We start from the raw sequence: 52,522 nt of genomic DNA, 5'->3' as shown, positions 1-52,522 counted from the left end.
CGATCTGCTCGCCGTCGTCCTGCATCATAGCCATGATGCTACGGCTACCTGGAGCACTGCGGCCTTGGGTGAACAACTCGTTCACCCGACTGCGCAATCGAAGGCGTTCTACATCCGGTGTGCGGCGCCTGAGATGCCGAGCGTAGTAGCACGAGCGGGTCACTTCAAACACCTTGCACAGCCAATCAACCGGCTCGTGGATGCTCAACTGGTCAATCAGCGCGAACGCTCGAGATCTTCCGACATCAAGAGCGCGGTAGCCTTTTTTAAGATCGATTTTTCCCGCTCAAGGCGAGCAATTCGGGCTTCCAGCTCTTGGATTTTCTGCTGCTCCGGGGTCAGCGCTTTGCTCTGCGGGGTGACGCCCGTGCGTTCTTGCTGCACCTGGTCGACCCATCGGCGCAAAGCCGACTCGCCGACACCAAGCGAGCGGCTGGCCTCAATGAAGCTGTAATCCTGCTTGATAACGAGGTCGGCAGCCTCGCGTTTGAATTCAGGGGAAAAGGTACGGCGTTGTTTGGTCATCTGACACCTCGATTTGGCGAGCATTCTCGCCTAAATGGGTGTCCGGTTTCATTAAACCACTACAATTTCTGAATATGCAGAGGCTCAATTTATCAGTTTTATGGAAGAGCTATTTATAGCTAATTCCGAGGCCTCAGATGATGTACTAGATCCTTTGCTTGATGAATTTGAGCGTCTGACGGAGCACCCCGCAGGTGCTGATTTGATTTGTTACCCAGAGAAGGGTGCTGATGACTCGGTCGAAGGCATCACTCGTACAGTCAAAGCTTGGCGTGCAGCCAATGGCTTGCCGAGTTTCAAAGAGTCCTGAGGCTTAATGTATGGGGAATAACATCTCAGACTATACCGAAGAGCAGTTCATAAAATTTATACAGGAGATATTCAGGGAGAATGAAGCTGATTCCGATGAGAAGTTGGACATACTGCTTGAACAATTTAGAGCGCTGACGGGGCATCCAGATGGATCGGATTTGATTTACTACGCACCGTCCGATGATGTGTGTACGCCGGAGGCTATTACTCAAACGATCAAGGCTTGGCGTCAGGCCAATGGCTTGTCTGGCTTTAGATCCGCATGAAACATGGCGTTATTGGTTGTTCAGGCCGATGCGGACCGCTTGGGTAAATACATCGGCAAATACAGCCCCACATACGCATCGAACACCCGCATCCCTTCCTCAGCCATACGCGGCGTGATCAGCCCATGCTGATGCACCGAGCGCGCGTACACGCGATCACTCAGCTCCAGCGCCAACGCAAACACATCCATGTCCGCAGGCAAGCTCGGCACTTCAAAGTGCCGGTTGAATACGGCCAGCATCAAGTCACCCAACTCCAGATCATGCTGGCGGTCCGCTTGATTCACTTCGGTCAGCCCGTGCTGGGTCAGGATCAACTGGCGGGCGGCGGCGTCGTTGCTGTAGATGGTGAGCATGCGCTGTTCGACGATGTAAGACAGGTCGCGCCAGTGCTTGAGCGAATCATGCTCGATGGGCGCCTGGATTGCGGCGCGGAAGGCGGCGTGGACGTCAGCGGTCAACGCTTCCAGCAGTGCTGGCACACTGGCGAAGAAGTGATACACCGACGACGGCGGAATCTGTGCGCGCTCGGCCACGCTGTAGATCGACAAACCGGCCACGCCTTCGGCTGCCAGCAACGTGCGGGCGGCGTCGAGGATCGCGTCGATCCGGGCCTGGCTGCGGGCGCGGGGTTTGCGAGGGGCGGCGGGGCGGGTGGTCATGGAAGTCTCCTACAAGGCAGCGGGCATTGTACGCAGAGCTTGAAGGCGATCCATACCTTGTGGCGAGGGAGCTTGCTCCCGCTGGGCTGCGCAGCAGCCCTAAAGCAGGCCACCCCGCTCTGCCTGAAAGGACTCGGTGATCTTGTTGGGGCCGCTTCGCAGCCCAGCGGGAGCAAGCTCCCTCGCCACAAAAAAAGCGCCGCAGGCCATAAGGTCTGCGGCGCTCTTTTTACTGCAACCACCGCTTACACGGTATGCAGGTACCAGTTGTACTCAAGGTCGGAGATGGAGTGTTCGAACTCCTCCAGCTCACTTTCCTTACAGGCGACGAAGATATCGATGTATTTAGGATCGATGTACTTGGCCATCACCTCGCTGTCATCCAACTCGCGCAGAGCATCACGCAGGTTGTTTGGCAGGCTTTGCTCGTTCTGCTCGTAGCTGTTGCCTTCCACTGGTGCATTCGGCTCGATCTTGTTGGTCAGGCCGTGGTGCACGCCTGCCAAAACCGAAGCCATCAGCAGGTAAGGGTTGGCATCGGCGCCAGCCACGCGGTGTTCGATCCGCACGGAATCGGCTGCGCCGGTCGGTACGCGGATCGCCACGGTGCGGTTATCCAGGCCCCAGCACGGCGAGTTCGGCACGTAGAACTGTGCGCCGAAACGTCGGTAGGAGTTGACGTTAGGGCATAGGAACGCCATTTGAGCGGGTAGGGTCTCCAGCACACCGCCGATCGCGTGACGCAATGCGGCGTTCTGCTCGGGATCCTCGCTGGCAAAGATGTTCTTGCCGTCTTTATCCAGGATCGAAATATGTACGTGCAAACCGTTGCCTGCCTGGCCTGGGTAAGGCTTGGCCATGAAGGTGGTGTCCATCTCATGGTCGTAGGCGATGTTCTTGATCAGGCGCTTGAGCAATACGGCGTAGTCACACGCTTTGATCGGGTCGGCGACGTGGTGCAGGTTCACTTCGAACTGCGCCGGGGCACTTTCCTTGACGATGGCGTCGGCCGGGATGCCTTGCTCTTTGGCACCTTCCAGGATGTCCTGGAGGCAGTCGACGTATTCGTCGAGGTCGTCGATCAGGTAGACCTGTGTCGAATGCGGGCGTTTACCGGAGATCGGCGAGCGGGGCGGTTGTGGGCGGCCGTTCACGTTTTCCTGGTCGATCAGGTAGAACTCAAGCTCGAAGGCAGCGCAGATGGTCAGACCGAGGTCGTCAAATTTGCTGACAACTTGCCGGAGCACTTCGCGCGGATCGGCGAAGAACGGCTCACCTTCCAGTTCGTGCATGGTCATCAGCAGTTGCGCGGTAGGGCGCTTTTGCCACGGCTCATTGCACAGGGTGTCGGGGATTGGATAACAGATTCGGTCAGCATCACCGATGTCCAGGCCCAGGCCGGTGCTTTCCACCGTAGAGCCATTGATATCCAGAGCAAATAAAGAGGCAGGCAGGTTAATGCCCTTCTCGTAAACCTTGTGGAGGCTGGTGCGTTCGATGCGCTTGCCGCGCACCACACCATTCATATCCGCAATTAGAAGGTCTACGTACAGAACCTCAGGATGATCCTTAAGGAACGCGTTCGCTTCATTAAGCTGAACGGCACGCGGGGGTACCGACATGATGCAACACCTTTGTTGTTAAAAATATCAATCATTGATCTTTTCTGGTTTCAGTCAACCCGAACGGCATGCCGAAGTCAAGCGAGGCATTTTTTGCCCTAAAAAAGCGCCCTGAGGGCTTTTTTGAGGCTTTTTGGGGCGGCTTTTTGGGTTTGAAAGGCTTGGGACTCGCAGGCTTGAGCGGGCCGTGTTGTATTTTTTACGGGGGAGTTGTGTAAAAAAATGAACAAGGCTAAGCTCGATTCAAACCCATAACAGCAATAATACCGGGGTGCTTCATGTTTCGCCTGCCTCCACTTGGCGTCTCTGCCTGCTTCAGACAGGCTTTGTCATCATTCAATTCTTCCTGTGTAAACACCCGTAGCCCGGTCAATATTCTTGACGCCTCGGCTGACCTCGTCTTTGCCCACTCGCTTTCCTCTTGCCTGCTTCTGAGCGGCTCCCGTGCAGGGTGCTGCTCATGATTCTGCACGAGTTTGGCCTGAGGAATGCAACGCTGCAGCAAATGGCAGGTAAGCTCCTACCCTGAATGAAAAAACGACGCGGATGCTGCGTCAAACAACGCCTGGCCTTTAACGGATGCCAGGAAACCCAGCCCAGAGGCATTTATGAGTAACAACCTCGACCAGCTCACCGATTGGTTGAAAGACCACAAGATCACAGAAGTCGAATGCATGATTGGCGACCTTACGGGTATCACCCGTGGCAAGATCTCGCCAACCAACAAGTTCATCGCTGAAAAAGGCATGCGCCTGCCCGAGAGCGTTCTGTTGCAGACCGTGACTGGCGACTATGTCGAAGACGACATCTATTACGAATTGCTCGACCCGGCCGACATCGACATGATCTGCCGCCCCGATCAGAACGCGGTATTTCTGGTGCCCTGGGCCATCGAGCCCACCGCCCAGGTGATCCACGACACCTACGACAAGCAAGGCAACCCGATCGAGCTGTCGCCGCGCAACGTGCTCAAGAAAGTCCTCAAGCTTTACTCCGACAAAGGTTGGCAGCCCATCGTGGCACCGGAGATGGAGTTTTACCTGACCAAACGTTGCGAGGACCCGGACTTCCCGCTGCAGCCGCCGATTGGCCGTTCCGGTCGCCCGGAGACTGGTCGGCAATCCTTCTCTATAGAAGCCGCCAACGAATTCGACCCTTTGTTCGAAGACGTCTACGACTGGTGCGAGCTGCAGGAACTGGACCTCGACACGCTGATTCATGAAGACGGCACGGCGCAGATGGAAATCAACTTCCGTCACGGCGATGCCCTGTCTCTGGCCGACCAGATCCTGGTGTTCAAGCGCACCATGCGTGAGGCCGCACTCAAGCACAACGTGGCCGCCACCTTTATGGCCAAGCCGATGACCGGCGAGCCTGGCAGTGCGATGCACTTGCACCAGAGCATCATCGACATCGCCACCGGCAAGAACGTCTTCTCCAATGAAGACGGGAGCATGAGCCAGCTGTTCCTCAACCACATTGGCGGTCTGCAGAAATTCATTCCTGAATTGCTGCCGCTGTTTGCCCCCAACGTGAACTCGTTCCGTCGCTTCCTGCCCGATACGTCGGCGCCGGTGAACGTGGAGTGGGGCGAAGAAAACCGCACGGTCGGCCTGCGCGTACCGGATGCCGGCCCGCAGAGCCGTCGTGTGGAAAACCGCCTGCCGGGCGCCGACGCCAACCCTTACCTGGCGATTGCCGCCAGCCTGCTGTGTGGCTACATCGGCATGGTCGAAGGCCATGAGCCGAGCGCGCCTGTGGTGGGGCGTGGTTACGAACGACGCAACCTGCGCCTGCCGTTGACCATCGAGGACGCCCTTGAGCGCATGGAAAACAGCAAGACCATCGAGAAATACCTGGGTCAGAAATTCATCACAGGCTACGTCGCGGTCAAGCGGGCCGAGCATGAAAACTTCAAGCGCGTGATCAGTTCGTGGGAGCGGGAATTCCTGCTCTTTGCCGTCTGATGCGCCGGGCGCGCCCTGGAAAAGGCGCGCCCTCACCTGAAAAGTCTAGGAGATTGGTATGTCCAGCAACAACCCGCAAACCCGTGAATGGCAAGCTTTGAGCAGCGATCACCACCTGGCGCCGTTCAGCGACTTCAAGCAATTGAAAGAGAAAGGCCCACGGATCATCACCAAAGCCCACGGTGTTTACCTGTGGGACAGCGAAGGCAACAAGATCCTCGACGGCATGGCCGGCCTGTGGTGCGTGGCGATCGGTTACGGTCGCGATGAACTGGCTGACGCCGCCGCCAAGCAGATGAAAGAACTGCCGTACTACAACCTGTTCTTCCAGACCGCTCACCCACCGGTGTTGGAGCTGGCCAAGGCCATTTCCGACATCGCGCCTGCCGGCATGAACCATGTGTTCTTTACCGGTTCCGGTTCCGAAGGCAACGACACCATTTTGCGCATGGTCCGCCATTACTGGGCGATCAAAGGCCAGCCAAACAAGAAAACCATCATCAGCCGCAAGAATGGCTACCACGGCTCTACCGTAGCCGGCGCCAGCCTGGGCGGCATGACGTATATGCATGAACAGGGCGACTTGCCGATCCCGGGCATCACCCACATCGCCCAGCCGTACTGGTTTGGCGAAGGCGGCGACATGAGCCCGGAAGAATTCGGTGTGTGGGCGGCCAATCAGTTGGAAGAGAAGATCCTTGAACTGGGCGTGGACAACGTCGGTGCCTTTATTGCCGAGCCGATCCAGGGTGCCGGTGGCGTGATCGTACCGCCCGCCAGCTACTGGCCGCGCATCAAGGAAATCCTCGCCAAGTACGACATTCTGTTTGTGGCCGACGAAGTGATCTGCGGTTTCGGCCGTACCGGCGAGTGGTTCGGCAGCGATTTCTACGACCTCAAGCCGCACATGATGACCATCGCCAAGGGCCTGACCTCGGGTTACATCCCCATGGGTGGCCTGATCGTGCGCGATGACGTGGTGGAAGTACTCAACGAAGGCGGTGATTTCAACCACGGCTTCACTTACTCCGGTCACCCGGTCGCCGCTGCGGTGGCGCTGGAAAACATCCGCATCATGCGCGATGAGAAAATCGTCAGTCGCGTTCATGACGAAACGGCACCGTATTTGCAGAAACGTCTGAGGGAGCTGGCTGATCATCCGCTGGTGGGTGAAGTGCGCGGCGTGGGCATGCTCGGTGCGATTGAGCTGGTGCAGGACAAGGTCACGCGCAAACGTTACGAAGGCAAGGGCGCAGGCATGATCTGCCGCACGTTCTGCTTCGAGAATGGCCTGATCATGCGCGCCGTGGGCGACACCATGATCATTTCGCCACCGCTGGTGATCAGTAAGGCCGAAATTGACGAGCTGGTGACCAAGGCTCGCCACTGCCTGGACCTGACTTTGGCGGCATTGCAGGGCTAAGTGCTAGGCTCAGTGCGCGGCGGCTTTCGAGCGTTGCGCATCGAGCCGTTATAAATGAGGCTTTGGTTGAAAGCCGGCCTCAGAACTTGCCAGACTGTCGCCCTGTTTTGTTGCCCTGTTAGACGGGCCGCAGGACCTTGTAAGAACGTGGCCTAAAAAAGAAAAATTGGAGCATCACCAAATGAAGGCATTAGGTTTGAAGAACGCTGGCAAGACCCTCCTCGCCTTGTCCCTGATGGGCGCAATTGCGGGCGCTGCCCAGGCAGACGATAAAGTGCTGCACGTCTACAACTGGTCCGACTACATTGCACCGGACACCATCGCCAACTTTGAAAAAGAGTCGGGCATCAAAGTGGTGTACGACGTTTTTGACAGCAACGAAACCCTGGAAGCCAAGTTGCTGGCAGGCAAGTCCGGCTACGACATCGTCGTACCGTCGAACAACTTCCTCGCCAAGCAGATCAAGGCCGGTGTGTATCAGGAGCTGGACAAGTCCAAGCTGTCCAACTACGACAACCTGAACAAATCCCTGCTCAAGGCCGTGTCGGTCAGCGACCCGGGCAACAAGCACGCCTTCCCGTACATGTGGGGCTCGATCGGCATCGGCTACAACCCGGAGAAGGTCAAGGCCGCGCTGGGCGTGGACAAGATCGAGTCGTGGGACGTGCTGTTCAAGCCTGAGAACATCGCCAAGCTGAAAAGCTGCGGCGTGAGCTTCCTTGATTCGCCAACCGAAATGTTGCCGATCGCGCTGCACTACTTGGGCCTGCCGACTGACAGCCAGAAGAAAGACGACCTCAAGCAAGCCGAGGCGCTATTCCTGAAGATCCGTCCTTCGATCGGCTATTTCCACTCGTCCAAGTACATCTCGGACCTGGCCAACGGCAACATCTGCGTCGCCGTGGGTTACTCGGGTGACATCCAGCAGGCCAAGTCCCGCGCGGCTGAAGCCGGTGGCAAGGTGAAAGTGGCCTACGACATTCCTAAAGAAGGTGCCGGCAGCTTCTTCGACATGATCGCCATCCCTAAAGATGCCGAAAACGTCGACTCGGCCTACACGTTCATGAACTACCTGCTGAAGCCGCAAGTGATGGCTTCGATCACCAACAGCGTACGTTTCCCGAACGGTAACGAGAAGGCGACCGCACTGGTCGACAAGGACATCACAAGCGATCCAGGCATTTACCCGTCAGCAGAGGTGCAGGCCAAGCTCTATGCCATTGCGGACTTGCCGGCGGCAACCCAGCGTGAAATGACACGCAGCTGGACCAAGATCAAGTCCGGTAGATAAGGCGGTAAACCTGTAGGCGCGAGTTTGTGTGGGGGCGAGCAAGTCCGCTTCCACCCAAACCGCCTCCTGCAAATTAAATGACAGAAAGTTTTGCCGGATCGGTTTATCGAAGGTAAGTTGCGCGCCGGTTTTGTTGCCGGGCAACAACTTTAAGGCCCAACTATTCAAGAGGACCTCCACTTGCCAATTTCTTTATTTCGCAAAGCCTTGCTGGTGGGTGCAGGTATCACGCTGGCTGTCAGCGTGCAGGCCGCCCCGACTGTGAATATTTATAACTGGTCGGACTACATCGGCGACGACACCCTGGCCAACTTTGAAAAGGCCAGCGGCATCAAGCCCGTGTACGACGTGTTCGATTCCAATGAAACCCTGGAAGGCAAGCTGCTGGCCGGGCGTACCGGCTACGACGTGGTGGTGCCGTCCAACCACTTCCTCGGCAAGCAGATCAAGGCCGGGGCGTTCCAGAAGCTCGACAAGTCATTGCTGACGAACTACGCCAACCTTGACCCAGTGCTGCTCAAACGTCTGGAAAAAAACGACCCGGGCAATCAGTACGCCGTGCCGTACCTGTGGGGCACCAACGGCATCGGTTACAACGTCGATAAAGTGAAGGAAGTGCTGGGTGTCGACAAGATCGATTCCTGGGCCGTGCTGTTCGAGCCGGAGAACATGAAGAAGCTGGCCACGTGCGGTGTGTCGTTCATGGACTCGGCGGATGAAATGCTGCCCGCGGTGCTCAACTACATGGGCCTGGACCCCAACAGCACAAACCCGGCCGACTACAAGAAAGCCGAGGAAAAACTGCTGAAAGTGCGTCCTTACGTGACCTACTTCCATTCGTCTAAATACATCTCCGACCTGGCCAACGGCAACATCTGCGTGGCCGCAGGTTTTTCCGGTGATGTGTTCCAGGCCAAGGCCCGCGCGGCCGAGGCGGGCAAGGGCGTGAACATCGCCTACACGATTCCGAAAGAAGGCGGCAACCTGTGGTTTGACGTAATGGCGATCCCCAAGGATGCCGCCAACGTCAAGGAAGCCCACGCCTTCATCAACTATTTGCTGCAGCCTGAGGTGATCGCTCAGGTCAGTGATCACGTCGGTTACGCCAACCCTAACCCTGGGGCGGACAAGCTGATGGAGCAATCGATACGCACCGACGAAGCGGTTTACCCACCGCAGGCGGTTCTCGATCGGACATTTGTCAATTTCGAGCTACCCCCGAAAGTGCAACGTTTGATGACCCGTAGCTGGACCAGGGTCAAGACGGGCAAGTAAGGCTCAGACTATCCAAGGTTCACCCACATCGGGTGAGCTGCAAATTTTGTTGGGAGTTTCGTAAATGGCAGTTGCCTCCGGCGCCTATAAGAAAGCCCTCGAGGGCGACCAGACACCGAAAAAGGTGCTGGTCAAAATCGACCGGGTCACGAAGAAGTTCGACGAGACGATTGCCGTGGACGATGTGTCCCTGGAAATCAAGAAAGGCGAAATCTTCGCCTTGCTCGGCGGTTCGGGTTCGGGCAAGTCCACCTTGCTGCGCATGCTCGCAGGTTTCGAGCGCCCGACTGAAGGGCGCATCTACCTCGACGATGTGGACATCACCGACATGCCGCCCTACGAGCGGCCGATCAATATGATGTTCCAGTCCTACGCCTTGTTCCCACACATGACGGTGGCGCAGAACATTGCGTTCGGCCTGCAACAGGACAAGATTCCCAAGGCTGAAGTCGACGCCCGCGTGGCCGAGATGCTCAAGCTGGTGCAGATGAGCCAGTACGCCAAGCGCAAGCCGCACCAGTTGTCTGGTGGCCAGCGTCAGCGTGTGGCCCTGGCGCGGTCCCTGGCCAAGCGCCCGAAACTGCTGCTGCTCGATGAGCCGATGGGCGCCCTCGACAAAAAGCTGCGTTCGCAGATGCAGCTGGAGTTGGTGGAGATCATCGAGCGCGTGGGCGTGACCTGCGTGATGGTGACTCACGACCAGGAAGAGGCCATGACCATGGCTGAGCGCATCGCGATCATGCACCTGGGCTGGATTGCCCAGATTGGCAGCCCGATCGACATCTACGAAACGCCCACCAGCCGCCTGGTGTGCGAGTTCATCGGCAACGTCAACATCTTCGACACCCAAGTGGTGGATGACGCCGAAGGCCACGCGGTGCTCAAGTGCCCGGACCTGGACCGCGACATCTACGTGGGCTACGGCATCGCCACCGCTGTTGAAGACAAGTCGGTGACCTACGCCATCCGCCCGGAAAAACTGCTGGTCACCACCGAAATGCCGACCTGCGAGCACAACTGGTCCAGCGGCAAGGTGCACGACATTGCTTACCTGGGCGGCCACTCGGTGTTCTACGTGGAGCTGCCGAGCGGCAAGCTGGTGCAGTCCTTCGTCGCCAACGCCGAGCGCCGTGGGCAGCGTCCGACCTGGGGTGACCAGGTCTACGTCTGGTGGGAAGACGACAGCGGCGTGGTACTTCGCTCATGAATATGAAGAAGTTCAAGCGGCGCTTGGATCGCATAATCCCCAGTGGCAAGCAGGTGGTCATCGGGATTCCTTTCCTCTGGCTGTTCCTGTTTTTCGCACTGCCGTTTTTCATCGTATTGAAAATCAGCTTTGCCGAAGCCGAGGTTGCGATCCCGCCGTACACCGAGATCTACACCTACGTTGAGCAGAAGCTGGAACTGGTGCTGAACCTGGCGAACTACAGTTTGCTGGCGGGCGATGAGCTGTATATCGCCGCGTACCTGGGCTCGCTCAAGATGGCGTTTTTCAGCACGCTGTTGTGCCTGCTGATCGGCTATCCGATGGCTTATGCCATTGCTTCCGCGCGCAAAGAGATGCAGACCGTGCTGGTGCTGCTGATCATGATGCCGACCTGGACTGCGATCCTGATTCGCGTGTATGCGTGGATGGGCATTCTCAGCAACAACGGTTTGCTCAATGGCTTCCTGATGTCGATGGGGGTTATAAACGAACCGCTGCAGATCCTTAACACCAACATCGCGGTGTACATCGGCGTGGTCTATTCGTACCTGCCGTTCATGATCCTGCCGCTGTATGCCAACCTGGTGAAACATGACCAGAGCCTGCTGGAAGCCGCATCGGACTTGGGTTCGAGCACCTTCAATAGCTTCTGGAAAATCACCGTGCCGCTGTCCAAGAATGGCATCATCGCCGGCTGCATGCTCGTATTCATCCCGGTGGTGGGCGAGTTCGTGATCCCGGAACTGCTAGGCGGCCCGGAAACCCTGATGATCGGTAAAGTGTTGTGGCAAGAGTTCTTCAACAACCGTGACTGGCCGGTGGCGTCTGCCCTGGCGGTGGTGATGCTGGCGATCCTGATTGTGCCGATCATCCTGTTCAACCGCAGCCAAGCCAAAGAGTTGGAGGGCAAGATATGAAGCGCTTCAGTTTCTCGAGTTTCATGCTGGTAGTGGGGTTGTTGTTTATCTACCTGCCGATGCTGATCTTGGTGATCTACTCGTTCAACGAATCCAAGCTGGTGACGGTGTGGGGCGGTTGGTCGATCAAGTGGTACGTGGGCCTGCTCGACAACACGCAGTTGATGGGGTCGGTGGCGCGTTCCCTGGAAATCGCCTGCTACACGGCGCTGGCTGCGGTGGCGCTGGGCACGTTGGCAGCGTTTGTGCTGACGCGCATCAGCCAATTCAAGGGCCGCACGCTGTTCGGCGGCCTGGTGACCGCGCCGTTGGTGATGCCGGAAGTGATCACTGGTCTGTCGCTGTTGCTGCTGTTCGTGGCGATGGCGCAGATGATCGGTTGGCCGCAAGAGCGTGGCGTTGTCACCATCTGGATCGCGCACACCACGTTCTGCGCAGCCTATGTGGCGGTGGTGGTGTCAGCGCGCTTGCGTGAGTTGGACCTGTCGATCGAAGAAGCGGCGATGGATTTGGGGGCGCGGCCGTGGAAGGTGTTCTTCCTGATCACCATCCCGATGATTGCACCGTCGCTGGCAGCGGGCGGCATGATGTCGTTCGCGCTGTCGCTGGATGACTTGGTACTGGCCAGCTTTGTGTCGGGGCCGGGTTCGACCACCTTGCCGATGGAAGTGTTCTCGGCGGTGCGCCTTGGGGTTAAGCCCGAGATTAACGCCGTGGCGAGCTTGATTCTGTTGGCGGTGTCGTTGGTGACCTTCCTGGTGTGGTTCTTCAGCCGCCGTGCCGAAGAACACCGCAAGAAGGCTATCCAGCAAGCGATTGAAGAAGCGGCGGCGGATGGCTGGAAACAGCCGGACAAGCGCCGGGCGCCTGCACCGGTCTAACTGACGGAGCGCGGTAAAAATGTGTGAGCTGGCCTGCGGCCAGCTCCCACATTGATCGCGTTTACAGGCCGCTATCTCGCAGGCAGTAATTTAAGAATGCCGCGCGTATTCGCCGTCACTTCCTCATCGCTGAAATGCGCCTGCTCATAGCCGCCTTCGATGTAGGCTTCTGCCTGGTCGCCATAGTGCTTGTCGAGCGGCACCCCGCTTTGCCCGACCGGGTTGATGGTCAGTGCGTGAGCCGCATCGGCGAAATCGATCAGGCGGCGGGTGGAAGGCCCGTAGGTCACTGGCCACGGTGCCGGGCCGATAGGGGCCGACTGGTTGTTGGGCACTTCGTGGGTACCCGGCGCCGGGAACGGGCCGACATTCACGATCAGGTCCAATGGCTTCTGCGAGCCCAGCGGGTGGCCGTGGGTCAGGGTATGGGCCTTGCCCCACTGCCATTGGCTTGGGTCATCGCCGAAAGTGGCCTTGAGGTGCGCGAGGCTGTTGTCCCAGGCGAGCTTGACGGTGTCGGCGCGCTTGCCGTCCCACCACGGCGAATCCGGCGCGGCGGCCAGGCGTGGCAGTGCGGCGTCGATCACGCGGGTGCTGAGCAGGGTCTTGAACATGCCATCGCCGAGTTTCGGGTGGAAAGCGGCGTCGGCCAGGTTGAACAGGAACTGGTTGAACAGCGTGGCGCTGGTTGAGTCCAGCGGGTAATCACCTTTCCAGGTGGCCAGTTGCTCCACCAGTTTCAACTGCGCCGGGTCTTTGACCACCTCACTCAGCACCGGCAACAGCGGCGCCAGCAGGCGTGGGCCGAAAGCGGTGGTGGTGCCCAGTTGCAAGGCCTGGCTGTTGTCGACATCCCACTTCACGCTCTTATCGCTCAACTGCGCGTTCAACTGCTGCCCACGGTCGGCCAGGTTGTAATAACCGGGAATCTCCATGCCGGTGGGCGAGACAGGTTGCGCGTTGGCCGACACCACGTAGCCACGCGCCGGGTTTTCTTCCTGGGGGTTGGCGCTGAAGGGGTAGAAGCCCAGCTTGTCGGCCTGGGCGCTGCCGCCGTCAAGGATAAAGCCGGCATTGGTACCGGCTGGACGAATTGGCAATTGCGCCGCCGCCCACCAGCCGATATCACCCTTGGCATTCGCCCACACAATATTCAGCCCCGGCGCAGACACCTTCGACGCCGCCGCGCGCGCCTTGGCCAGGGTGTCGGCGCGGTTGAGCTGGTAGAAACCTTCGAGGATCGGGTTCTGGGTGTCGAGGAACGCCCACCACATGGCAATCGGCGTCTTGCCGGCACTCTCGCCGAGCACGTCATTGATGATCGGGCCGTGGGGTGATTGGCGCAGGGTCAGCGTGACGGCCGCTTGGCCTTTCACCGCGATCTGTTGCTCGGTGCTGGTCATGTCGACCCACTGGTCGTGGTACCAGACCTGATTGGCATTTTCCGGGTTGACCTTCTCGGCGATGAGGTCGAGGTCATCGTTCTGGAACATGGTCAGGCTCCAACCGAAATCCAGGTTGTGCCCCAGGAACGCCACCGGCACCAGTGCGTTGTGATAGCCATACAACTCAAAACCCGGCGCCGACAGCTGCGCCTCGTACCACACCGATGGCACCGAGAAGCGAATATGTGGGTCACCCGCCAGCAACGGTTTGCCGCTCTGGGTGCGGTTGCCGCTGATAGCCCAGGCGTTGCTGCCTTCGAACTGCGGCAAGCCATTGTCGGCCAAGGCCTGTTCGCTCAGGGCGGCGATGGCGCCGAGGGTTTGCCAATCGCTGGCGGCGAGGTTCAGGGCGCCCTGAGGTTGCCAGTCGAGGTCGAAGACTTTCAGGTAGTCGCTGCCCAGTTGGTCGCGTACGTAAGTCAGCAGAGGCTCGGTACGAAATGCGGCAGCAAAGCTGTAGGCCATATACCCGGCGACGCTGATGCTGTCCTCGGCGGTGAACGGCCGCTTGGGAATGCCCAGCACGTCGAACTCCATCGGGCGGGCGTGGCTGTCCTGATATTGGTTGATCCCGTCCAGGTAGGCTTGCAGGGCCTTCCAGTGCGCCGACTCATGATCCAACTGCGCCACATAAGTGGCGGCGCGGTCACGAATGCGCAGGCTGCGGAACAGCTTATCGGTTTCCAGCAGCTTGGGCCCAAGCACCTCGGCCAGCTCGCCACGGGCCAGGCGCCGCATGATCTCCATCTGGAACAAGCGGTCCTGGGCGTGGACGTAGCCCAGGGCGCGATACAGGTCGGTTTCGTTCTCGGCACGAATATGTGGCACGCCGCGGTCGTCGTAGCGCACGGTGACCGAGCCTTGCAGGTTGGCCAGCTCAACCGTGCCCTGGCGGGTCGGCTGCTTGCTGTACACGTACCAGCCGGCGCCGAGCGCCACCAGCACTACAAGAACCGCGAGAGTCCGCAAGACGCGCTTCATGAACATTCCTTACCAAGAGAGGGGTGGCGAGTTACGAGCCTTTTAGCCAGGAACAATAGCAGCCCACCGCCAGGGTGTGCGTGGCATTCACCTCGCGCCCCGCTCCAAGGGCCTTCAAGATCGGCTCAATAAAACTGTTGCCGGAATTGCACGTCAGGCCTTCGCTGTAGGGCCCGAAATACGCGAGCTTGCCGCTGCGATCCCAAATGCCCACCGCCGGGCTGGCTGGCACTTGGTCGGCGCCGGGCAGGGCGGTGAGGGTTTTCATTGTGCGCAGGTTGTCGGGCAGTTGGCCGTGGCTCCCAGGTTTTTGCAGCGCATAGAACTCGACCCCTTGGGGTGCGTAGTGCTCGATCAGTTCGCCCAGGTGTTGTTGGTTGCCGACATTGCACGGGCAGGCCGGGTCCCAGAAGTGCACCAGGCGAATCGGGCCTGGGCCGGCGAGCTCGGCCGGCAGCTTCAATGGGTCGCCGGAAAACACCGCCGTGTATTCGCTGAAGGCGCGCAGGTAGCGGCCCTGGAACCAGTCATATGCGGCCCACAGCACGCCGGTGCAGATAACCAGGATAAGGCTGGCGAACAGGGCGGTGCGGTAGGGCTGTCGCATTCAGATGTATCCTCAGAGGTCGCGTAGCTTGCCATGCTTGTCCTGACAGATGAATATCGCAGCTCGATATTCATCTCTGCCGTAAGTCTGGAACCCTTTATGCCTGTCACCTTTGACCCCGATCATCTGCGCGAAAGCTTGCGGCCCCTGGGGGATGCGCAACCGCTTTCAGCCGAGGCGCGGGTCTACCAGCGTTTCTACGGGCTGGATCTGGCCGCGCGCAAAGTGCCGGCGGTCAGCCGCCTGGGGCGTTTCGAGGTAGAGGGGTTTCAGGTGGTCGCGCAGGTGTGGTGGCCGCCTAAGCCTGTGGCGACGATGTTCATGTTCCACGGCTTTTACGACCATATGGGGTTGTATCGCCACGTGGTGGACTGGGCGCTGGACCAGGGGTTTGTGGTGATCGCCTGTGATTTGCCGGGCCATGGGTTATCCAGTGGCGAGCGCGCCAGTATCGATGATTTTGCGGTGTACCAGCAGGTGGTGCAGGCACTGTTCGCCGAGGCCCAGGCGCTACAACTGCCGCAGCCCTGGCACCTGTTCGGGCAAAGCACCGGCGGGGCGGTGGTGGTGGATCACCTGCTCAACCATGGCGCCGATAGCCCGGCCCAGGGCAAGACCTTCCTGCTGTCGCCGCTGGTGCGGCCGCGTGCCTGGGGGTGGTCGCAGGTCAGCTATTACCTGCTGAGGCCTTTCGTCAAAGGCATTGCGCGGCGCTTCAGCGAGAACACCCACGATCCCGAGTTCAAGCCGTTCCTCGAGGCTGACCCGCTACAGCCGCGGCAACTGCCTACCGCCTGGGTAGGTGCATTGGCGCGCTGGATTAAACGCATCGAGGCCGCACCGCGCAGTTCGCGGCGCCCGGTGATTGTGCAGGGCGAGGAAGATATGACCGTGGACTGGCAGCACAACTTGCAGGTGCTGCGCGGCAAGTTCGACAGGCCTGAGGTGTTGATGCTGGCGCGGGGCAGGCATCATCTGGCGAATGAGATTCCGGAGATTCGTGAGGCGTACTTCAAATACCTGACGGATAACCTGAAGTAACACGATGCAAATATGGGAGCTGGCAAGCCAGCTCCCATATTACTGGGTCAGACTTGAGGTGCTTTGGCCGACTGCCAGCCCTGCGCGAATCGCAGCCAATGCCGCCTGGTAATACGCCTTACCCTCCGACGACTCCGCAAACGTAGCGAATTCTTCCAACTCCGGGTCAGACAAATCCCGATAAACGTACAGCAGCGTGTTGTTCAGATCCTTGTCGATCTGCTGCATCAACCGCTCACGCTGGCCATTCAACATGCCCAGCGCCTGGCCGCCGCCCAACAGCCCGGGGATCATCTGGCTCAGGCTGTCGGCCGCCACGCCGGCAATCGCCAGGCTGACTTCCGCACCGGCCTCACGGGCTGGCAAGGCCTGGGCCAGGTGGCCAATGATCAGGCTGCGGGTGGCGTCGGCTTGGATTTTTGGCAGGCCCTGAGCGTTTTTCGCCAGTTGGTCGCGGCGCGTCGCCAGCAACTCGGCGGCGACAATCTTGCGGCCCAAGGACGATTTAAAAAACGCCAGGGCAGGCTTCGGGTCCGCCAGGTTCTTGCGCAATTGCACCTCGGCACGCTGGTCCATGGCCTGGGCGGCAAAGCGTTTATTGCTGTTGTCCACCAGCGCCTGGTACACCGCTGGCGGCAGGCTGTTGCGGTAGCGTTGCTGGGCCGCACTGAGGGCGTCATTGAAATGCGCACGTTGTTCGGCCCAGCCGGCGACCTTGTACAACTGGTCATGGCCGTCTGCCCAGGCGGGCAAAACGCAGAACATCAGCAAGGAAAAAAACAAACGACGCATATGGACTCCTGTCGGTCGGCCACTATTGTCCGTGTCGGGCGTAGGATTTGTCGAGAAGTCCTATCGGTCACCTGACTAAAGTGTATTCAGGCGCTCGGCGGCTCTGTCGGATTCACAGGCGTATGGATACTATGCGCGCCATGCAAATACCCCTCGATCACCCGCTGTTGCAACGCATTGTCGACGACCTGGCCGAAAAAGGCTGGTCCCGACAAGACGGCTTCCTGCTCCAGGCTCTGACCCTGGAACTGGCGGCTGAGTGCCGTAAACGTGCGGCCGAAGGTGAATTGGCCCCGGCGGCGGTCGGGCGCGGACCGGCCCAGGAGATTCGCGAAGGTATTCGCGGTGACCATATCCAGTGGCTGGAAGAGGGCGATGCAGCAGTCTGCGACACCTATATGGAATTGATGGACAGCCTGCGCCTGGCAATGAACCGTGGCCTGTTTCTCGGTCTCGAAGACTTCGAAAGCCACTTCGCGATGTACCCGCCGGGCGCGTTTTACCTCAAGCACCTGGACCGGTTCCGTGACGACGATAGGCGCATGGTCTCGGCCGTGATCTACTTGAACGACGCCTGGCTGCCCGAGCATGGTGGCCAGTTGCGCATGTACCTCAAGGACGGCGTCGAATACGATGTGGTGCCCACCGGTGGTAGCCTGGTGGTGTTCCTGTCGGGCGAGGTGCCCCACGAAGTCATGCCCGCTACGCGCGAACGCCTGTCCCTCACCGGCTGGTTTCGCCGGCGTGGCAACGAGCCGTTTTGAGCATGGAAAAGATTCTGATCAGCCGTTGTCTGCTTGGGCACAAGGTGCGCTACGACGGCGCGGCCAGCGGGCCGTTCGACCAACTGGCCGCGTGGCAAGCCGAAGGGCGAGTGGTTGCGATCTGCCCGGAAGTGTCCGGTGGATTGCCAACGCCGCGTCCACCCGCCGAAATCTCGGGCGGGCAGGGTGTAGAGGTGTGGGAAGGCCGCGCCCAGGTGCTGACTGCCGAGGGCGAAGACTTCAGCGCTGCCTTTCTCGATGGTGCCAGCCAGGCCTTGGCGCTGGTGCAGCGCCACAACATCCGCATCGCCGTGCTCAAGGCGAACAGCCCGTCTTGTGGAAACTTGCTGACATACGACGGCACCTTCAGCGGCGTGAAGGTGAGCGGCGAAGGCGTGACGGCGGCGCTGCTCAAACAGCATGGCGTGCAGGTGTTCAGTGAGTTGGAGTTGCCTGAGGCGCTAGTAGCGCTGGCGCGGTTATCGAAACCTGTGTAACTCCCACATTGACTGAGTCAAATCCGAAAATCACTGTGCCTTGGCTACCGGGGTCTCGCTTTCAAGCCACTTCTGGGCCAACGCCTTCAATCTGCCATCGGCCTTCACCCGCCCCAACGCCTTATCCAGACTCGCCTTGAACGCCGGGTTACCTTTCTGAAACGGGATGACCAGCTCAGGCTTCTCGTTGTAAGGCTCACTGAAATCGAACCGATCCTGCAGCTCGGCAGTCATAGCGATATGGTTGATTGCCACGTCGTACTTGCCGCTTTCCACACCGGGCAACAGGTCAGCATCATTGGTGGTGATAAATGACGAGCGCACGTCCATCTCTTTGGCCAGTTGCTCACCCAGTTCCACTTCGAAGCCGGTGAGTTTGTCGTCTTCCTTGAAGTTGAACGGCGGGTTGTTGGCTTCAAGGGCGATGCGCAATTCTCCACGGTCGAACACATCATCGACCAGTTCGGCGTGAGCCAAGGGGCTCAGAAGGGGAAGCAGCAGTAACAGGCCAAGCGAAAAGCGCATGGTCACTCCTAGAAATTTCAGATGTGCGAGGCGCCGTTCAGCATCGCTTTGCTAAGGTGTTGAGTGTCTTGGACAGCAATTTGTCGCGAAGTTGTCATAAACCTACAGATTTCATAGAAAAACTGGAGAAGCGAATGAAAGCCCTTTTGTCCCGTGCCACCCTGGCCTCCTTGATGCTGGGTGCGTCTATGTTGGCTACCGCCGCAGACGGTATTCCGCGCAGTGCGCCGCCTGAAGGCGCCAAAGTATTCATCGTGTCGCCAAAAGACGGCGCTACTGTCGATAAAACCTTCACCGTCAAATTCGGCATGGAAGGTTTGAAACTCGCGCCTGCCACCGACCAGACGCCAGGCACTGGCCACCACCACCTGCTAGTCGACCAAAAAGAACTGCCTGACGCCAGCATGCCCATCCCGGCCACCGACACCGTGATCCACTACGGCAAGGCCCAGACCGAAACCGAACTGACCCTCACCCCAGGCAAGCACACCTTGCAACTGGTGGCCGGCGATAAGCTGCACATGCAGTTCAACCCGACTGTAGCCTCGAAAGTCATCACGGTTAATGTGAAATAAAAAAAGGGAGCCTCTTGCGGGGCTCCCGTTTTTTTATTGCTGCAAGCGGCAAGTTAAAAGCTGCAAGTAAAAGCTCTTGGCTTGCCGCTTGAAACTTGTTGCTTGCAGCGGACCCGAACCACCGCTCTAGAAAAGCACGCGGCTACGAATGGTCCCGTTGATGTGCTGCAGCTTCTCTTGCGCCAGGTCCGAGTACTCGGCGTCGACGTCGATGACCACGTAGCCGACCTTCTCGTTGGTCTGCAGGAACTGACCGGAGATGTTGATGCCGTTTTCCGCAAAGACCTTGTTGATCTCCATCATCACGCCAGGGATGTTCTGGTGGATGTGCAGCAGACGGTGCTTGCCAGGGTGAGCCGGCAGCGCCACTTCCGGGAAGTTGACCGAGGAAACGGACGTACCGTTGTCGCTGTACTTGACCAGCTTTTCAGACACTTCCAGGCCGATGTTGGCTTGGGCTTCAGCGGTGGAACCACCGATGTGCGGGGTCAGGATCACGTTGTCCAGGCCACGCAGCGGGCTTTCGAAGATGTCGTCGTTGGAGCGCGGCTCCACCGGGAACACGTCGATGGCGGCGCCGATCAGGTGCTTGTCCTTGATCGCGTCGGCCAGGGCGTCCAGCTCGACCACGGTGCCACGCGCCGCGTTGATCAGGATGCCGCCTTTCTTGATGGCACGGATTTCCTTCTCGCCGATCATCCACTGGGTTTCAGTGGTTTCCGGAACGTGCAGGGTCACGATGTCGGACATGCCCAGCAGTTCGGTCAGGCTCGACACTTGCGTGGCGTTGCCCAATGGCAGCTTGGTCAGGGTGTCGTAAAAGAACACCTGCATGCCCAAGCCTTCCGCCAGTACCGACAGCTGAGTGCCGATCGAGCCGTAACCGACGATACCCAGCTTCTTGCCGCGGATTTCGAAGGAGTTGGCTGCGCTCTTGATCCAGCCGCCACGGTGGCAGGAAGCGTTCTTCTCAGGAATGCCGCGCAGCAGCAGGATGGCCTCGGCCAGCACCAGCTCCGCGACGGAACGGGTGTTGGAGTACGGCGCGTTGAACACCGCGATGCCGCGCTCGCGCGCTGCGTTGAGGTCGACCTGGTTGGTGCCGATGCAGAAACAACCGACAGCCACGAGCTTTTTGGCGTGTTCGAAGATCTCTTCGGTCAGCTGAGTGCGGGAGCGAATGCCGATAAAGTGCGCGTCGGCGATCTTTTCCTTTAACTGGGCTTGCGGCAGAGAGCTGGTGATGTACTCAATGCTGGTGTACCCGGCAGCTTTCAGAACGTCGACAGCCGATGGGTGGACGCCTTCCAGAAGAAGGAACTTGATCTTGCTCTTATCGAGAGAAGTCTTGCTCATCTGCGTAAACCTGTATCCCGGAGAAAAATGGCAGGGAATCGGATCGAGTAAGCTGACCCGGACGGCAGGAAAGCCGTCACCGCAGAAACGCCCTTGGGCTCTGTCCTGCGGGGGCGGTATGCTAGCATACGCGCCCCGCTAAACACCTATTCCTGCGACGTGAAGCGTTCTCAGGATGACCATGAATTGTTCGAGAGTTCTGTCGATGACCCATCCTGCCCTGATTGATGAGCTGAAGACCCTGGTTGAGCCCGGCAAAGTGCTGACCGATGCAGACTCCCTGGAGGCTTACGGCAAGGATTGGACCAAGCATTTTGCACCCGCGCCGACCGCCATCGTCTTTCCCAAGACCATTGAGCAGGTCCAGGCCATCGTGCGTTGGGCCAATGCGCACAAGGTGGCGCTAGTGCCGTCCGGTGGGCGTACTGGCTTGTCGGCAGCCGCTGTGGCGGCCAACGGCGAAGTGGTTGTGTCGTTCGACTATATGAACCAGATCCTCGACGTGAACCTCACTGACCGCACTGCCGTGTGCCAGCCGGGCGTGGTTACCAAGCAATTGCAGAACGTCGCCGAAGAAAACGGCCTGTACTACCCGGTGGACTTCGCTTCGTCCGGTTCCAGCCAGATTGGCGGCAATATCGGCACCAATGCCGGCGGGATCAAGGTGATTCGCTATGGCATGACCCGCAACTGGGTGGCCGGCATGAAGGTCGTCACTGGCAAGGGCGATGTGCTGGAACTGAACAAAGACCTGATCAAGAACGCCACCGGCTACGACATGCGCCAGCTGTTTATCGGCGCTGAAGGCACCCTGGGGTTTGTGGTTGAAGCCACCATGCGCCTGGACCGTGCGCCGAAAAACCTGACGGCCATGGTGCTGGGTACCACCGATTTCGACTCGATCATGCCGGTATTGCACGCGTTCCAGAGCAAGCTGGACCTGACCGCCTTCGAATTTTTCTCCGACAAAGCCTTGGCCAAGGTCATGGGCCGTGGCGACGTGCCGGCACCGTTCGAAACCGAATGCCCGTTCTACGCGCTGCTGGAATTCGAAGCCACCACCGAAGAAGTCGCCAACCACGCGCTGGAGACCTTCGAGCACTGCGTCGAGCAGGGTTGGGTGCTGGACGGCGTGATGAGCCAGAGCGAAACCCAGTTGCACAACCTGTGGAAACTGCGCGAGTACATCTCCGAGACCATTTCCCACTGGACGCCTTACAAGAACGACATCTCGGTCACCGTCTCCAAAGTACCCGCCTTCTTGAAGGAAATCGACGCGATCGTCGGCGAACACTACCCGGATTTCGAAATTGTCTGGTTCGGCCACATCGGCGACGGCAACCTGCACCTGAACATCCTCAAGCCGGAAAACCTGAGCAAGGATGAGTTCTTCGCCAAGTGCGCCACCGTGAACAAGTGGGTGTTTGAAACCGTCGAGAAGTACAACGGCTCAATCTCCGCTGAACACGGTGTGGGCATGACCAAGCGCGATTACCTGACCTACAGCCGCTCGCCGGTTGAAATCGAATACATGAAAGCAGTGAAAGCGGTGTTCGACCCGAGCGGGATCATGAACCCCGGCAAGATATTCGCTGTTTAACCGTCCCTGAAGGAGTCGTTTCATGAGCTACCAGCACAAGTATGTCGACGGCACCAACATCCACTTTCCGGTCGGTAAAGTGGTGTGTATCGGGCGTAACTACGCCGAACATGCCAAGGAACTGGACAACCCGGTCCCTACCGAGCCGTTGCTGTTCATCAAGCCGGGCAGTTGCGTCGTGCCGTTGGAAGGCGGTTTCAGCATTCCAACCGAGCGCGGTTCGGTGCATTACGAAGCGGAAATCGCGGTATTGATCGGCAAGCCTTTGTCGAACAAGCCCAGCCGTGAAGAAGTGCTGGACGCCATCTCCGGCTTCGCCCCGGCCCTGGACCTGACCCTGCGCGATAAGCAGGCCGAGCTGAAAGCCAAGGGCTTGCCGTGGGAAATCGCCAAGTCTTTCGACGGCGCGGCAGTCATCGCACCGTTCGTGGTGGGCAGTACGTTCCCGGACGTGACCGATATCGGCATCCGCCTGACCATCAATGGCGAAGTGCGCCAGGATGGCAACAGCGCGCAAATGCTCAACCCGATCATTCCGATGATCCAGCACATGGCCGGCTGCTTCTCGCTGCAAGCGGGTGATGTGATCCTCACCGGCACCCCGGCCGGCGTGGGCCCGCTGAATGTGGGTGATGAGCTGGTGCTGGAACTGTCGGGTGTGAATCGCTTCGAAAGCAGCGTTCGCTAAAAACTGAATACAGTCCACATGTGGGAGCCGGGTAAGCCCGGCTCCCACAGCGTTTTGTGTGTGCCTGGAGTTTTCAGGTCTTTGCATTTTTTTCACACGCCATCCGGATAATCCTCAGCCACTTGCACACGGGCACCTCGATCCTGTGCTACCACCTAACGCTGACTTTCCGGAAAAAGCACCCAATGGCCGTGCCCCTGCCTACCGTCACCCCCAAGCTGCGTTCCCGCTTTGCCCTGCGCTGGTATTCTTGGCTATTGCTGACGGGCGTGATTGTGTATGGCGTTGCCTGGGCCCTGCACTGGGATGATCGCGGCGTACTGTGGATACTCGAACGCTTCGAAACCCCCGCCGAGCGCCAAGAGAGCGTGTGGCTGCCGGACTATCATGCCGTCATCGATGGCAAGCGTTTGCCGGGGATGGAGAAGGATGAAGCTTCGGACGTCTCCTACAACCCACAGACCAAAACCCTGTTTTCTGTGATGGGCAAAAACCCGTTCCTCGTCGAGTTGAGCCTGCAAGGCGATGTGCTGCGCAAGATGCCGCTCAATGGCTGGGATAACCCGGAAGGTATCACCGTGATGGAAAACGGCTTGATGGCGGTGGTCGATGAGCGCCAGCACACGGTGACTCTCGTCAAGGTCGTCGCCACCACTCAGCAATTGAACAAGGCTGACTTCCCGAGTTACGACCTGGGCCCCTCCAAGGATCAAAACAAAGCGTTTGAAGGCGTGGCTTGGGACAACCTTAACCAGCAACTGGTGTTCGGTGAGGAACGCCCGCCGGCACTGTTTACCTGGAAAAGCGACGGCAGCCAAGCCCTGGTCGGCAGCAAGCAAAAGCTCGCCAGCACCGAGCTGGATATGCGTAACCTCTCGGGCCTTGCCGTCGACCCGCGGACCGGCCATTTACTGGTGCTGTCGGCTGATTCCCACCTGCTGCTGGAGCTGGGCGAGAAGGGCGAGCAAGTCAGCTTCATGACCTTGCTCGGCGGTTTCAACGGCCTTAAAAACACCATTCCCCGTGCAGAGGGCGTGACCATGGACGACGACGGCACGCTCTACATGGTCAGTGAGCCAAACCTGTTCTATCGCTTCGAAAAGCAGAAATAGCGTACCGATTACGTCGGATATTTCTCTATCGGCGGCATTCGCCAGACACTGGGGGGCGTTTAAGTTTAAATTCAGGCAGGCCTGATATTCATTCGCCACTTTTGAGCTTGAGCCCCTCCGATGCGACGACTAGCCCGCCCCAAACCTATGTTCTTTATTCTTGCGCTGATCGCCCTGGTCAGCGCCGGGGTCGTTGCGCAGCATTTTCGCCTGTTCGAGCGCGCCTGGTTCAACTGGCAAGTGTGGCGCCAGCCGGCGAATGAGCGCTCCATCGGCCTGGCGGACTACCGGGTAGCCCTGGAGGCCCAGGTGATCGAGGGGCTCAACGACGACGTCTCGGCCCTCACCTACGACCCAGTGCGCAAAAGCCTGTTTACCGTCACCAATAAAAACGCCGAACTGATCGAGCTTTCCCTGGAGGGCAAGATCCTGCGGCGTATTCCCTTGGTGGGATTTGGCGATGCCGAGGCGGTGGAATTTATCAGCGACAACACTTATGTCATCAGCGATGAGCGCCAGCAGCGCTTGATCAAGGTACATGTGGATGACGATACCCAATTCCTCGATGCCGCCGATGCGGAGCAAATGACGCTGGGCCTGCACGTTGGCGGCAATAAAGGGTTTGAAGGCCTGGCGTACGACTCGGTGGGCAAACGCCTGTTCGTCGCCAAGGAACGCGACCCGATGCTGATCTACGAGGTCCACGGGTTTCCTCATTTCAAAGCGGAAAAAACCTACTCGGTACACGTGATCAACAACCCCAAGCGTGACGCCGGGCTGTTTGTGCGCGACCTGTCGAGCCTGCAATACGACGAGCGCAGCGGCCATCTCTTGGCGCTGTCGGATGAGTCGTTTTTGGTGCTGGAACTGGATATCGACGGTCGCCCGTTGAGCAGTCTTTCTCTGCTGAACGGGCGCCATGGCCTGAAGAAGCGCGTGCCTCAGGCGGAAGGGATCGCGATGGACGATGACGGTAACTTGTACCTGACCAGCGAGCCGAACCTGTTCTATGTGTTCAAGAAACCAAGTCTCTGAAGCACTGCTCCCACATTTAAACGCGTCAGGCCTTCAGGGTTTTCACACCTTCCGAGGTGCCCAGCAGCAACACATCCGCCGGACGCGCCGCGAACAAACCATTGGTGACCACACCAACGATCGCATTGATCTGCGTCTCAAGCGCCACCGGATTGGTGATCTGCATGTTGAACACGTCGAGGATAATATTCCCGTTGTCAGTCAACACGCCTTCGCGGTACACCGGGTCGCCGCCCAGTTTCACCAACTCGCGGGCCACGTGGCTGCGCGCCATCGGGATGACTTCCACCGGCAACGGGAACGCGCCGAGTACCGGCACCAGCTTGCTGGCGTCCGCGATGCAGATAAAGGTCTTGGCCACGGCCGCGACGATCTTCTCGCGGGTCAGGGCTGCGCCGCCGCCCTTGATCAGGTTCAGGTGTTCGTCGCTTTCATCGGCGCCGTCAACGTAGAACTCCAGGTCGCTCACGGTGTTGAGCTCATACACCGCAATCCCATGGCCCTTGAGGCGCGCGGCGGTGGCTTCGGAGCTTGCCACGGCGCCGTCGAATGCGCCCTTGTGCTGAGCCAGTGCATCGATAAAGCAGTTGGCGGTGGAGCCGGTGCCGACACCGACGATGCTCTTGTCGTCGAGTTTAGGAAGGATTAAATCGACGGCGGCCTGGGCCACTGCCTGTTTGAGTTGATCCTGGGTCATGCGGGCTCCGGAACGGGCGGGGAGTAAAGAGGGGCGCGAGTATAACCCAACAAAACCTCTGGATTCGTGTGGTCGCCCGGCCAAACGCTGGGTTAGACTCCTTGGCCCTGCCCATCCCGCCCAGTGATTTCCGCCGATGCTTGAACAGTACGTCAAAAAGATCCTCACCTCGCGCGTTTACGACATCGCCGTAGAAACTCCGTTACAGACCGCCCGCCAGCTTTCCGAGCGGCTGGGCAACAAGGTCTGGCTCAAGCGTGAAGACTTGCAGCCGGTGTTCTCGTTCAAGATTCGCGGCGCCTACAACAAGCTGACCCAACTGACCAGCGAGGAACGTGCGCGCGGTGTGGTCACGGCGTCGGCGGGTAACCATGCCCAGGGCCTGGCCCTGGCGGCCAAGGTGCTGGGGGTGAAAGCCACTATTGTCATGCCCAAGACCACTCCGGAGATCAAGGTCGAAGGCGTGCGCTCGCGTGGCGGCAAAGTGGTGCTGCATGGCGATTCCTTCCCGGAAGCTCTGGCCTACTCGCTGAAACTGGTCGACGAAAAAGGCTACGTCTACATTCACCCCTACGATGATCCGCACACCATTGCCGGGCAGGGCACCGTGGCGATGGAAATCCTGCGCCAGCACCCAGGGCCGCTGGACGCGATTTTTGTACCGGTGGGCGGCGGCGGGCTGATCGCGGGTATTGCGGCCTATGTGAAATACCTGCGCCCGGAGATCAAGATCATCGGCGTCGAGCCGGACGACTCCAATTGCCTGCAAGCCGCGATGGCGGCTGGCGAACGCGTGGTACTGCCGACCGTGGGCCTCTTTGCCGATGGCGTGGCGGTGGCGCAGATCGGCCAGCACACCTTCGACATCTGCAAGGACTACGTCGATGAAGTGATCACCGTGAGCACCGATGAAATCTGTGCGGCGATCAAGGATATCTACGACGACACCCGCTCCATCACCGAACCCGCGGGCGCCTTGGGCGTGGCAGGCATCAAGAAGTACGTCGAGACCCGTGGCGTTACCGGGCAGACCCTGGTGGCCATCGATTCCGGCGCCAACGTCAACTTCGACCGCCTGCGCCATGTGGCCGAGCGTGCCGAGCTGGGTGAAGGTCGCGAGGCGATCATCGCCGTGACCATCCCCGAAAAGCCCGGCAGCTTCAAGGCGTTCTGCGAGGCTGTGGGCAAGCGCCAGATCACCGAATTCAACTATCGCTTCCACTCCGGCAGTGAGGCACACATTTTTGTCGGCGTGCAGACCCACCCGGAAACCGACCCGCGCAGCGCGCTGATCGCCAGCCTCATCAGCCAGGGTTTTCCGGTGCTGGACCTGACCGAGAACGAGCTGGCCAAGTTGCACATCCGGCACATGGTCGGCGGCCATGCGGCCCACGTCAGCAATGAAGTGGTGTTTCGCTTCGAATTCCCGGAGCGTCCGGGCGCCTTGTTCAACTTTCTTAACAAATTGGGCGGGCGTTGGAACATCTCGATGTTCCACTATCGCAACCACGGCGCAGCAGATGGCCGTGTGGTCGCCGGCCTGCAAGTGCCGGCGGACGAGCGCCACCTGGTACCGGCAGCCCTGGAAGCCATCGGCTACCCGTACTGGGATGAAAGCGATAACCCGGCCTACACACTGTTCCTCGGATGAGCGACTACGCTGATTGGGGCGGCCTTAAGGAAGACGACACATGGAAACCCTGACCACCCTGAAAGTTATCCACATCGCGGCCACCGTATTGCTGCTGCTCAGCGGCCTGGGCTTGGCGCTGCTGGCCTGGCGCAAACGCAGCGCCGGCCCGGCGGTGACCCTGCAACGCCCTTGGGTGGTGGTCTGGTTATTGATGGGCATCTGCGTCGTCAGCATGCCGTTTACCGGTTGGTGGCTGGTGCACCTGACCGGCTGGCCGCTAGGTCAGACCTGGATTCTCGGTTCCAGCATCCTCTACACCGTGGCGGCGCTGGCGTGGTTCTGGCTGGTGGCGCGGCTTAATCGCCTGCGTAAGGGCGAGGGCGGCAGCTTGAACTTCACGTTGGTGCTGGCGGTAATCAGCCTGGTGGGGTTCGTAGCAATTGCCGGTTTGATGGGTGCCAAGCCTGTCTGAATGAGTGCCTACCTGCTGCTGAAAACCCTGCATATCCTCTCGTCGACCGTTCTGTTCGGGCTGGGCGCGGGCTCGGCTTACTACGCATTGCGTGCCTGGCGTACCGGCAACGTTGAAGTGATTGCCGTGACCTTCAAGCACCTGGTGTTCGCCGATTGGGCGTTTACCGCGACCGCGGCGCTGTTCCAACCGTTGAGCGGGATTGGCTTGATGCATCTGGCGGGCTGGTCGCTGCAGCAGAGTTGGTTGCAGTGGACGTTCGGTTTGTATGTGCTGGCGGGGATCTGCTGGTTGCCGGTGGTGTGGTTGCAGATTCGCGTACACAAGATGGCAGAGCAGGCGTTGCGGGAGGGCACGGCAATGCCGATCAAGGCCGCGACCTATATGCGCGGGTGGTTGGGCCTGGGGTGGCCGGCGTTCCTGGCCTTCATGGTGATTTTCTATCTGATGGTCGCCAAGCCGATGTAGTGAGCGGGCAAGCCCGCTCATACAGATCAGCTGCGCAGGGTAATCACCGGCCAGCCACGCTGTTCAGCCTCAGCCCGCAAATTCGGGTCCGGATCCACTGCCACCGGATGAGTCACTTGCTCCAGCAGCGGCAAATCATTCATCGAGTCGCTATAGAAGTAACTGTCTTCCAGGCTGAACCCGGTCTCTGCCAGCCAGCGATTCAAACGTGTCACCTTACCCTCGCGAAAGCACGGCACGTCGGTGCTGCGCCCGGTGTAGCGGCCGTTTTCCATCTCGCACTCTGTGGCGATCAGGGTTTCCACGCCCAGGCGTGCGGCAATTGGCGCGGTGACGAAACGGTTGGTGGCGGTGATGATCACCAGCGTGTCACCGGCGGCGCGGTGCTTGGCCAGCAGTTCAGCGGCCAGCGGCAGCATCAGCGGCTCGATGCAGTCGCGCATGAAGTCATTGTGCCACTCGTCCAGTTGGGCCATCTCGGTACGGCCGAGAATTTCCAGGCTGAAGTTCAGGTAGGCGGCATTGTCCAGCTTGCCGGCCAGGTAATCCTGGTAGAACTCGTCGTTGCGCGCCTTGTAGGCGATGGGGTCGAGAATCCCGCGTTCACAGAGGTAATCGCCCCAGGCGTGATCGCTGTCACCGCCAAGAAGGGTGTTGTCCAAGTCGAATAAAGCCAGGCGCATTGCAGTTACTCGCTGAAAAGTCTGTAAAAAGGCGTCCAGAATACGGTCTTTTCACAAGAGTGCACATAAGGTAAGAAGCCTCGTTGCCGCTGGAACAACCTTTGTGGAACAATGCGGCGACATGCGTTTGCGAGGTTGTTGCCGTGATCGACCCCGATGGTTTCCGTCCTAATGTCGGGATTATTCTTACGAATGATGCCGGACAGGTGCTATGGGCTCGCCGAATCAACCAAGATGCCTGGCAGTTTCCTCAAGGCGGAATCAACCCCGACGAAACCCCTGAAGACGCCTTGTACCGTGAGTTGAATGAAGAAGTCGGCCTTGAGCGTGAAGATGTACAGATTCTGGCGTGTACCCGCGGCTGGTTGCGCTATCGTTTGCCGCAACGCCTGGTGCGTACCCACAGCCAACCGCTGTGCATCGGCCAGAAGCAGAAATGGTTTCTCCTGCGCCTGATCTCCGACGAGCAGCGGGTGCGGATGGATTTGACCGGTAAACCGGAGTTCGATGGCTGGCGCTGGGTCAGCTATTGGTACCCGTTGGGCCAGGTGGTGACATTCAAGCGCGAAGTTTATCGTCGCGCTCTCAAAGAGCTTGCCCCGCGCCTATTAGCGCGCGACTGACGACGGAGTTCGACCCCGAGCCATGCTCAATACGCTGCGCAAGATCGTCCAGGAAGTTAACTCCGCCAAGGATCTCAAGGCGGCGTTGGGGATTATTGTGTTGCGCGTCAAGGAAGCCATGGGCAGCCAGGTCTGCTCGGTTTACCTGCTGGACCCCGAGACCAACCGTTTTGTGCTGATGGCCACCGAGGGCCTGAACAAGCGCTCCATCGGCAAGGTCAGCATGGCGCCCAATGAAGGTCTGGTGGGCCTGGTGGGGACGCGTGAAGAACCCCTGAACCTCGAACATGCAGCCAATCACCCGCGTTATCGCTACTTTGCCGAAACCGGTGAAGAGCGTTACGCCTCGTTCCTCGGCGCACCGATCATTCACCACCGCCGCGTTGTCGGCGTGTTGGTCATCCAGCAAAAAGAGCGCCGTCAGTTCGACGAAGGTGAAGAAGCCTTCCTGGTGACGATGAGCGCGCAACTGGCCGGGGTTATCGCCCACGCCGAAGCGACGGGCTCGATTCGCGGCCTGGGTCGCGAAGGCAAGGGCATTCAGGAAGCCAAGTTCGTCGGCGTGCCGGGCTCGCCGGGCGCGGCGGTCGGTACGGCGGTGGTGATGTTGCCGCCGGCGGACCTGGATGTGGTGCCGGACAAGACCGTCAAAGACATCGACGCCGAAATCAAACTGTTCAAGACCGCCCTGGAAGGCGTGCGCGCCGACATGCGCAACCTGTCGACCAAGCTGGCGACTCAGTTGCGCCCCGAAGAACGCGCGCTGTTTGACGTGTACCAGATGATGCTCGACGACGCGTCCCTGGGTAACGAAGTCAAGACGGTGATCAAGACCGGCCAGTGGGCCCAGGGTGCACTGCGCCAAGTGGTCACCGATCACGTCAACCGTTTCGAATTGATGGACGACGCCTACCTGCGCGAGCGCGCCTCTGATGTGCGTGACCTCGGTCGCCGTCTGCTGGCCTACCTGCAGGAAGACCGCACCACCAACCTGGTCTACCCCGACAACACGATTCTGATCAGTGAAGAACTGACCGCCACCATGCTCGGCGAAGTGCCGGAAGGCAAGCTGGTGGGGCTGGTCTCGGTACTCGGTTCGGGTAACTCCCACGTCGCGATCCTGGCCCGCGCCATGGGCATCCCGACGGTGATGGGCCTGGTGGACCTGCCGTATTCCAAAGTGGATGGCATCGACATGATCGTCGATGGGCATCGCGGTGAAGTGTTTACCAACCCCAGCGAAGTGCTGCGCAAGCAATACGCCGAAGTGGTTGAAGAAGAGAAACAACTGGCGCTGGGCCTCGACTCATTGCGCGAACTGCCGTGCGTGACCACCGATGGCCATCGTGTGCCGCTGCTGGTCAACACTGGCTTGCTGGCGGATGTAGCCCGTGCGCAACAGCGCGGCGCCGAAGGCGTGGGGCTGTACCGCACCGAAGTGCCGTTCATGATCAATCAGCGTTTTCCGAGTGAGAAGGAGCAGCTGGCGATTTATCGCGAGCAACTGCAGGCCTTCCACCCGTTGCCGGTGACCATGCGCAGCCTGGACATCGGCGGCGACAAGTCACTGTCGTATTTCCCGATCAAGGAAGACAACCCCTTCCTGGGCTGGCGCGGTATTCGCGTCACCCTCGACCACCCTGAAATTTTCCTCGTACAGACCCGCGCCATGCTCAAGGCCAGCGAAGGCCTGAACAACCTGCGCATCCTGCTGCCGATGATCTCCGGCACCCATGAGCTGGAAGAGGCGCTGCACCTGATTCACCGTGCGTGGGGCGAAGTGCGCGATGAAGGCGCCGACGTGCCGATGCCGCCGATTGGCGTGATGATCGAAATCCCGGCAGCGGTGTACCAGGCTAAAGAGCTGGCGCGGCAGGTAGATTTCCTCTCGGTGGGCTCCAATGACCTGACCCAATACCTGCTGGCCGTGGACCGCAACAACCCACGGGTGGCCGACCTCTACGACTACCTGCACCCGGCGGTGCTGCAAGCCCTGCAACACGTAGTGCGCGACGCCCATGCCGAAGGCAAGCCGGTGAGCATCTGCGGTGAAATGGCCGGCGACCCCGCAGCGGCGGTGTTGTTGATGGCGATGGGCTTTGACAGCCTGTCGATGAACGCCACCAACTTGCCGAAGGTCAAGTGGATGCTACGCCAGGTTGAATTGAGCATGGCCAAGGATTTGCTGGCGGAGCTGATGACCATCGACAACCCGCAAGTTATCCACAGCTCGCTGCAACTGGCGCTGAAGAACTTGGGGCTGACGCGGATGATCAACCCGGGCTCCGCGAAGACCCTCTAAGCAACACCGATCAAATGTGGGAGCGGGCTTGCTCGCGAATGCAGCGTGTCAGTCGTCGAATATGTGACTGATACACCGCTTTCGCGAGCAAGCCCGCACACACTGGTTTTGTGGCGTCTAGAAACTCAGGTCGACCTCGCCAAGTCGCCCACCATGCGGCCCAAAGCTACGCTCCACCATCCGCCGCGTCCCATCCGCATTCACGATCAACGCCGTACTCGCCCGCGTCCCATAACTCGGGCTGGCAATAAACAGGCTCGACAACAAACTCTCAGTCGCCAAGCCCACCCCGGTATCCGGCAAATCCGCAAACGGCGCCGTCTGCGGATCACTCAACATCTCCAACAACGCCTCAGGCTGCGGGTCCTCCAGCATCTCGCTCAACGCCGCCCTGGCCTTGATCAGCTTGGGCCACGGCGTGTCCAGCCCGGCATTGGACAACCCATACACCCCGGCCTCCAAACGTGTCGGCTCGGTATGATTGGCGTTGTAATGCCACAACTCATCTCGCGTACCCACCAGCAGGTTAAACCCGGCATATTCAATCGATCGGCCGTTAACATCGGCCAGATACTCTTCAATCGGCAGCGAACCACTGAGAAATAGCGCAACCAACTCCCCGCGTGACTTACGTGCCGGCGGCTGGTGCGGGTCGCGGATATTGGTCAAGGCGGCAAAGCGGCCGTCGGCATTCACCCCCAGCCAGGTACCGCCCGCTTCCTGATCGCGGCCGGCGAAGACTTCGGGCACGTCCGACCATTGGGCCAGCGGCAGGCTGGGGCGAGCGTAGAACTCATCACGGTTGGCCGCGACGATCAGCGGTTGGGCGTGGCCCGGCCGCCAGGCGAAAACAATCAGGCACATCAGGCGATTCCCTTTTGTGTTTTTTGCCACTCTACCGGCAGCAACGCAGGCGTACCATCGTATCCAGTTGGGTTGCATGCCTTCCATCCGTTAACATGCCGGACTTGGTCTGGGGGCTCCCATGGAATTTCTGCTGTATTTGCTGCTCGGCGCCTGTGCGGGCGTGCTCGCCGGGCTGTTTGGCGTGGGTGGCGGGATTATCATCGTGCCGGTGCTGGTGTTCAGCTTCACCTTGCAGGGCTTTGACCCGCAGGTGCTGACCCACTTGGCCGTGGGCACTTCCCTGGCAACGATCATCTTTACCTCGGTGAATGCCGTGCGTGAGCACCATCGGCGTGGCGCGGTGCGTTGGCCGATCTTTGTGTGGATGACCGTGGGTATCCTGATCGGCGCAGGCTTTGGTGCACTGACCGCCGAGGCGATTTCCGGCCCCCACCTGCAAAAGATCATCGGCGTGTTTGCCTTGTTGGTGGCCGTGCAACTGGCCCTGGAGGTCAAGCCCAATGCCAGCCGGACGGTGCCGGGCAAGGTTGGCCTGACCATCGCCGGCGCATTTATCGGCTGGGCTTCGGCGATTTTCGGGATTGGCGGCGGCTCGCTGACCGTACCGTTCCTGACCTGGCGCAGCGTGCCGATGCAGCAGGCCGTGGCCACTTCATCGGCTTGTGGCCTGCCGATTGCGCTGGCCAGTGCATCAAGTTTCATGATTCTTGGCTGGCATGACCCGCTGTTGCCCGCTCATAGTCTAGGGTTCGTGTATTTGCCGGCACTGTTGGGCATTGCCCTGACCAGTATGGTGTTCGCCCGTTTCGGCGCACGCCTGGCGCACCGATTATCGCCGCGTTTGCTCAAGCGGTTGTTCGCCGGGCTGCTGTTCTGTGTCGGCTTAAACTTTTTGTTGTAATGCAGGCTTAATCGCGTCCGGGCATGGTCCGGGCGCTATAACGAATGATTTAACGAGGAGTCGCAATGCTGCCTTACCCGCAGATCGACCCGGTGGCCTTGGCTATCGGTCCGCTGAAAATCCACTGGTACGGGTTGATGTACCTGATCGGCATCGGCGGTGCCTGGTTTCTGGCTTCCCGACGCCTGAACCGTTTCGATCCGACCTGGACCAAGGAGAAGCTCTCCGACCTGATCTTCTGGTTGTCGATGGGCGTTATCGTTGGCGGGCGCCTTGGGTATGTGCTGTTCTACGACCTCCCCGCGTACATCGCCAACCCGACGCTGATTTTCGAAGTGTGGAAGGGCGGCATGGCGTTCCATGGTGGGTTTATCGGCGTGATGATTGCTGCCTGGTGGTTCGGCCGTCGCAATGGCAAGTCGTTCTTCCAACTGATGGACTTCATCGCACCGATGGTGCCGATCGGCCTGGGCGCTGGGCGTATCGGTAACTTCATCAATGCCGAACTCTGGGGCAAACCGACCGACCTCCCATGGGCGATGGTGTTCCCGCCGTTCAGTGACCCGGCGCAATTGCCGCGCCACCCGTCGCAGCTCTACCAGTTCGCGTTGGAAGGCGTGGCACTGTTCCTTATCCTGTACCTTTTCTCGCGCAAGCCGCGCCCGACCATGGCCGTGTCCGGCATGTTCGCGTTGTTCTACGGGATCTTCCGATTCGTCGTCGAGTTCGTGCGCGTGCCGGATGCGCAATTGGGCTACCTGGCATTCGGTTGGGTGACCATGGGTCAAATCCTCAGCCTGCCGATGATTCTCGGCGGCCTGGGCTTGCTGTGGTGGGCGTACAATCGCCCGCAGCCTTTGAAGAACACCGCGCTTTAAATTCGAATGCCGAGGTTTCCAAGCCTCGGCTTCAACGATACGGGTACCAGAATGAAGCAATATCTCGAACTACTGAACGACGTCGTGAGCAATGGATTGACCAAGGGCGATCGCACCGGCACCGGCACCAAAGCCGTGTTCGCCCGTCAGTATCGGCATAACTTGGCCGACGGCTTCCCGCTGCTGACCACCAAGAAGCTTCACTTCAAAAGCATCGCCAACGAGCTGATCTGGATGTTGAGTGGCAACACTAACATCAAGTGGCTCAACGAAAACGGCGTAAAGATCTGGGACGAATGGGCCACCGAAGAAGGTGACCTGGGGCCGGTGTACGGCGAGCAGTGGACCGCCTGGCCGACCAAGGACGGCGGCACGATCAACCAGATCGACTACATGGTCCACACGCTCAAGACCAACCCGAACAGCCGCCGCATCCTGTTCCACGGCTGGAACGTTGAGTACCTGCCGGACGAGACCAAGAGTCCGCAGGAAAACGCGCGAAACGGCAAACAAGCCCTGCCGCCGTGCCACCTGCTGTACCAGGCATTCGTGCACCACGGTCACCTGTCGATGCAGTTGTATATCCGCAGTTCCGACGTATTCCTCGGCCTGCCGTACAACACCGCCGCGCTGGCATTGCTGACCCATATGCTGGCCCAGCAATGCGACCTGATCCCCCACGAGATCATCGTCACCACCGGCGACACTCACGCGTACAGCAACCATATGGAGCAGATCAAGACCCAGCTGGCGCGCACGCCGAAGAAACTGCCGGAACTGGTGATCAAGCGTAAGCCTGCGTCGATCTACGACTATAAGTTCGAAGACTTCGAGATCGTGGGGTACGACGCCGACCCGAGCATCAAGGCTGACGTCGCGATCTGAAGACTACCCCCGGTGTCACTGTGGGAGCCCGCTCCCACATTTGGATTGGGTTTCACCCCATTATCAGTCAGTGGCCGTGGCTTCTGCCCACATGCGAAGGCTCCGCCTCGCTGGCCAGTACACTCCCGCTGACCTCCAGCCGCTGCAAAATCCCGCACTGATCCCCGCCGCCACAGCGTTGGCGCAGGTCCAGCAACTGTTCCTGCAACGCCAACAACCCATCAATCCGCGCTTTCACGTGGTGGATATGCTCATCGATCAACGCGTTCACGTTTTCGCACTGGTCCTGGGGGCTGTCGCGTAGCCCAAGCAGGCTGCGGATTTCTTCCAGGGTCATGTCGAGGCTGCGGCAATTGCGGATAAAGATCAGCCGCTCGGTGTGTGCCTGTGTGTACACACGGTAGTTGGCCTCGGTGCGTGCCGGGGGCGGCAACAGGCGTTCCTTCTCGTAATAACGGAGGGTTTCCACCGGGCAGTCGGTCAGTTTGGCCAGTTCGCCGATCTTCATTGCGGCAATCTCCAAATGGGTGCTTGACCCTATAGTGGCTACAGGGTCTTTACTTGGCAACAGGCACCTTTACGGACGCGACAGAATGAGCGATTCCATCCACACCCCGCATAAACATGACCACGACCACGACCATGGCCCGAAAAAACTCACGCCAGTGCATGACCATGGCCACGGCAGCTCGTGCTGCTCCGGCACACCCGCACCTGCGCGGGTGCAACTGAGCGAAGCACCCACCGCCGGCTCGCGCCTGAGCACTTTTCGCATCGAAGCCATGGACTGCCCCACCGAGCAGACGCTGATCCAGAACAAGCTGGGCAAGCTTGCCGGTGTGCAGCAGCTGGAATTCAACCTCATCAATCGCATCCTTGGCGTCACCCACGACCTACCAAGCACTGCGCCGATCATCGACGCGATCAAATCCATCGGCATGCAGGCTGATCCCATCGAGGAAGGCTCTCCGGCCGCCGCGCCGCCCGCCAAGAAACCCTGGTGGCCGCTGGCGTTGTCCGGTGTGGGCGCGTTGGGCGCCGAAGTGCTGCACTTCACCGATGCCGCGCCCACGTGGGTGATCGCGGTGGTGGCGCTGATCTCGATTCTCAGCGGCGGCTTCACCACCTATAAGAAGGGCTGGATTGCCCTGAAAAACCTCAACCTGAACATCAATGCCCTGATGAGCATCGCCGTGACCGGCGCGATCCTGATCGGCCAATGGCCGGAAGCGGCGATGGTGATGTTCCTGTTCACCGTGGCCGAGTTGATCGAGGCCAAATCCCTGGATCGTGCGCGCAATGCCATCAGTGGCTTGATGCAGATGACGCCCGAGCAGGCGACGGTGCAGCAAGCTGATGGGTCATGGGCTGAACGAGAGGTCAAAAGCATTGATCTGGGTGCAATCGTGCGGGTAAAGCCCGGCGAGCGCATCGGACTGGACGGTGAGGTCACCGCTGGCCAATCCACCATCGATCAGGCACCGATCACGGGTGAGAGCCTGCCGATTGAAAAGACCGTGGGCGACAAAGTCTTCGCCGGCACCATCAACCAGGCCGGTTCCCTGACGTACAAAGTCACCGCAGCGGCTAACAACTCTACCCTGGCGCGCATCATCCACGCGGTGGAACAGGCGCAAGGCGCACGGGCGCCGACCCAGCGTTTTGTCGACCGTTTCTCGAAGATCTACACCCCGGCCGTGTTCCTGTTCGCGCTGGGCGTAGCGGTGATTCCGCCGCTGTTCATGGCCGGCGTGTGGTTCGACTGGATCTACCGCGCCCTGGTCCTGCTGGTGGTTGCGTGCCCATGTGCCTTGGTGATTTCCACTCCGGTGACCATCGTCAGTGGCTTGGCGGCGGCGGCGCGCAAAGGCATCCTGATCAAGGGCGGCGTGTACCTGGAGGGGGGTTACAAGCTCGACTACCTGGCCCTCGACAAGACCGGCACCATCACCCACGGCAAGCCGGTGCAAACCGATTACCTGGCGCTCTTCCCCAACATCGAAGACAGCGCACCGGCCCTGGCCGCCAGTTTGGCCGGGCGTTCCGATCACCCGGTGTCGCTGGCGATTGCCAACGCGGCTGTGGATAAAGATCTGCCGATGCACGTTGTGGATAACTTCGAAGCCCTGGCCGGGCGCGGCGTGCGTGGCGATATCAACGGCGAAACCTACCACTTGGGCAACCATCGCCTGGTGGAAGACCTGGGCCTGTGCTCACCAGCGCTGGAAGACAAGCTCTTCGCCCTGGAAAAACAGGGCAAGTCCGTGGTGCTGCTGCTCGACAAGTCCGGCCCGTTGGCGCTGTTCGCCGTGGCCGACACGGTCAAGGACAGCAGCCGTGAAGCGATCCAGCAGTTGCATGACCTGGGCATTAAAACCCTGATGCTCACCGGCGACAACACCCACACCGCCCAGGCGATCGCTGCCCAGGTCGGCATCGACCAGGCCCAGGGCGACCTGTTGCCTACGGATAAGCTGCAAGCCATTGAAGCCCTGTATGGCCAAGGTTTCCGCGTGGGCATGGTCGGCGACGGTATCAACGATGCGCCAGCCCTGGCCCGTGCCGAGATCGGTTTTGCCATGGCTGCAGCCGGCACCGACACGGCCATCGAGACCGCCGATGTGGCGCTGATGGACGATGATTTGCGCAAGATTCCGGCATTCGTTCGTCTGTCGCGGCAAACGTCGAGTATCCTCAAGCAGAACATCGCCCTGGCGCTGGTGATCAAGGCGATCTTTCTCGCGGTCACCTTCCTGGGCATGGCCACCATGTGGATGGCGGTGTTTGCCGACATGGGCGTGAGCCTGCTGGTGGTATTCAATGGCCTGCGCCTGTTGCGCAAATAATTGAGGTGAGGGTGGTGTGCTGAGTGCCGAGTTGAAGGCTTTTTTCATGGTCGCGCGCCTGGGCAGTATTACCCAGGCGGCGAAAAAACTCGGCCTGAGCCAACCCACCGTCACCACCCAGATCCGCAACCTGGAAAGCCAATACGGCGTTGAGCTGTTCTACCGAGGTGGTCGCCGCCTCACCGTCAGCGACGAAGGCGCGCGCCTGCTGCCGATGGTCAAGGTGCTGTTGCAGCAGGAAGCGGACATCGAGTTTTTCCTGCGCAACAGTGGCCAGGTCCAGGGTGCGCTGAGGATCGCCGCGACGGCGCCGTATTACATCCTCGACTTGGTCAAGGCCTTTCGCGAACGCCTGCCGCAGGTGGAAGTGTCGGTAGAAATCGGCAACTCCCAGCAGGTGCTCGAAGCGCTGGACGATTACCGCGTTGATGTCGCTGCGTCGTCGCAGTTGCTGGAAGACCCGCGCTTGATTCGCCGCGTGCTGGGCACCGACCCTTTGGTGCTGGCGGTGCATCGCAATCATCCACTGGCCAAGCTCGATCATGTACCGCTCACTGCGTTGGCCGGGCATACCTTGTTGATGCGTGAAGCCGGCTCCACCACGCGGCGCCTGACCGAAGAAATGCTACAGGGCGCAAGCGTGAGTGACGGCCCGCTGTTGGAAATCGGCAGCCGGGAGTCGATTCGCGAGGCGGTGCTGCGCAATATTGGCATCAGCATTATTGCCCGCCAGGAAGTGCCGCATGATCCGCAGTTACGGGTGTTGACCATCGAGAATGCGCCGCAGATTCCGGAGTATTTGTACTGCCTCAAGGAGCGAAAAGGCGCGCGGTTGCCAGCGGCGTTTCTGGGGTTGGCGCAGGAAATGTCGCCCATTTAAGGTTGCAGCCCAGGCAGCCCATCTCCATCAGACCTACCCAAATCCACGAATACCACTATCACTGCCTTTTGCCTTCCTGCCACACCAGCGACGCATTGCCTGCCTAGCATGGGCTTCATCAGTTTGATGAGGTGCCTCCATGAACACAGCCCTGACCCAACCCGGCGCGCCAATGAAGGTGCGCGGTGTCCAGAAACGCTTCGGCGCTTTTACCGCGCTGGATAACGTCTCGCTGGACGTCGCCGCTGGCGAGCTGGTGTGCCTGCTGGGCCCGTCCGGCTGCGGCAAGACCACCTTGTTGCGTTGCATCGCTGGACTGGAGCGCCAGGACAGCGGCGAACTTTACCTGGGCAGCCGCGATGTTTCCCTGCTGCCACCCCAGGCGCGGGACTACGGCATTCTGTTCCAGTCCTACGCGCTGTTTCCCAACCTGACTGTCGACGCGAATATCGGCTACGGCCTCGCCGGCAGCGGCCGCGATGAAGTGCGCAAGCGCGTCGGGCAGATGCTCGAACTGGTCGGCCTGGTCGGCAGCGAAAAGAAATACCCGGGCCAACTCTCCGGCGGCCAGCAGCAACGCGTTGCGCTCGCCCGGGCATTGGCGCCGTCGCCCTCATTGCTGCTGCTGGATGAGCCGATGTCGGCCCTCGACGCCCGCGTGCGCGAACATCTGTGCACCGAGCTGCGCCAACTGCAGCGTCGCCTGGGCATCACCACGCTGATGGTCACCCACAACCAGGACGAAGCCATGCTGATGGCCGACCGCATCGCTGTGATGAACAACGGCAAGGTCGAGCAATACGCCACGCCCCAGGAGATCTATGACCGCCCGGCCACGCCGTTCGTGGCGGAGTTTGTCGGCCAGGGCAACTGGCTGCCGTTCAGCCGCAACAGTGCCAGCCATGCCCAAGTCGGCGGGATGAACATGCGCTTGGCCGACGATGCTGGCATCGCCAAGTCCGGCCGTTTGTTCTGCCGCCCGGAAGCGATCAGCGTCAACCCGCCAGTGCACGAAGAAAACCTGTTCCCGGCCAAGGTCCGCGAAATCACCTTTCTCGGCAACCGCTGCCGTATGAGCTTCGAACTGGAGCAATTGCCCGGCCATCCGTTACTGGCCGAAGTGGCTCCGGAAGCGATGCCACGCCTGGGTGCCCAGGACATCTGGGTCGCCTTGCCGCCGCGCAGCCTGCAGGTGTTTGCCTGAGATGGCTGCTGTCATGACATTGCCTGAGCCGCGTCAGGTCTCCCGCGCCGAGCTGGGTGATCGTGTTTTTGTGGTCGGTGGCAAGTTGCTTTGGCTGTGCCTGCTGGGTGTTGCTGTACTGCTGCCATTGCTGGCGATCTTCTGGCGCGGTTTCAGCGGCGAAGCCGGGCAGGGCGGTGGGCTGGCGGCGGCGCGGGAACTGCTCACCAGTGACAACTTCCACTGGCTGCTGGGCAATAGCCTGAAAGTCTCCCTCAGCGTTGCGGCCATCGTCGTACCGCTGGCCTACCTGTTTGCCTACGCATTGCAGCGTACGTTGATTCCCGGCAAGGCGATCTGGCGCGGCATGTCACTGCTGCCGCTGATGGCGCCGTCGATGTTGCCGGGCATTGCGCTGGTGTATCTGTTCGGTAACCAGGGCCTGTTGCGCGGGCTGCTTTCGGACAATATCTATGGCTTCTGGGGCATTGTGCTGGGCGAGGTCATCTACACCTTCCCACATGCCTTGATGATTTTGCTGTCGGCGCTGTCCCTGGCAGATGCGCGGCTGTTTGATGCTGCCTCGAGCATGGGCGCGAGCCCGGCCCGGGCGTTCCGCAGCATCACCTGGCCGGCCACACGCCAGGCTGTGTTTGCCGCGTTCTGTTTGGTGTTCACCTTGACCATCACCGATTTCGGCGTGCCTGTGGTGGTCGGCGGCGATTATCAGGTGCTGGCGTTGGAAGCCTACAAGGCCGTGGTCGGCCAGCAACAGTTCGGTCGCGGCGCGTTGATCGGCATGGTGCTGCTGCTGCCGGCACTGTTCAGCTTTGGTGTGGATGCCTGGCTGCGCCGTCGTCATGGCGACTCCATGAGCGGTCGTGCCCACGTCCTCCAACCGGTGCCATCGCGCGTAAGAGAGGGCTGCTACCTGGCCATCGTGCTGCTGATCTGCGCCGTTTTGCTGCTGGTATTCGGCATGGCGGTGTATTCCTCGCTGGTGAAATTCTGGCCGTACAACCTGTCGCTTTCGCTCAATCACTACCAGTTCGAAGACACCGCCGGCGGCGGCTGGCTGGCCTATCGCAACAGCCTGACCATGGCGCTGTGCACCGCGTTGATCGGCAGCGTGCTGATCTTCACTGGCGCGTATTTGATGGAAAAGACCAAGGGCCAGAAGAGCCTGAACCTGGCGCTGCGCATGCTCAGCTTTGTGCCGATGGCGGTGCCTGGGCTGGTGTTGGGCTTGGGCTACGTGTTCTTTTTCAACCTTAACGGCAACCCGCTGCATGTGTTCTACGGGACCATGACCCTGCTGGTGGTGTGCACCATTGCTCACTATTTGACCACCGCGCAAATGACCGCGACCACGGCGTTGCGCCAGCTCGACGCCGAGTTCGAAGCCGCCGCGTTGTCGCTCAAGGCGCCGCTGTACCGCCATTACTTGAAAGTCACGGTGCCGATCTGCCTGCCGGCGCTGCTGGACATCGTGCGCTATCTGTTTGTGTCGGCGATGACCACCGTGTCCGCCGCGATCTTTCTCTACAGCCCCGACACCATCCTTGCCGCCGTTGCCGTTTTGAACATGGACGACGCCGGCAATGTGGGCGGTGCGGCGGCCATGTCGACCCTGATCCTGTTCACCTCGGCCGGCGTCTCGCTGCTGCTGGCGTGGGCCTCACGTGGCGCGTTGCGCCGCTCCCAAGCCTGGCGCCAGACCGCGCCCGGCCAATAAACATCCCTGAAGGAGGTGCTCCATGTTCAAGCCCCTGGCGCTGGTCGCTGCCGTACTGAGCGCATTCAGTCTGAATGCCTTCGCCAAGACCGAGCTGACGGTGTACACGGCCCTCGAAGCCGAGCAGTTGAAGACCTACAAAAAAGCCTTCGAGCAGGCCAACCCGGACATTGAAATCAAGTGGGTGCGTGATTCCACCGGGATCATCACCGCCAAGCTGTTGGCCGAGAAAGACCGCCCGCAAGCCGATGTGGTCTGGGGCCTGGCTGCGTCGAGCCTGGCGATCCTCGATCAGCAAGGCATGCTGGATAACTACGCGCCCAAGGACCTGGACAAGATCGGCAAAAACTACCGCGATGCCGCCAACCCTCCGGCCTGGGTCGGCATGGATGTGTGGGCCGCGACCCTCTGCTTCAACACCGTCGAGGCCGAGAAACAGGGCCTGACCAAGCCGGTCAGCTGGCAGGACCTGACCAAGCCTGAATACAAGGGCAAGATCGTCATGCCCAACCCGGCCTCGTCCGGCACTGGTTTTCTGGACGTGAGCGCCTGGTTGCAGACCTTCGGCGAGAAACAGGGCTGGCAGTACATGGACGACCTGCACCAGAACATCGGCCAGTACGTTCACTCCGGTTCCAAGCCGTGCAAGCTGGCGGCGTCGGGTGAGTTCCCGATCGGGATTTCTTTCGAATACCCGGCCGTACAACTGAAGCGCCAGGGTGCGCCGCTGGACATCATCCTCCCCAAGGAGGGCCTGGGCTGGGACATTGAAGCCACTGCCGTGCTCAAGGGCTCTGCTCACGCCGACGCGGCGAAAAAGCTCGCCGACTTCTCGGCCAGCCCCGCTGCCATGGACTTGTACAAGAACAACTTTGCGGTCCTTGCCCAGCCGGGTATTGCCAAGCCGCAGACTGAGTTGCCGGCCGATTACGAGCAGCGCCTGATCAAGAACGACTTTGCCTGGGCCTCGAAAAATCGCGACAGCATCCTGGCCGAATGGCGTAAGCGCTATGACGGCAAGTCGGAGAAGGTGGCGGGTCAGTAAATGCTCGGTTTGGGCTGATGGCCTCATCGCAGGCTTGCCTGCGATAGCGGTCTCGAATTCAGGACATCATTCAATGACACACCACAGCGACCTGCTGATCATCGGCGCCGGCATCCTCGGTCTGTCCCACGCTTATGCGGCCGCCAGGCGCGGCCTCAAGGTCAAGGTCTTCGAACGCAGCGCCACGCCGCTCGGCGCCTCGGTCCGCAACTTCGGCCAGGCCCTGGTCACCGGTCAACCACCTGGACCGATGCTCGACCTGGCGCGGGAGAGCCGCGACATCTGGGCCCATTGGGCCCAAGTCGCCGGGCTGCAGCTCAAGCGCAACGGTTCATACCTGTTCGCCCGCACCCAAGCCGAAGAGCATCTGCTGGAAGCCTTCTGCGCCGGACGCGCCCAAGAATACGGCTACAACGTCGAACTGCTGCAAGGCGCGGCAATCAACGATTTATACGGCGGCCAGTTCCGCCATCACCGCGCCGCGCTGCATGGCAAGGACGATCAGCAACTGTATTCCCGTGAAGCGATCCCGGCGCTGATCAATTACCTGGCGCAGGAACTGAACGTGGAGTTTTACTTCTCCACCCTGGTTCGCGACGTCGAACCGGGCCAGTTGAACAGCACGGCGGGGAGCTTTCGCGGTGAGCAGATCATCGTGTGCTCCGGCCACGACTACCAAACCTTGCTGGCCGAAGCGATGGCCCAACTCAACCCGAGTACCTGCCGCTTGCAAATGCTGCGCGCGCGGCCAGCCGTGAATCTGAACCTGCAACACGCGTTGCTCACCGGCCTGAGTTGCGTGCACTACGGCGCATTCGCCGATCTGCCGGAAGCCGCGCCGGTGCAGGCGCAGATCCTGCGTGAGGCACCGCACCTGCATGAACACGGTATTCACCTGCTGATCAGCCCGACGCCCCATGGCGAGCTGATCATTGGCGACTCCCATGACTACGGCAGCGATGCATCGCCGTTCAATGCCGAGCAGGTCGATGACTGGATGATCGAACTGGCCGAACAGACCCTGGGTTGCAAGATCCAGGTGGTAGAACGGTGGCAGGGTGTGTATGGCTCGCGAGGCCCGGCGCCGTTCTCGTTCCTGCGCGCGGCGCCGGGCGTCAGCGCGGCGTTGATGCATTCCGGCGTCGGCATGAGCGTGGGGCCAGCGATGGCTGAGCGAAATATCACTGCAGTGTGGGGCGCAGCGTGATGAGCCCGGAGCAGGCGATTGCCGAAGTGTTCGGCCTGTACGAGACACGCGGCATGGCGGATTACATCGGCGAGCCGGTGTCGCAGATCGAACATATGTCCCAGTCCGCGCAACTGGCCATGTCCGAAGGCTTTGATGACGAAGTGGTACTGGCGGCATTTTTCCACGATATCGGGCATATCTGTGGCCTGGGCGGTGAAAACATGGGCGGTTATGGCGTGGTCAGCCATGAGCGTTTGGGGGCGGATTATCTGCGCCGTGCAGGGTTCAGCGAGCGTATGGCCAAGTTGGTGGAGTATCACGTGCAGGCCAAGCGTTACCTGACCTTCAGCCAGCCGGACTATTACGCCCGTTTGAGCGAAGCCAGCCGCCGAACGCTGGACTATCAGGGCGGTGTCATGAATGCGGAACAAGCCTGCGTTTTCGAGCAAGACCCGCTCTGTGCGGTGAGTCTGCGCATGCGCTATTGGGACGAACAGGCAAAGGAAATGCACGTGCCGATACTCGACCTTGACGTGCTCAGGGCCAAGGCGCGCAAGGTGCTGGCGGCTTAGGTCTCGTCGAGGCGCTGGGCCAGGGCTTCGACCTGTTCCTGGCGCTCGGCCTGGCTCAACCTGGCATGAGGGTTGAGGGACGACCATTGCGGGTGCGCGCGGGCCTTATGCAACGCGTCCGGCAGTTTTCCCTCGCGCCAGGTTTTGTCCTGGGGCGTGTCGACCTTGATGCTGTGCATCGCCGCATGGCCACGCAGGTTCAGGGCCTTGAGCAATTGGCGTTGGCGCAGGGCGAGCAGGCGCAGCACGGCGTCGTCGACGGTCAGCTCACGCTGGCCCTTGATCTTGCCCAGCAGGCGGCTGCCATAGCTGCGTGCGGTTTGCAGTGCACCACCAGCAATTGCACCGGCCAGTGCGGCGGCGCCTAGTGTTAACCCACCGACCAGTAAATCCACGCCTGCACCCGCCGCCGCGCCTGCGGCGATCCCGCCGCCGACGCGCACGCCGAGCTGCTTGAGGGTTTCCGGGTTGAACAGGTCATCGCCCCAGCGCCCATCCAGCAGCGGCAAGTCGCTGGCGGCGGCGTCCTGGGGGCGGAAGCCGAACAGCCTGAGCAACGCTTCCACGCATTTTTGCTCACGTTGACGCACGGCTTTGCGCAGATCACCGATGGCTTGCGGCTCATCTTCAGTCACCACGCTGCGTCGGCACGCTGCACAGTCGATCAGCAGCTCGGCGATCAATCGCGCGGCGCTTTGCTGGCGTGCCTGGCGTTGCGCCTGTTGATCAAGAATCAACCGCTCCAGTTGCGGCCGCGCACTTTCCATTAGCAGCGCGAGGCTTTCATACAGCCGCCGTTCGCCGTCTTCCGGTGGCGCGACGCTGTCGAAACGCACCAGCGCATGCAGGCCGAGGCGCGCCAGGGCGTCACGCCAGTCCGGCTCGCGGTGGTCGCTGCTGCTGACGAAGTTGAGTACCGGTAGCAATGGTTTTCCGCAACTGGCTAGCACTTGCAGTTCGTCGCGGTACTTGGCCAGGACCGGCTCGCGGGCGTCGATCACATACAGGCCCGCGTCAGACGCCAACAATTGGCGCAGCACCTTGGCTTCCTGTTCGAAACGCTGGCGGGCTTCGCTGCCTTCGAGAAACCGTGCCAGACGCGCCGGGCCGTCGAGGCGTTCACCGGGGCGATCCAGCCGCTCCAGGTAGTCGAGCAGTGCGATGGCATCTTCCAGGCCGGGCGTGTCGTACAGCTCCAGCAAGGCTTCGCCATTCACCGACAAGCGCGCCCCTTCGACATGCCGCGTGGTGCTGGGGCGATGGGAGACTTCGCCGAAGCCGACATCACGGGTCAGGGTGCGCAGCAGCGAGGTCTTGCCGACGTTGGTGTGGCCGACCACTGCGAGTTTCAGCGGTTTAGTCATGACCGGTCTCCAGCCAGTTCAGCGGCGCGCAGTCGGCGAAGGGCAGTTCAAGTTGTTGCAGTGCGGCGTGCCAGTCGCCCAGGCGCTCGGCGTCCAGCGCCTGGCCGGGCGGTGCTTGCAGCAGCCAGACGCGGGTGGCGGTGGCGCTGCGCGCGAGTTCGGCGATCAGCGCGAGGCTGCCACGGTCCGGCGAGCGGCGAGGGTCGCAAGCGATGGCCAGGCGTGCAGGAGGGAAGCGCGTGAGCTGCTCCAGCAGCTTGTTACGCGATTCGCGGCTGTCCAGAATGCCGGCGTTTTTCACGCTGACCGGCAGTTTGGGTGGCCACGGCTGTTGATCGTCCAGTTCGATGGCCACCAGCAGGGCGCCGTCGCTTTCCAGTTCGCTGACGCCGCCCGTGACGTGGTGCAGTTGTTCCGGCGCGGCATCGTTGACCCCCAGGCGCTCGCTGCTCGGCATCAGGCGTTCGCGCAGTTGGCTGTAGCCGGGCAGGTTGAGGTCCAGGCGCAGGGTGGCACGCCCGCGTTTCCAGCGCCACAGGCACAGCAGGGCGAGGACCAAGCGCGGCAGCAGGCCATACACCAGCAGCACGCCCACCAGCCAGGCGGCCCAGGCTTGGCGGGCGCTTTCGATATTCAGCGCAGCATCGCCGCTGGCGCGGATCATGTCGACGGTCGGTACGTTGAAGCCCAGCATAGCCGGCAAGGTGCCGAGGGCCTGGGTGACGGCGACGAAGGTGTCGGCGCCAAGAATGGTGGTTTCCCACACGAAGCCGTAACGGCGGGTGGCAAGTAGCGTAAGAAGAATCACCATGGCGCTGAGCAACGCCAACAACCACAGGCTGTTGACCAGCACACCGACGGCCCAGCGATTGAGTTTCTGGCGCTGCAGCAGCAGCAACAGCGCTGGCGCCAGCTGTGCCGCCTTGGCATCACGCGCGAGCTTTTCGCTGAGCCACAACCACAGGCGCCCAAGGCTGGCGCTGTGTTCGCCAGCAAACAGCAGGCCCAGGGCCCAACTGAGCAACAGGATGAGGTTCAAACCAAGCAGGCTGCCCAAGGCCCAGAACACATTCACCGGGGTCAGGCCGTTGCCCATGGCCGCCAAGGCCAGGCCGGCGCCACTGATCACGGCGACGATCGCGAGCAGCACCAACGCCAGACGCGCACCTTGCAGCCAGCGCGTGAGAGCGGCGGTCAGGCCATCACGCTCGGCCAGGTGCAGGGCGCGCTGTTGGATGCGCGTCGGCAAGTCGCCACCTGCCGTGCGGGCCAAGCGGTTGGCTTCCAGGTCTTCCAGGTTGCCTGCGTGTTCTTCGCGCAGGCGCACGGTTTCTGTCAGCCAGAGTGTGTGCAGGGGAGTCAGTGCAGTCACGCGCCTTCCTGTTGAGCAAGTGAACGTGGAGCATAACCGCTGGCCTGCGCCTCTGGTATTCTCATCGCCATGAAAAAAACTCTCCCTTTAAGCCTGATCGCAGCCCTCGGTGAAAACCGCGTGATCGGCGTCGACAACAGCATGCCCTGGCATTTGCCGGGGGATTTCAAATATTTCAAGGCCACCACCTTGGGCAAGCCGATCATCATGGGGCGCAAGACCTGGGACTCCCTGGGCCGACCGTTGCCGGGGCGCTTGAACCTGGTGGTTAGCCGTCAGACCGATCTGGTGCTTGAAGGTGCGGAAGTTTTTCCGTCACTGGAGGCTGCGGTGGAGCGCGCTGAGGCGTGGGCGCTGGCGCAGGGCGTGGATGAACTGATGCTGATCGGCGGTGCGCAGTTGTATGCGCAGGGGCTGGAGCAGGCGGATCGTCTTTATCTGACGCGGGTGGCGTTGAGCCCGGAAGGGGATGCTTGGTTTCCGGCGTTTGATGCGGGTAAGTGGAAGCTGGTGTCGAATGTCGAGAACGCGGCTGAGGATGATAAGCCGGCGTATAACTTCGAAGTCTGGGAAAAAGCCTAAGCGCTTCGCGGGCAAGCCCACTCCCACATTTGACCGAGTTCCAACATGAGAATGCGGTCAAAATGTGCGAGCGGGCTTGCTCGCGAAAGCGGTATGACAGGCCCTGCTAAACCTGCGCTAACTCCGCATGCTCATCCGCATTCAGCAACTCTTTATCCGTCTGCCCCATGATCTGGCTGGTAATCGCCCCCGCCGTCATCGAACCGTTCACGTTCAACGCCGTGCGGCCCATGTCGATCAGCGGCTCCACGGAAATCAGCAGCGCCACCAGTGATACCGGCAAACCCATGGCCGGCAGTACGATCAGCGCGGCAAAGGTCGCCCCGCCGCCCACGCCTGCAACACCTGCCGAACTTAAGGTCACAATCGCCACCAGCGTCGCGATCCACAGCGGGTCCAGCGGGTTGATGCCCACGGTTGGGGCGACCATCACGGCCAACATGGCAGGGTAAAGCCCCGCGCAACCGTTCTGGCCAATAGTCGCGCCAAACGAGGCCGCGAATCCGGCGATGGATTGCGGAATGCCCAGGCGACGGGTCTGCGCTTCAATGCTCAACGGGATCGACGCCGCGCTGGAGCGGCTGGTGAAGGCAAACGTCAGCACCGGCCAGACTTTGCGGAAGAAACGCAGCGGATTGATCCCTGCCAGGGACAGCAGCACGCCGTGCACCACGAACATCAGGCCCAGGGCCAGGTACGACACCACCACAAAACTACCGAGCTTGATGATGTCTTGAAGGTTGGAGCCGGCGACCACTTTGGTCATCAGCGCCAATACGCCGTAGGGCGTCAGCTTCATGACCAGGCGCACCAGGCGCATCACCCAGGCTTGCAGGGTGTCGATGGCGTTGAGTACTTTCTGGCCTTTTTCCACGTCATCCTTGAGCAACTGCAGCGCGGCAACCCCCAGGAAGGCAGCGAAAATCACCACGCTGATAATCGACGTTGGCTTGGCGCGCGCTAGGTCAGCGAACGGGTTGGCCGGCACGAATGACAACAACAGTTGCGGGATATTCAGGTCGGCGACCTTGCCGGCGTAATCGCTCTGGATCACTTGCAGGCGCGCCATTTCCTGGGTGCCGGCCACCAGGCCTTCGGCGCTAAGGCCGAACAGGTTGGTGAGGCCAATACCAATCAGCGCGGCAATTGCGGTGGTGAACAGCAGCGTGCCAATGGTCAGGAAGCTGATCTTTCCCAGGGACGAGGCATTGTGCAGGCGCGCCACGGCGCTGAGGATCGAGGCGAACACCAGCGGGATCACGATCATTTGCAGCAGTTGCACGTAGCCGTTGCCGACCAGGTCGAACCAGCCGATGGAGGTTCTGAGCACCGGGTTGCCGGCGCCATAAATGCTGTGCAGCGCGACACCGAACGCCACGCCTAACACCAGGGCAAGCAACACCTTCTTGGCGAGGCTCCAGTGTGTACGACGGGTTTGTGCCAGGCCCAGCAACAGGGCCACGAACACCAGTAAGTTGAGAATCAGGGGCAGATTCATTAGAGCTCCGTTGATAAGGCAGCCAATCGCGTGAGCCTGCGATTGCGAACCGGGAAGCCTAACAGCTTGAAATATATTGATTTAATACCGATATGGAATGGCCGGTGTCGTTTTTGGAATAAGCATTTTCCGCTCAGGCGCAAAAGTGTGACGGAATCAGGACGCGCACGGTCGTGCTCGAAGTGGGAACTGTCACAGGGATTTGTTAGTGTCGATGTCTTTCACTCAGGGAGACAACGCCTATGAAGTTCGTGTCGAAATTACTCGCCGCCGCATTTTGCCTCGGACTCGTCAGCCAGGCGTTCGCCGCCACCGAGCTGAAGCACTGGCCAGCTCCGGCGGCCAAGCAACTGAATGAAATGATCGCCGCCAACGCCAACAAGGGTAATTTCGCGGTGTTCGACATGGACAACACCAGCTATCGCTACGACCTCGAAGAGTCCCTGCTGCCCTACATGGAAAACAAGGGTCTGATCACCCGTGACAGCCTTGATCCATCGCTCAAACTGATGCCGTTCAAAGACACCGCCGACCATAAGGAAAGCCTGTTCAGTTACTACTATCGCCTTTGCGAAGTGGACGACATGGTCTGCTACCCGTGGGTCGCCCAGGTGTTCTCGGGTTTTACCCTCAAGGAGCTCAAGGTGCAGGTCGATGAGCTGATGGCCTCCGGCAAGCCCGTACCCGTCAGCTATTTTGAAGGCGACGTGGTGAAAAAGTCCGAAGTGCAACCGCCGAAAATCTTCACCGGCCAGGCCGAGCTGTACAACAAGCTGATGGAGAACGGCATCGCGGTGTACGTGATGACCGCCGCTTCGGAAGAGCTGGTGCGCATGGTTGCCGCCGATCCGAAGTACGGCTACAACGTCAAACCCGAGAACGTCATCGGCGTGACCACCCTGCTCAAGGACCGCAAGACCGGCGAGCTGACCACCGCGCGCAAACAGATCAGCGCCGGTAAATATGACGAGAAGGCCAACCTCGACCTGGAGCTGACCCCCTACCTGTGGACCCCGGCCACCTGGATGGCCGGTAAGCATGCGGCCATTCTTACCTACATCGACGAGTGGAAAAAACCAGTGCTGGTGGGCGGCGACACCCCGACCAGCGATGGCTACATGCTGTTCCACGATGTGGACGTGGCCAAGGGGGGGATTCACTTGTGGATCAACCGCAAGGACAAGTACATGACCCAGCTGAACGGCATGATGGCCAAGCATGCGGCGGCGCAGGCCAAGGAAGGGTTGCCGGTGACGGCGGACAAGAACTGGGTGATTGTGAAGCCTGAAGAGATTCAGTAAGACCGAGTTGCCTGCCTTCGCGAGCAGGCCCGCTCTCACATTTTGATCCCTATTGTTTTCGAGAGTTGTTCTGGGCAAAAAAATGCCCCGCATTTGGGCGGGGCATTTTTATGCGCGAAGCTTACAGACCGTCGAGCATCGCTTTGTTACGCACAGCGCCCTTGTCGGCGCTGGTCGCCAACAACGCATACGCCTTCAACGCGGTGGTGACTTTGCGCGGACGCTTCTCCACCGGCTTCCAGCCTTTCTTGTCCTGCTCGACCCGGCGTGCCGCCAGTTCTTCATCGCTGATCAACAGGTTGATCGAACGGTTCGGGATGTCGATCAGCACCTTGTCGCCATCCTGCACCAAGCCAATCGCGCCACCGGCAGCCGCTTCTGGCGAAGCGTGGCCGATGGACAGGCCCGAAGTACCGCCAGAGAACCGACCGTCGGTCAGCAGGGCGCAGGCTTTGCCCAGGCCTTTGGATTTCAGGTAGGACGTCGGGTACAGCATCTCCTGCATACCCGGGCCGCCTTTCGGGCCTTCGTAGCGGATGATCACGATGTCGCCTTCCTTCACTTCGTCGGCGAGGATGCCGCGAACCGAGCTGTCCTGGCTCTCGTAGATCTTGGCGCGACCTTCGAAGACGTGGATGGATTCATCCACACCGGCGGTTTTCACCACGCAACCGTCGAGGGCGATGTTGCCGTACAGCACGGCCAGGCCGCCTTCCTGGGAGTAGGCGTGCTCGACACTGCGGATGCAGCCGTTTTCACGGTCGTCATCCAGGGTGTCCCAACGGGTCGACTGGCTGAACGCGGTTTGCGTCGGGATGCCCGCTGGGCCTGCCTTGAAGAAGTGAAGCACGGCTTCATCGTCAGTCTGGGTGATGTCCCATTTGGCGATGCCTTCGGCGAGCGTCTTGCTGTGCACGGTTGGCAGGTCGGTGTGCAGCAGGCCGCCACGGGCCAGGGAGCCGAGGATCGAGAAGATCCCGCCGGCGCGGTGCACGTCTTCCATGTGGTACTTCTGGATGTTCGGCGCGACTTTGCACAGCTGTGGCACGTGACGGGACAGACGGTCGATGTCGCGCAGGTCGAAATCGATCTCGGCTTCCTGGGCCGCAGCCAGCAAGTGCAGGATGGTATTGGTGGAACCGCCCATGGCGATGTCCAGGGTCATGGCGTTTTCGAACGC

General features: G+C 60.3%; 49 protein-coding genes and 1 pseudogene (1 of these 50 running past the window's edge). 34 read left to right on the top strand and 16 right to left on the bottom strand.

Going from position 1 to position 52,522, the window contains the following annotated elements; all coding sequences use genetic code 11:
• Positions 1-525: pseudogene (locus AACY44_RS12310) on the bottom strand (transposase); the annotation flags it as partial.
• Positions 526-589: 64 nt separating this feature from the next.
• Between AACY44_RS12310 and AACY44_RS12305 the strand changes: the two are divergent.
• Both AACY44_RS12305 and AACY44_RS12300 read left to right on the top strand, forming a co-directional pair.
• Positions 590-835 carry a bacteriocin immunity protein gene (locus tag AACY44_RS12305; protein ID WP_339530348.1) on the top strand — a complete coding sequence of 82 codons (246 nt, stop codon included), beginning with the start codon at positions 590-592 and terminating at the stop codon, positions 833-835.
• Between the two features lie 10 nt (positions 836-845).
• Positions 846-1,103 (top strand): bacteriocin immunity protein, encoded by a 258-nt coding sequence (locus AACY44_RS12300; protein WP_339530339.1) that lies wholly within the window; start codon positions 846-848, stop codon positions 1,101-1,103.
• Between the two features lie 20 nt (positions 1,104-1,123).
• Here the strand turns inward: AACY44_RS12300 and AACY44_RS12295 are convergent, their stop codons facing one another.
• A complete protein-coding gene (locus AACY44_RS12295; RefSeq protein ID WP_339456002.1) occupies positions 1,124-1,765 on the bottom strand; it encodes a TetR/AcrR family transcriptional regulator in 642 nt (213 codons plus the stop codon).
• Positions 1,766-2,010: 245 nt separating this feature from the next.
• Positions 2,011-3,387, bottom strand: coding sequence for a glutamine synthetase family protein (locus AACY44_RS12290; RefSeq protein WP_065874419.1), 1,377 nt, complete (start codon positions 3,385-3,387; stop codon positions 2,011-2,013).
• Between the two features lie 608 nt (positions 3,388-3,995).
• Here AACY44_RS12290 and AACY44_RS12285 point away from each other — a divergent pair.
• The 7 genes from AACY44_RS12285 (at position 3,996) to AACY44_RS12255 (ending at position 12,348) form a co-directional block, all read left to right on the top strand.
• On the top strand, positions 3,996-5,354 hold the full coding sequence (locus AACY44_RS12285) for a glutamine synthetase family protein (RefSeq protein WP_339415198.1): 1,359 nt from the start codon (positions 3,996-3,998) through the stop codon (positions 5,352-5,354).
• 58 nt (positions 5,355-5,412) lie between these two features.
• Complete coding sequence (locus tag AACY44_RS12280) at positions 5,413-6,777, top strand: aspartate aminotransferase family protein (RefSeq protein ID WP_339530337.1); 1,365 nt, start codon at positions 5,413-5,415, stop codon at positions 6,775-6,777.
• Positions 6,778-6,973: 196 nt separating this feature from the next.
• Complete coding sequence (locus AACY44_RS12275; RefSeq protein ID WP_339415452.1) at positions 6,974-8,068, top strand: polyamine ABC transporter substrate-binding protein; 1,095 nt, start codon at positions 6,974-6,976, stop codon at positions 8,066-8,068.
• A 180-nt stretch (positions 8,069-8,248) separates the two neighbouring features.
• The gene (locus AACY44_RS12270; RefSeq protein ID WP_339415200.1) at positions 8,249-9,343 is read left to right on the top strand and encodes a polyamine ABC transporter substrate-binding protein; all 1,095 of its coding nucleotides are present in this window, start codon (positions 8,249-8,251) and stop codon (positions 9,341-9,343) included.
• A gap of 64 nt (positions 9,344-9,407) precedes the next feature.
• Positions 9,408-10,550, top strand: coding sequence for an ABC transporter ATP-binding protein (locus AACY44_RS12265; RefSeq protein ID WP_339415201.1), 1,143 nt, complete (start codon positions 9,408-9,410; stop codon positions 10,548-10,550).
• Complete coding sequence (locus AACY44_RS12260) at positions 10,547-11,467, top strand: ABC transporter permease subunit (protein ID WP_370467850.1); 921 nt, start codon at positions 10,547-10,549, stop codon at positions 11,465-11,467. Before AACY44_RS12265 ends, AACY44_RS12260 begins: the two co-directional genes overlap by 4 nt.
• The gene (locus AACY44_RS12255; RefSeq protein WP_339415202.1) at positions 11,464-12,348 is read left to right on the top strand and encodes an ABC transporter permease subunit; all 885 of its coding nucleotides are present in this window, start codon (positions 11,464-11,466) and stop codon (positions 12,346-12,348) included. The genes AACY44_RS12260 and AACY44_RS12255 overlap by 4 nt, the downstream gene beginning before the upstream one ends.
• 71 nt (positions 12,349-12,419) lie before the next feature.
• Here the strand turns inward: AACY44_RS12255 and AACY44_RS12250 are convergent, their stop codons facing one another.
• The gene (locus AACY44_RS12250) at positions 12,420-14,774 is read right to left on the bottom strand and encodes a penicillin acylase family protein (RefSeq protein ID WP_339530335.1); all 2,355 of its coding nucleotides are present in this window, start codon (positions 14,772-14,774) and stop codon (positions 12,420-12,422) included.
• Between the two features lie 31 nt (positions 14,775-14,805).
• Positions 14,806-15,381: a DUF6436 domain-containing protein gene (locus AACY44_RS12245; protein WP_339427629.1), complete on the bottom strand. Its 576-nt coding sequence runs from the start codon at positions 15,379-15,381 to the stop codon at positions 14,806-14,808.
• Between the two features lie 99 nt (positions 15,382-15,480).
• On the opposite strand from AACY44_RS12245, the gene AACY44_RS12240 reads away from it, so the two are divergent.
• Positions 15,481-16,422: an alpha/beta hydrolase gene (locus AACY44_RS12240; RefSeq protein ID WP_339415205.1), complete on the top strand. Its 942-nt coding sequence runs from the start codon at positions 15,481-15,483 to the stop codon at positions 16,420-16,422.
• A gap of 39 nt (positions 16,423-16,461) precedes the next feature.
• Here the strand turns inward: AACY44_RS12240 and AACY44_RS12235 are convergent, their stop codons facing one another.
• Complete coding sequence (locus AACY44_RS12235) at positions 16,462-17,214, bottom strand: hypothetical protein (RefSeq protein WP_339415206.1); 753 nt, start codon at positions 17,212-17,214, stop codon at positions 16,462-16,464.
• 131 nt (positions 17,215-17,345) lie between these two features.
• Between AACY44_RS12235 and AACY44_RS12230 the strand changes: the two genes are divergently transcribed.
• Together AACY44_RS12230 and AACY44_RS12225 are read left to right on the top strand one after the other, a co-directional pair.
• Positions 17,346-17,978 carry a 2OG-Fe(II) oxygenase gene (locus AACY44_RS12230; RefSeq protein WP_339415454.1) on the top strand — a complete coding sequence of 211 codons (633 nt, stop codon included), beginning with the start codon at positions 17,346-17,348 and terminating at the stop codon, positions 17,976-17,978.
• Positions 17,979-17,980: 2 nt separating this feature from the next.
• Positions 17,981-18,475 carry a DUF523 domain-containing protein gene (locus AACY44_RS12225; protein ID WP_339415207.1) on the top strand — a complete coding sequence of 165 codons (495 nt, stop codon included), beginning with the start codon at positions 17,981-17,983 and terminating at the stop codon, positions 18,473-18,475.
• A gap of 30 nt (positions 18,476-18,505) precedes the next feature.
• On the opposite strand, the gene AACY44_RS12220 is transcribed toward AACY44_RS12225, so the two are convergent.
• Positions 18,506-19,000 carry a transporter substrate-binding domain-containing protein gene (locus AACY44_RS12220; protein WP_339415208.1) on the bottom strand — a complete coding sequence of 165 codons (495 nt, stop codon included), beginning with the start codon at positions 18,998-19,000 and terminating at the stop codon, positions 18,506-18,508.
• A gap of 134 nt (positions 19,001-19,134) precedes the next feature.
• Between AACY44_RS12220 and AACY44_RS12215 the strand changes: the two genes are divergently transcribed.
• On the top strand, positions 19,135-19,575 hold the full coding sequence (locus AACY44_RS12215) for a DUF4399 domain-containing protein (protein WP_339415209.1): 441 nt from the start codon (positions 19,135-19,137) through the stop codon (positions 19,573-19,575).
• 126 nt (positions 19,576-19,701) lie between these two features.
• Here the strand turns inward: AACY44_RS12215 and serA are convergent, their stop codons facing one another.
• Positions 19,702-20,931: a phosphoglycerate dehydrogenase gene (gene serA / locus AACY44_RS12210; RefSeq protein WP_339415210.1), complete on the bottom strand. Its 1,230-nt coding sequence runs from the start codon at positions 20,929-20,931 to the stop codon at positions 19,702-19,704.
• Between the two features lie 205 nt (positions 20,932-21,136).
• Between serA and AACY44_RS12205 the strand changes: the two genes are divergently transcribed.
• The 4 genes from AACY44_RS12205 to AACY44_RS12190 all read left to right on the top strand — a co-directional run bounded on the left by AACY44_RS12205 (position 21,137) and on the right by AACY44_RS12190 (position 25,366).
• Positions 21,137-22,531, top strand: coding sequence for an FAD-binding oxidoreductase (locus tag AACY44_RS12205; protein ID WP_339415211.1), 1,395 nt, complete (start codon positions 21,137-21,139; stop codon positions 22,529-22,531).
• A 22-nt stretch (positions 22,532-22,553) separates the two neighbouring features.
• Positions 22,554-23,219: a fumarylacetoacetate hydrolase family protein gene (locus tag AACY44_RS12200; protein ID WP_049711056.1), complete on the top strand. Its 666-nt coding sequence runs from the start codon at positions 22,554-22,556 to the stop codon at positions 23,217-23,219.
• Positions 23,220-23,404: 185 nt separating this feature from the next.
• Positions 23,405-24,331 carry an SdiA-regulated domain-containing protein gene (locus AACY44_RS12195; protein ID WP_339415212.1) on the top strand — a complete coding sequence of 309 codons (927 nt, stop codon included), beginning with the start codon at positions 23,405-23,407 and terminating at the stop codon, positions 24,329-24,331.
• 120 nt (positions 24,332-24,451) lie between these two features.
• Positions 24,452-25,366, top strand: a complete 915-nt coding sequence (locus AACY44_RS12190) for an SdiA-regulated domain-containing protein (RefSeq protein WP_339415213.1) — start codon at positions 24,452-24,454, stop codon at positions 25,364-25,366.
• 25 nt (positions 25,367-25,391) lie between these two features.
• Here AACY44_RS12190 and rpiA read toward each other — a convergent pair whose 3' ends face one another.
• Positions 25,392-26,063, bottom strand: a complete 672-nt coding sequence (gene rpiA / locus AACY44_RS12185) for a ribose-5-phosphate isomerase RpiA (protein ID WP_339415214.1) — start codon at positions 26,061-26,063, stop codon at positions 25,392-25,394.
• A gap of 136 nt (positions 26,064-26,199) precedes the next feature.
• On the opposite strand from rpiA, the gene ilvA reads away from it, so the two are divergent.
• Genes ilvA through AACY44_RS12170 form a run of 3 tightly spaced genes read left to right on the top strand, consistent with a single transcriptional unit; the run spans position 26,200 to position 28,636 of the window.
• On the top strand, positions 26,200-27,714 hold the full coding sequence (gene ilvA, locus AACY44_RS12180) for a threonine ammonia-lyase, biosynthetic (RefSeq protein ID WP_339415215.1): 1,515 nt from the start codon (positions 26,200-26,202) through the stop codon (positions 27,712-27,714).
• Positions 27,715-27,754: 40 nt separating this feature from the next.
• On the top strand, positions 27,755-28,168 hold the full coding sequence (locus AACY44_RS12175; protein ID WP_339415216.1) for a DUF2269 family protein: 414 nt from the start codon (positions 27,755-27,757) through the stop codon (positions 28,166-28,168).
• On the top strand, positions 28,169-28,636 hold the full coding sequence (locus AACY44_RS12170; protein ID WP_339438207.1) for a DUF2269 family protein: 468 nt from the start codon (positions 28,169-28,171) through the stop codon (positions 28,634-28,636).
• 26 nt (positions 28,637-28,662) lie between these two features.
• Here AACY44_RS12170 and AACY44_RS12165 read toward each other — a convergent pair whose 3' ends face one another.
• A complete protein-coding gene (locus tag AACY44_RS12165; protein ID WP_339415218.1) occupies positions 28,663-29,319 on the bottom strand; it encodes an HAD family hydrolase in 657 nt (218 codons plus the stop codon).
• A gap of 143 nt (positions 29,320-29,462) precedes the next feature.
• Between AACY44_RS12165 and AACY44_RS12160 the strand changes: the two genes are divergently transcribed.
• Entirely contained in the window at positions 29,463-29,942 is a 480-nt protein-coding gene (locus AACY44_RS12160; protein WP_049713461.1) for an RNA pyrophosphohydrolase, read from the top strand.
• Between the two features lie 22 nt (positions 29,943-29,964).
• Entirely contained in the window at positions 29,965-32,244 is a 2,280-nt protein-coding gene (gene ptsP / locus AACY44_RS12155) for a phosphoenolpyruvate--protein phosphotransferase (protein ID WP_339415219.1), read from the top strand.
• A 117-nt stretch (positions 32,245-32,361) separates the two neighbouring features.
• Here the strand turns inward: ptsP and AACY44_RS12150 are convergent, their stop codons facing one another.
• The gene (locus tag AACY44_RS12150) at positions 32,362-33,108 is read right to left on the bottom strand and encodes an NRDE family protein (RefSeq protein WP_339415220.1); all 747 of its coding nucleotides are present in this window, start codon (positions 33,106-33,108) and stop codon (positions 32,362-32,364) included.
• Positions 33,109-33,229: 121 nt separating this feature from the next.
• Between AACY44_RS12150 and AACY44_RS12145 the strand changes: the two genes are divergently transcribed.
• The 3 genes from AACY44_RS12145 to AACY44_RS12135 all read left to right on the top strand — a co-directional run bounded on the left by AACY44_RS12145 (position 33,230) and on the right by AACY44_RS12135 (position 35,775).
• Complete coding sequence (locus AACY44_RS12145) at positions 33,230-34,012, top strand: sulfite exporter TauE/SafE family protein (protein WP_339415221.1); 783 nt, start codon at positions 33,230-33,232, stop codon at positions 34,010-34,012.
• A 65-nt stretch (positions 34,013-34,077) separates the two neighbouring features.
• Positions 34,078-34,890, top strand: coding sequence for a prolipoprotein diacylglyceryl transferase (gene lgt / locus AACY44_RS12140; protein WP_339415222.1), 813 nt, complete (start codon positions 34,078-34,080; stop codon positions 34,888-34,890).
• 51 nt (positions 34,891-34,941) lie between these two features.
• The gene (locus AACY44_RS12135) at positions 34,942-35,775 is read left to right on the top strand and encodes a thymidylate synthase (RefSeq protein ID WP_339427633.1); all 834 of its coding nucleotides are present in this window, start codon (positions 34,942-34,944) and stop codon (positions 35,773-35,775) included.
• A 67-nt stretch (positions 35,776-35,842) separates the two neighbouring features.
• On the opposite strand, the gene cadR is transcribed toward AACY44_RS12135, so the two are convergent.
• Positions 35,843-36,283: a Cd(II)/Pb(II)-responsive transcriptional regulator gene (gene cadR / locus AACY44_RS12130; protein ID WP_339415224.1), complete on the bottom strand. Its 441-nt coding sequence runs from the start codon at positions 36,281-36,283 to the stop codon at positions 35,843-35,845.
• A gap of 85 nt (positions 36,284-36,368) precedes the next feature.
• Here cadR and AACY44_RS12125 point away from each other — a divergent pair, with 85 nt between their 5' ends.
• The 7 genes from AACY44_RS12125 to AACY44_RS12095 all read left to right on the top strand — a co-directional run bounded on the left by AACY44_RS12125 (position 36,369) and on the right by AACY44_RS12095 (position 45,225).
• On the top strand, positions 36,369-38,621 hold the full coding sequence (locus tag AACY44_RS12125) for a heavy metal translocating P-type ATPase (RefSeq protein ID WP_339530333.1): 2,253 nt from the start codon (positions 36,369-36,371) through the stop codon (positions 38,619-38,621).
• A gap of 16 nt (positions 38,622-38,637) precedes the next feature.
• A complete protein-coding gene (locus AACY44_RS12120) occupies positions 38,638-39,501 on the top strand; it encodes a LysR family transcriptional regulator (RefSeq protein ID WP_339493247.1) in 864 nt (287 codons plus the stop codon).
• Positions 39,502-39,640: 139 nt separating this feature from the next.
• The gene (locus AACY44_RS12115) at positions 39,641-40,705 is read left to right on the top strand and encodes a putative 2-aminoethylphosphonate ABC transporter ATP-binding protein (protein ID WP_339436163.1); all 1,065 of its coding nucleotides are present in this window, start codon (positions 39,641-39,643) and stop codon (positions 40,703-40,705) included.
• A gap of 1 nt (position 40,706) precedes the next feature.
• On the top strand, positions 40,707-42,419 hold the full coding sequence (locus tag AACY44_RS12110) for a putative 2-aminoethylphosphonate ABC transporter permease subunit (protein WP_339530331.1): 1,713 nt from the start codon (positions 40,707-40,709) through the stop codon (positions 42,417-42,419).
• A gap of 22 nt (positions 42,420-42,441) precedes the next feature.
• Positions 42,442-43,464: a putative 2-aminoethylphosphonate ABC transporter substrate-binding protein gene (locus AACY44_RS12105; protein ID WP_339415229.1), complete on the top strand. Its 1,023-nt coding sequence runs from the start codon at positions 42,442-42,444 to the stop codon at positions 43,462-43,464.
• A gap of 73 nt (positions 43,465-43,537) precedes the next feature.
• Complete coding sequence (locus AACY44_RS12100) at positions 43,538-44,671, top strand: TIGR03364 family FAD-dependent oxidoreductase (protein ID WP_339530328.1); 1,134 nt, start codon at positions 43,538-43,540, stop codon at positions 44,669-44,671.
• Positions 44,671-45,225, top strand: coding sequence for a phosphonate degradation HD-domain oxygenase (locus AACY44_RS12095; protein WP_339415231.1), 555 nt, complete (start codon positions 44,671-44,673; stop codon positions 45,223-45,225). The genes AACY44_RS12100 and AACY44_RS12095 overlap by 1 nt, the downstream gene beginning before the upstream one ends.
• On the opposite strand, the gene AACY44_RS12090 is transcribed toward AACY44_RS12095, so the two are convergent.
• Positions 45,222-46,589, bottom strand: a complete 1,368-nt coding sequence (locus tag AACY44_RS12090; protein WP_339493246.1) for a DUF3482 domain-containing protein — start codon at positions 46,587-46,589, stop codon at positions 45,222-45,224. The genes AACY44_RS12095 and AACY44_RS12090 overlap by 4 nt on opposite strands.
• Entirely contained in the window at positions 46,582-47,961 is a 1,380-nt protein-coding gene (locus tag AACY44_RS12085) for a DUF2868 domain-containing protein (protein ID WP_339415233.1), read from the bottom strand. Before AACY44_RS12085 ends, AACY44_RS12090 begins: the two co-directional genes overlap by 8 nt.
• A gap of 69 nt (positions 47,962-48,030) precedes the next feature.
• Here AACY44_RS12085 and AACY44_RS12080 point away from each other — a divergent pair, with 69 nt between their 5' ends.
• Positions 48,031-48,543, top strand: coding sequence for a dihydrofolate reductase (locus AACY44_RS12080; protein WP_339415234.1), 513 nt, complete (start codon positions 48,031-48,033; stop codon positions 48,541-48,543).
• Between the two features lie 106 nt (positions 48,544-48,649).
• On the opposite strand, the gene AACY44_RS12075 is transcribed toward AACY44_RS12080, so the two are convergent.
• On the bottom strand, positions 48,650-50,041 hold the full coding sequence (locus AACY44_RS12075) for an L-cystine transporter (protein WP_339415235.1): 1,392 nt from the start codon (positions 50,039-50,041) through the stop codon (positions 48,650-48,652).
• Between the two features lie 242 nt (positions 50,042-50,283).
• Here AACY44_RS12075 and AACY44_RS12070 point away from each other — a divergent pair, with 242 nt between their 5' ends.
• The gene (locus tag AACY44_RS12070) at positions 50,284-51,342 is read left to right on the top strand and encodes a haloacid dehalogenase-like hydrolase (RefSeq protein ID WP_339530326.1); all 1,059 of its coding nucleotides are present in this window, start codon (positions 50,284-50,286) and stop codon (positions 51,340-51,342) included.
• 121 nt (positions 51,343-51,463) lie between these two features.
• On the opposite strand, the gene ilvD is transcribed toward AACY44_RS12070, so the two are convergent.
• Positions 51,464-52,522 carry the 3' portion of a dihydroxy-acid dehydratase gene (gene ilvD / locus AACY44_RS12065; protein WP_339415237.1) on the bottom strand. 783 nt of this gene lie beyond the right edge of the window, so the window shows 1,059 of its 1,842 coding nt (coding positions 784-1,842); its start codon lies beyond the right edge, outside the window; the stop codon is at positions 51,464-51,466.

This window comes from Pseudomonas sp. RA_15y_Pfl1_P11 (assembly GCF_963970975.1).
GTDB classification, from domain to species: domain Bacteria; phylum Pseudomonadota; class Gammaproteobacteria; order Pseudomonadales; family Pseudomonadaceae; genus Aquipseudomonas; species Aquipseudomonas tritici.
Note: the sequence above shows the minus strand (reverse complement) of the source record. Positions and strands in the feature narration are given on the sequence as shown.

Coding starts and splice junctions, on each gene's coding strand:
- AACY44_RS12300 (WP_339530339.1), top strand. CDS start 846: ATGGGGAATAACATCTCAGACTATACCGAAGAGCAGTTCATAAAATTT.
- AACY44_RS12295 (WP_339456002.1), bottom strand. CDS start 1,765: ATGACCACCCGCCCCGCCGCCCCTCGCAAACCCCGCGCCCGCAGCCAG.
- AACY44_RS12290 (WP_065874419.1), bottom strand. CDS start 3,387: ATGTCGGTACCCCCGCGTGCCGTTCAGCTTAATGAAGCGAACGCGTTC.
- AACY44_RS12285 (WP_339415198.1), top strand. CDS start 3,996: ATGAGTAACAACCTCGACCAGCTCACCGATTGGTTGAAAGACCACAAG.
- AACY44_RS12280 (WP_339530337.1), top strand. CDS start 5,413: ATGTCCAGCAACAACCCGCAAACCCGTGAATGGCAAGCTTTGAGCAGC.
- AACY44_RS12265 (WP_339415201.1), top strand. CDS start 9,408: ATGGCAGTTGCCTCCGGCGCCTATAAGAAAGCCCTCGAGGGCGACCAG.
- AACY44_RS12260 (WP_370467850.1), top strand. CDS start 10,547: ATGAATATGAAGAAGTTCAAGCGGCGCTTGGATCGCATAATCCCCAGT.
- AACY44_RS12255 (WP_339415202.1), top strand. CDS start 11,464: ATGAAGCGCTTCAGTTTCTCGAGTTTCATGCTGGTAGTGGGGTTGTTG.
- AACY44_RS12250 (WP_339530335.1), bottom strand. CDS start 14,774: ATGAAGCGCGTCTTGCGGACTCTCGCGGTTCTTGTAGTGCTGGTGGCG.
- AACY44_RS12245 (WP_339427629.1), bottom strand. CDS start 15,381: ATGCGACAGCCCTACCGCACCGCCCTGTTCGCCAGCCTTATCCTGGTT.
- AACY44_RS12240 (WP_339415205.1), top strand. CDS start 15,481: ATGCCTGTCACCTTTGACCCCGATCATCTGCGCGAAAGCTTGCGGCCC.
- AACY44_RS12235 (WP_339415206.1), bottom strand. CDS start 17,214: ATGCGTCGTTTGTTTTTTTCCTTGCTGATGTTCTGCGTTTTGCCCGCC.
- AACY44_RS12230 (WP_339415454.1), top strand. CDS start 17,346: ATGCGCGCCATGCAAATACCCCTCGATCACCCGCTGTTGCAACGCATT.
- AACY44_RS12225 (WP_339415207.1), top strand. CDS start 17,981: ATGGAAAAGATTCTGATCAGCCGTTGTCTGCTTGGGCACAAGGTGCGC.
- AACY44_RS12220 (WP_339415208.1), bottom strand. CDS start 19,000: ATGCGCTTTTCGCTTGGCCTGTTACTGCTGCTTCCCCTTCTGAGCCCC.
- AACY44_RS12215 (WP_339415209.1), top strand. CDS start 19,135: ATGAAAGCCCTTTTGTCCCGTGCCACCCTGGCCTCCTTGATGCTGGGT.
- serA (WP_339415210.1), bottom strand. CDS start 20,931: ATGAGCAAGACTTCTCTCGATAAGAGCAAGATCAAGTTCCTTCTTCTG.
- AACY44_RS12205 (WP_339415211.1), top strand. CDS start 21,137: ATGACCCATCCTGCCCTGATTGATGAGCTGAAGACCCTGGTTGAGCCC.
- AACY44_RS12200 (WP_049711056.1), top strand. CDS start 22,554: ATGAGCTACCAGCACAAGTATGTCGACGGCACCAACATCCACTTTCCG.
- AACY44_RS12195 (WP_339415212.1), top strand. CDS start 23,405: ATGGCCGTGCCCCTGCCTACCGTCACCCCCAAGCTGCGTTCCCGCTTT.
- AACY44_RS12190 (WP_339415213.1), top strand. CDS start 24,452: ATGCGACGACTAGCCCGCCCCAAACCTATGTTCTTTATTCTTGCGCTG.
- rpiA (WP_339415214.1), bottom strand. CDS start 26,063: ATGACCCAGGATCAACTCAAACAGGCAGTGGCCCAGGCCGCCGTCGAT.
- ilvA (WP_339415215.1), top strand. CDS start 26,200: ATGCTTGAACAGTACGTCAAAAAGATCCTCACCTCGCGCGTTTACGAC.
- AACY44_RS12175 (WP_339415216.1), top strand. CDS start 27,755: ATGGAAACCCTGACCACCCTGAAAGTTATCCACATCGCGGCCACCGTA.
- AACY44_RS12170 (WP_339438207.1), top strand. CDS start 28,169: ATGAGTGCCTACCTGCTGCTGAAAACCCTGCATATCCTCTCGTCGACC.
- AACY44_RS12165 (WP_339415218.1), bottom strand. CDS start 29,319: ATGCGCCTGGCTTTATTCGACTTGGACAACACCCTTCTTGGCGGTGAC.
- ptsP (WP_339415219.1), top strand. CDS start 29,965: ATGCTCAATACGCTGCGCAAGATCGTCCAGGAAGTTAACTCCGCCAAG.
- AACY44_RS12150 (WP_339415220.1), bottom strand. CDS start 33,108: ATGTGCCTGATTGTTTTCGCCTGGCGGCCGGGCCACGCCCAACCGCTG.
- AACY44_RS12145 (WP_339415221.1), top strand. CDS start 33,230: ATGGAATTTCTGCTGTATTTGCTGCTCGGCGCCTGTGCGGGCGTGCTC.
- lgt (WP_339415222.1), top strand. CDS start 34,078: ATGCTGCCTTACCCGCAGATCGACCCGGTGGCCTTGGCTATCGGTCCG.
- AACY44_RS12135 (WP_339427633.1), top strand. CDS start 34,942: ATGAAGCAATATCTCGAACTACTGAACGACGTCGTGAGCAATGGATTG.
- cadR (WP_339415224.1), bottom strand. CDS start 36,283: ATGAAGATCGGCGAACTGGCCAAACTGACCGACTGCCCGGTGGAAACC.
- AACY44_RS12125 (WP_339530333.1), top strand. CDS start 36,369: ATGAGCGATTCCATCCACACCCCGCATAAACATGACCACGACCACGAC.
- AACY44_RS12115 (WP_339436163.1), top strand. CDS start 39,641: ATGAACACAGCCCTGACCCAACCCGGCGCGCCAATGAAGGTGCGCGGT.
- AACY44_RS12110 (WP_339530331.1), top strand. CDS start 40,707: ATGGCTGCTGTCATGACATTGCCTGAGCCGCGTCAGGTCTCCCGCGCC.
- AACY44_RS12105 (WP_339415229.1), top strand. CDS start 42,442: ATGTTCAAGCCCCTGGCGCTGGTCGCTGCCGTACTGAGCGCATTCAGT.
- AACY44_RS12100 (WP_339530328.1), top strand. CDS start 43,538: ATGACACACCACAGCGACCTGCTGATCATCGGCGCCGGCATCCTCGGT.
- AACY44_RS12095 (WP_339415231.1), top strand. CDS start 44,671: ATGAGCCCGGAGCAGGCGATTGCCGAAGTGTTCGGCCTGTACGAGACA.
- AACY44_RS12090 (WP_339493246.1), bottom strand. CDS start 46,589: ATGACTAAACCGCTGAAACTCGCAGTGGTCGGCCACACCAACGTCGGC.
- AACY44_RS12080 (WP_339415234.1), top strand. CDS start 48,031: ATGAAAAAAACTCTCCCTTTAAGCCTGATCGCAGCCCTCGGTGAAAAC.
- AACY44_RS12075 (WP_339415235.1), bottom strand. CDS start 50,041: ATGAATCTGCCCCTGATTCTCAACTTACTGGTGTTCGTGGCCCTGTTG.
- AACY44_RS12070 (WP_339530326.1), top strand. CDS start 50,284: ATGAAGTTCGTGTCGAAATTACTCGCCGCCGCATTTTGCCTCGGACTC.